Here is a 56,484-nt window from a genome sequence, read left to right on the forward strand (position 1 = left end):
GTTATTGGTTCGGGGGTAATGGGGTCAGGCATTGCGGCTCATTTAGCCAATGTTGGCATTCCTACATTATTGCTTGATATCGTGCCAAGAGAGCTTACAAAAGAAGAAGAAGCAAAGGGGCTAACATTAGACCAACCAGCAGTCCGCAATCGATTTGCTTCTACAGCTGTACAAAAGCTGTTAAAACAAAAGCCAGCGCCACTAACTTCAAAAAAGAACCTTCAATTAATTTCAGTCGGCAATATAGAAGATGATTTATCAGCATTAAGCGAGGTTGACTGGGTCATTGAAGTTGTCGTTGAAAACTTAGCAATCAAAAAAGATTTATATAAAAAAATCGATGAAGCTAGAAAACAAGGCAGCATCATCAGTTCCAATACATCAGGCATCAGCATCAATGCAATGGCAGAGGGACGCTCAGAGGACTTCAAACAACATTTCCTTGGTACACACTTCTTCAATCCGCCACGCTACTTAAAATTGCTTGAGGTGATACCAGCACAGGATACATTGCCGGAAGTCGTTTCATTTATGAAGGAATTCGGTGAAGACCGCTTAGGCAAAGGCGTTGTTATTGCGAAGGATACGCCTAACTTTGTCGGCAACCGTATCGGTACATACGGCTTAATGAAAACCTTGCAAGTCATGAAGGAAAAAGGATATTCAGTGGGTGAGGTTGATTCGGTAACTGGTACATTAATCGGTCGTCCGAAATCGGCTACTCTTCGCACACTAGATGTTGTGGGGTTAGATACATTCGTCCATGTGGCGAACAACGTACACGAAAACACAACAGGGGAAGAGCAAAAAGTATTCGAAGTGCCTTCTTATCTGCAAGAAATGGTTGAAAAAGGCTGGTTAGGCGCTAAATCAGGCCAAGGCTTCTTTGTGAAAAAAGGTAAAGAAATCTTAGAGCTGAACTTAGACACATTTGAATACGAGCCTGTGAAGAAGCTAAAAACTCCTTCTATTGAAATGGCGAAGCAGCAAAAAGGTTTGGCAGCTAAAGTGAAAACCTTAACTTATGCAAATGACCGCACAGGTGAATTGTTATGGAGTGTCTTTGCTCCAACCTTAGTCTATTCCGCAGAATTAGTAGGCGAAATCGCTGATGATATTGTGGCTATCGACAATGCAATGAAATGGGGCTTTGGCTGGTCACAGGGACCATTCGAAATGTGGGATGCGATTGGCATAGCAGAGTCAGTAGAGAAAATGAAAGTGGAAGGCTACGAAATCCCTTCATTTGTCACATCTCTATTAGATGCAGGCTATTCAACATTCTATTCAGAGATTGATGGAGACTTAGCATACTTTGACGGCCAGGAATACAAATTAGTGCCCGTTAATGAAAAATCAATCGATCTAAAACGCTACAAGAAAAAACACGGCGTTCTGAAAAGTAATTCTGGCGCTAGTTTAATAGATTTTGGCGATGGCGTATTATTGCTAGAATTCCATTCCAAGTCAAATGCGCTTGGTCTCGATATTATGCAAATCTTAAATCACGGATTAGATCTTCTAAATCAATCAGATCAATACAAAGGGATGGTCATTGGGAACCAAGGCAAAAACTTCTCAGTTGGCGCAAATCTGGCAATGATTTTGATGGAAGCTCAAGACGACAACTTGTTTGAACTTGATTATATTGTGAATACATTCCAACAAGGAACGCTTCGCATCAAGTATTCAGAAAAGCCGATTGTAGTAGCTCCATTCGGCATGACGCTTGGCGGCGGAAGTGAAGTTTGCTTACCGGCACCTCATATTCAAGCAACGATGGAAACATACATGGGCTTAGTGGAAGCAGGCGTTGGGTTAATTCCTGGCGGTGGCGGAAACAAAGAGCTATATATCAAGCATCTAAAAGGATTGCCAAAAGGCGTGGATGTTGATTTACAAGCGATCGCATCAAAAGTATTCGAAACAATTGCAATGGCTAAAACTTCAACTTCTGGCGAAGAGGCAAGAGAAAACAATTTCTTAGATTTCGCAGATGGCATTAGCGTGAATGCTGATCACCAATTATATGATGCAAAACAAGCTGTATTGGCGATGGCAGAAGCAGGCTACACAGCACCGATTCGCGAAAAAGTACCGGTGACAGGTAAACCGGGCTATGCGACATTGCTGCTAGGTGCTCAAAACCTATTGCAGTCAGGTTATATCAGTGAACATGATCTCTATATTGCTAAAAAATTGGCTTATGTTCTATCCGGCGGAAATGTCCCATACGGTACATTGGTGGATGAACAGTACCTGTTGAATTTGGAAAGAGAGGCATTTATCAGCCTTGTAAGTCATCCAAAATCACAAGCGAGAATGCAATATATGTTAATGAAAGGCAAACCGCTGCGTAACTAATCGTTACCATGCACGAAGGGGGAAAACACATGCGTGAAGCCGTAATAGTAGCAGGTGCGAGAACACCGATCGGAAAAGCAAAGAAAGGGTCTTTAGCAACTGTAAGACCCGATGATTTAGGCGCATTAGTAGTGAAAGAAACTTTGAAGCGTTCGGGATACGAAGGTCCAATAGATGACTTAATTATAGGCTGTGCGATGCCGGAAGCAGAGCAAGGAATGAATGTTGCTCGCATGGTAGGTGCACTGGCAGGGCTTCCTGATACAACGCCGGCCGTGACCGTCAACCGTTTTTGTTCTTCTGGATTGCAGTCGATTGCTTACGCAGCTGAACGAATTATGCTTGGCCATGCAACAGCAATCATTGCAGGCGGTACGGAGTCGATGAGCATGGTGCCAATGATGGGGCATGTCATTCGACCAAATCTTAAACTAGCAGAAGAGGCGCCAGAGTATTATATGAGCATGGGCCATACTGCGGAAGAAGTAGCTAAGAAATACGAAGTCAGCCGAGAAGATCAAGATGCATTTGCTGTACGCTCACATGAAAGAGCTGCAAAAGCTATTGCTGAAGGCAAATTTGCAGATGAAATTGTGCCGGTTGAAGTAGAGCAGCACTATGTAGATGAAAATAATAAACCGCAAGTCAAAACATTTACCTTTGATAAGGATGAAGGTGTTCGTGTAGGCACGTCTGCTGAAACATTAGCCAAATTACGCCCTGCCTTTTCTATTAAAGGGTCAGTAACAGCTGGTAATGCTTCGCAAACATCAGATGGAGCTGGGGCTGTGCTAGTCATGGACCGTGAAGAAGCAGAAAAGCAAGGTCTAAAGCCAATGGCAAAGTTCTTAGGCTTCGCAGTAGGTGGAGTGCCTCCTGAAGTTATGGGGATTGGACCGATTGTGGCCGTACCAAAAGCATTGAAGATTGCAGGTTTATCAATAGAGGATATTGATTTATGGGAGATCAATGAAGCGTTTGCTTCACAATCAATCCAAGTCGTTCGCGAATTGGGCATTGATTTAGAAAAGGTAAACGTAAATGGAGGAGCTATTGCTCTTGGTCATCCATTAGGTGCAACAGGCACAGTGCTTACCTTAAAGCTGATTCATGAGTTAAAACGCCAAGGTAAAAAATATGGGGTTGTTACCATGTGTATCGGCGGCGGTATGGGAGCAGCTGGCGTCTTCGAAATATTATAGAGTAGAAGTACAACTTGTACTTAAAGAAAAATTTAAATAAAGGGAGAGATTCAGAATGGCAGAAAATACATTAAACCTAATTAAAGGCGGCAGTTTTTTAACAGAGGATCTGGAAGCAAATCGTGTATTCACTCCGGAAGATTTCACTGATGAACAAAAAATGATTGCTAAAACAACAGAAGACTATGTTCACAATGAAGTACTACCTGTTGTGGAAAATCTAGAAAATCATGAATTTGAACATTCCGTGCGTTTATTAAAGCAAGCTGGCGAATTAGGCTTGTTGGCAGCCGATGTACCAGAAGAATATGAAGGTCTTGGTCTTGATAAGATTTCATCTGCGTTAATTGCAGAAAAAATGGCACGAGTAGGCGGCTTCTCAATTACACATGGTGCGCATGTAGGAATCGGTTCACTGCCAATCGTATTATTCGGCAATGAGGACCAAAAGCAAAAATACTTGCCAAAACTAGCTTCTGGCGCATTGATTGCTGCTTATGCATTAACAGAACCAGGATCAGGCTCTGACGCATTGGGTGCTAAAACAACTGCCAAGTTAAACGAAGAAGGAACTCATTACATTCTGAACGGTGAAAAACAATGGATTACAAACGCTGGTTTTGCTGATGTATTTGTTGTATATGCAAAAGTAGATGGCGATAAATTCTCAGCATTCATTGTTGAGCGCAACTACCCTGGTGTATCAACAGGCGCAGAAGAAAAGAAAATGGGGATCAAGTCTTCTTCAACTCGTACTCTAATTTTAGAAGATGCGAAAGTGCCTGTTGAAAACTTGCTTGGTGAAGTAGGACGTGGCCATGTGATCGCATTCAACATTTTAAATATCGGCCGTTACAAATTGGGCGTAGGTTCAATTGGTGCTTCAAAACGCGCGCTTGAATTGGCAATTGCTTATACAAACCAACGCCAACAATTTGGCACACCAATCTCTTCCTTTAACCTAACAAAAGAAAAATTATCGACAATGGCTTCAAGATTGTATGCATCAGAATCGCTAATTTACCGTACAGTTGGTTACTTTGAAGAACGCATGAGCCACTTAAGCCCTGAAGAGCAAAAAGACGGCAAAAAAGTAGCTGCAGCAATCGCAGAATATGCAATTGAATGTTCAATCAATAAAGTATTTGGTTCTGAAACATTAGATTATATCGCGGATGAAGCTGTACAATTGCATGGTGGTTATGGTTATATGCAAGAATACGAAGTAGAACGCATCTACCGTGACTCGCGTATCAACCGTATCTTTGAAGGTACGAATGAGATTAACAGATTGATTGTACCAGGCACATTTGTGAAAAAAGCAATGAAAGGCGAACTACCTTTATTGCAACAAGCACAAAGCCTGCAAGCTGAATTATTGTCAATGATGCCAGAAGAAATCGGTGATGAGCCATTAGCACAAGAAAAACACCTTGTAAAAATGGCGAAGAAGATTGCTCTATTGGCTGCAGGTACAGCAGTACAACGCTTTGGTGCAAAATTAGAGCAAGAACAAGAAGTCCTTGTGAATATTGCCAATATCGCGAACCAGCTATTTGCAATGGAATCTGTTGTATTACGTTCTGAAAAAGCGCTTAGCCGTGATGGATTTGATAAAGCGGCACAAAAAGTTTTGTATACAGAAATCTTCTGCCAAGAAGCATTTGCTGAAATTGAAAAAGAAGCAAAAGAAACTATTTTGGCATCAGTCGAAGGTGATGAATCACGCATGCTATTATCTGCATTGCGCAAATTAACTCGCTATACACCTTACAACCTGATTTCTAAAAAACGCCATGCATCTGTTAAATTAATCTCAGCTGAAAAATATACAGTCTAATCATAAGTAAATAAACCTTTGGAATCCGGTCATACTAATCATGTGGCCGGATTCCTTGCGTATAAATAAGTGTCGCTCTACAATAGTAGGAGTATTTGTAGAGGAAAGAAGGAATGTTTATGCCAATCAATTTAATACAATATCCTAACTGTACAACCTGCAAAAAAGCGAAAGCTTGGCTGCTGAATCACAATATTCCATTTACGGAGCGTCACATTGTTGAAAGTACGCCTTCTGCGGAAGAAATTAAATCTTTTTGGAAGCTTAGTGGCTTGCCGCTGAAAAAGTTCTTTAACACCTCTGGGAAGAAATATCGTGAACTTGAGCTGAAAGATCGTCTAAAGGATATGAGCGAGGAAGACCAGCTTGCATTGCTTGCGTCAGACGGTATGCTTCTAAAGAGACCTATCGTTACAGATGGTCAAAAAATCACCTTAGGTTTTAAAGAAGAAGATTTTGAAAATACATGGAAGTAGCTTATAGAATTGCTTGTTTTTAGATAAGGATTATGTCAAAATTAATATGAATATAAATACATATTTGGAGGGGTAGAAATGAGTAATATTCCAGCAAGTTTGCGTTATTCAGAAGAGCATGAATGGGTGAAAACAGAAGACGGTAAAGTACGCATCGGCATTACAGAGTTCGCACAATCTGAACTTGGCGATATCGTATTCGTAGAACTTCCAGAAGTAGGCGACGAAATCGTAGCAGACGAACCATTTGGTAGTGTTGAATCTGTTAAAACAGTTTCAGAATTATACGCGCCAATCTCAGGTAAAGTAGTTGAAATCAATGGAGAGTTAGAAGACAGCCCTGAATTCGTTAACGAATCACCATATGAAAAAGCATGGATGGTTGTTGTAGAACCTTCAGATTCATCTCAAATCGATGCGCTATTATCTGCTGAACAATACGGCGAATTAATCGAAGAATAATCTTATTCAAGCGCCTCACTATTCTGTGTTGGCGCTTTTTATATCAACTGAGAATATCGTCTGACTATCCAATGAGGAGGTGCGGGCATTGCCTGATAAAGTGCTTATAGTAGAGGGAAGGCAGGATAAGCTTCAAATAGCACCTCTATTGACAGAAAGCATTCCAATTATATGCACCAATGGAACGATTAGCGCAAGCAAGCTAGAAGAGTTGCTAACCCCTTACGAACAATATGATTTATACACATTATTCGATGAAGATTACTCAGGCGACCGCTTGCGGGCACTGATGAAAAAAGAGTATCCAGAGGCATATCATTTGCGTACACTCTCCTTATATAGACAGGTAGAAACGACTCCAAGAAAATATTTGGCAAGGGTCTTGTTAGCAGCAGATTTCGAAATTGACCCTGCTTATTTTATAGAATAGGGATGATCCAATCGATGCAAGAATGGTCAATTGAAGAATGGGAAAACACGAAAAAAAGCGGCCAATTGTGCGCTTTTTATCTCTATACGCCCATGTGTGGTACATGCATGGTTGCCTCTAAAATGATGGAGGTCATCCAGCAGACATTCCCACAAATCCCAATGGGCAAAATCAATTTGAATTATGCTGAAGAACTGGCATATGAATATCAGGTGGAAAGTGTTCCTTGCCTGTTAATCGCTGAAGATGGTGAAGTGCATGACAAAATATACGCTTTTCAGTCTGTGTCATATTTGTTTGAAAAGTTTCAAAAAAAGGATTGACGAACAAAATTCAGCATGGTAAAGTAACTAGCATAACCTAATTAAATATTGCGTTGCTCTTATTAAGAGAGGTGGAGGGAAGTGCCCTATGAAGCCCGGCAACCGTCACAGTTTGTGATATGGTGCCAATTCACACAAAGTGTAAACTTTGGAAGATGAGAGAACGGTTTTCGTATAAATACAATACGTAAGGCCTTTCTGTTTATCTTTAACAGAAAGGCCTTATTTTTTTTGATGAAAGGGGTTTGGCTATGATTCTCTTAAAGAATGTACTAAAAAAATATAAAACAGCAAGTGGATCCCTTACAGCTGTCCAAGATGCCAATTTGACGATCAGAAAAGGTGAAATATTTGGAATTATCGGTTACAGCGGTGCTGGTAAGAGTACAATGATTCGTTTGTTAAACGGGTTGGAAAAACCGACTTCAGGCACCGTACAAGTGAGCGGGTACGATATATCCACCATTAAGGGAAAAGAGCTGAGACAGGCAAGACAGAAGATCAGCATGATATTCCAGCATTTCAACCTGCTATGGTCGCGGACTGTGGAAGAAAATATCGCCTTCCCTCTTGAAATAGCGGGCGTTGGAAAAGAGGCACGCCAAAAGCGAGTAAGCGAATTAGTTGAAATGGTTGGCTTAAAGGGAAGAGAGAAAGCCTATCCATCCCAATTGTCAGGTGGGCAAAAACAGCGCGTAGGTATTGCAAGGGCATTAGCCAATAATCCAGAAGTGTTGCTTTGTGACGAAGCAACCTCAGCGCTTGATCCGGAAACAACAGATGCGATCCTAGATTTGCTTTTAGACATTAATGAAAAGCTGGGCATTACAGTTGTGCTTATTACACACGAAATGCATGTTATCCGCAAAATCTGTCATCGAGTGGCCGTGATGGAGGCTGGACAAATCGTAGAGCAAGGTAATGTTCTAGAAGTGTTCCAATCGCCAAAAGCAGACATCACAAAAAAATTCGTTTCTCAGGTAACAGAATCGGCAGAACATAAAGAATCGATTTCACAAATGCTGGATGATCCAAACAGCCAATTAATTCAGCTGACATTTGTCGGCAAGAAAGCTGAGCAGCCAGTGATTTCACATCTGATTCGCACATTCGATGTGGATGTAAATATTGTGCACGGAAATATTTCCGCTACCAAAAGCGGTCCATATGGCACACTGATCGTTCGCATTGCAGGCAATGAAGAAAATATAAATAAAGCCATTAAATACTTAGATGGGGAAGACGTTAAATCGGAGGTGATCCAACATGCTAACTAAGTTATTTCCAAATGTGGATTGGCTAGCAATGTGGGAAGCAACACAGGAAACTATTTATATGACAGTAGTCTCAACTGTGTTCACCTTTGTCATTGGACTTTTATTAGGAATTATCCTATTTTTGAGCAGTCCCAATCAATTATGGGCAAATAAACTAGTCAATTGGCTGACCGGATCAGTCGTGAATATTTTCCGCTCTATTCCATTTATTATCCTGGTCATCCTCCTTATCCCATTTACTAACATGCTATTGGGAACGATTCGAGGAGCGAACGCAGCATTGCCGGCATTAATTATCGGTGCTGCACCTTTCTACGCGAGACTAGTATTGATTTCTTTCCGGGAGATTGATAAAGGGGTGATCGAGGCAGTCAGATCTATGGGCGCTAAAACAAGCACATTGATTTGGAAAGTCTTAATCCCAGAATCATGGCCAGCTTTAATCTCTGGCATTACAGTGACAGCTGTAGCATTAGTCGGCTATACAGCAATGGCGGGCATCATTGGAGCAGGAGGCCTAGGCGACTTAGCCTTTTTAGATGGATTCCAACGTAGCCGTACCGACGTCGTATTCGTTGCCACTGTGTTTATATTAGTCATCGTGTTTGTTATCCAAATAGTGGGTGACTTTATTACAGCAAGGCTTGATAAACGATAATTTGGTTGAACCGTTCAGACGTTCACATAAAACGAAAGGGAGTTATGAAAAATGAAGAAACTTGTAGCAGGAATTCTTACCGCATCGTTGGCACTTAGCCTAGCAGCATGCGGAAACAAAGACAAAGCAGCATCAGACAAAGAATTGGTAGTGGGTGCATCTAATACGCCTCATGCCATCATTTTGGAAAAAGCGAAGCCAATTCTTAAAAAAGAAGGCATTGATTTGAAGATTGAAAAATATCAAGATTATGTGTTGCCAAACAAAGATTTAGATAATGGTGATCTTGATGCCAACTACTTCCAACACATTCCGTATCTTGAAGAGCAAATGAAAGATAATAACTATGATTTTGCGATTGCCGGCAAAATTCACATCGAACCAATCGGCGTCTATTCACAAAAATATAAATCACTTGATAAGTTGCCAGATGGAGCGACTATTCTAATCTCCAACTCTGTGACTGACCAAGGTCGTACACTTCAATTGCTTCAAGCAAACAAGTTGATTACGCTTAAAAAAGGTGTAGATCCTACTAAAGCAGTCATTAAAGATATTGATGAAAATCCGAAACACTTAAAAATCGATGGCGGCACTGCACCTGAAATGCTAGTGCAAATGTACAAAAACGGGGAAGGCGATGCAGTTGTCATCAACTCTAATTTCGCCATTGATGCTGGTTTAGTCCCAACAAAAGACGCTATTGCTATTGAAAGCTCTGATTCACCATATGTAAACGTAGTAGCAGTGAAGAAGAAAAATAAAGACAACAAAGCAGTGAAAAAACTAGTAGATGCCCTGCATTCAAAAGAAATCCAAGACTTCATTACGAAAGAATGGAAAGGGTCAGTTGTACCGGTCTCTAAATAAAACAAAAAGGTGTAAGCATTTAATGCTTACACCTTTTTTATAATTTAAATTGCGACAGCCGTGAGAATAGTTGGCATACAAAGTCTAAAAAGATTTTTTCAGAAGGGGCCAGGTCACGATTGCGTGGATAGATAACCCCAACATTTCGTGTGAATGGCGGATTGGTGAGCGTCAACTTAGCTGTACGACGAGGTGTAGCATCGTAAAATGCACTTTCCGGTAGTAGGCTTACGCCGATTCCTGCGGCAACCAAGCCCTTTAAAGCATCTAAATCTTCACCCATCGTTGTGATATGTGGTGTAAAACCGACGGATTTGCAAGCTTCTACAGCAACCTGATGTAGTATGTAATCTCTCGGAAACACAACAAAAGGATCTTTGTGAAGGTCGGCCAATTGGATTTCCTTTTTATTTGCCAGACGATGGTTTTCAGGGACCAAAGCGGCGATGTTTTCAGTAAAAAGTATTTTCATATCAATCGATTCTTCGTTTGCTGGAACGGGCCCTAAGAAAGCTAAGTTTAATTCACGATCCTTTACAGCCTGGATCAGATAGCGATAAGACCCTTGGCGTAATTGAAAAGAAACCGTCGGATGTTCTTTCTTGAAGGCTGATATGATGGTCGGCAGCAAAAAACTAGCCAGGCTTGTAGGAAAGCCGATTTTAATCGTTCCTTCTTCAGGGTTCAAGTATTCTTCAATCTGTTTTTGTGCAAAGTCGATGGCTTTCAATGATTCCAGTGTGTGTTCATAAAATACTTTGCCTATAGGCGTAAGCTTCACATTTCGACCAATGCGTTCAAATAGTTTAACACCTAGTTCATCCTCTAAATTGGCGATTTGCCTGCTGACTGCTGATTGTGCCACTTGCAGTTTTTCAGCAGCAATCGAAATATGCTCTCTTTCTGCTACAGCGACAAAATATCGTAATTGGCGTAATTCCAAACCGACACTCACTCCTTTCTATCTAATTTTTCGATTAATTCTAATTGAATTATATATGTTTTGGATGTTTTTTAAAATGGAAAGCCAGTTTCCCATAAAAAAAAGAATGCATTGCCTTAATAGTGAATGAGGATTCTGGGTAGAATAGGGCGAGGAGATTCTATGAAAACGAAATATTTTATTTTGATTGTTTTAAAAGAAATGCATGTTGGAATGGAAGAGGATATGTGGACGAAACTAGAATAGTAAAGGGGTTAACACAGTTTTCATAGTGAAATCAATTCTCAATTAGAATCCTTCTATTGAAAATCATTTGATTTTCATTTAAGCTGATAGATAGTGAGCCCAAAATGTTTTGAAATAATGTATACCAACTATCTTTGATTAGGATGAGAAACATTTTCAAATGATTTGCAAAGGGCTTTTTTTTGAGATAAAATTAGAATGATATTAAATTAGAAATGACAGCAAACATTTCATTGAAAATAAATGGGGGTAATACAATGTCAACTTTAGTCATTAAAGATCTTCACGTCGAAATTGAAGGCAAAGAGATTTTAAAGGGTGTTAATTTATCACTCAATACAAACGAAGTACATGCAATCATGGGTCCAAACGGTACAGGTAAATCTACATTAGCTTCTGCTATTATGGGCCATCCAAAATATGAAGTAACATCTGGTTCTATTACTTTAGATGGCGAAGATGTACTAGCTATGGAAGTAGACGAACGTGCAAAAGCAGGTCTATTCCTAGCAATGCAATATCCTTCAGAAATTAGCGGTGTTACTAACGCAGACTTTATGCGTTCTGCAATCAACGCAAAACGCGGGGAAGGCAACGAAATTTCACTTATGAAATTCATCCGCGAATTAGATGAAAAAATGGACTACCTAGAAATGCCTGAAGAAATGGGCCAACGTTACTTAAATGAAGGATTCTCTGGCGGTGAGAAAAAACGTAATGAAATTCTTCAATTAATGATGTTAAAACCTAAATTCGGTATCTTAGATGAAATCGACTCTGGTTTAGATATCGATGCATTAAAAGTTGTATCTAAAGGAATCAATGCAATGCGCGGCGAAGGTTTTGGTTGCTTAATGATTACCCACTATCAACGCCTATTAAACTACATCACACCTGATCATGTACACGTAATGATGCAAGGTCGCGTAGTTAAATCTGGTGGCGAAGAGCTAGCTCAAAAACTTGAAGCTGAAGGCTATGACTGGGTTAAACAAGAATTAGGAATCGAAGACGAAGAAGAAACTACAGGACAAGAAGCATAAGAGGGAGGATGAGCCAACATGACGGTTGAAACAAAATTAACAGTAACCGCCGAAGATGTACGCTCTTTCTCTGAAGCCCAAAGCGAACCTAGCTGGTTGACTGAGCTTCGTGAACGTGCACTAGCGGATGTAGAGAACTTGCCAATGGCAAAACCAGATAAAACAAATATCGAAAAATGGAACTTCACTGAATTTCCATCACTTTTAGCGGAGAGCGCTCCATTTGCTTCTTTGGAAGATTTGCCAGCAGAAGTAAAGGCAATCGTAGACATTGAAGGTCAACAAAACATTTATATTCAACGCAATAACACGCCAGCTTTCTTACAATTATCAGAAGATCTAGCAGCTCAAGGCGTTATTCTTACAGATATCCATACAGCAGCACGCGAACATAGCGAGCTTGTACAAAAGTACTTCATGACTGAAGGCGTAGAAGTGAATCAGCACAAACTGACATCTTTGCACGCAGCTTTAGTTAATGGCGGTGTGTTTGTCTATGTACCAAAGAATGTGGTAGTAGAAGAACCAATCCAAGCCATTTTCCTTCATGACAATGAAGATGCTTCATTATTCAATCATGTATTGGTTGTAGCAGAAGCAAACAGCTCTGTCACTTATGTTGAAAACTATCTTTCTACTATGGAAGAAGCAAAAGGACAAGCTAACATTATCTCAGAAGTAATCGTCAACGATAATGCAAAAGTAACGTATGGCGCTGTAGATGTGCTTGCAAAAGGTTTGACAACTTACGTGAACCGCCGAGGCATTTTACATCGTGACGCGACAATTGATTGGGCACTTGGCTTGATGAATGACAGCGATACGATTTCTGAAAACATCACATACCTAAAAGGTGATGGTTCACATGCAGATGCTAAATCAGTGGTTGTAGGTCGCGGCGAACAAAGCCAAAACTTTACAACAGAAGTAAGACATTGGGGTAAAGCATCTAACGGTTATATTTTGACTCATGCTGTAATGAAAGATGCGGCTCGCGCTATTTTCAACGGTATTGGCAAAATCGAGCATGGCGCAACAAAAGCGGATGCAGAACAAGAATCACGCGTTCTTATGTTAAGCAAAGATGCTCGAGGCGATGCTAACCCAATCCTATTGATTGAGGAAGATGATGTAACTGCTGGACACGCAGCTTCAGTTGGCCGCGTTGACCCAGTTCAGTTGTACTACCTAATGAGCCGAGGCATTTCTAAAAACGAAGCAGAACGTTTAGTAATTCACGGATTCTTAGCCCCTGTCGTTAACAAATTGCCAATCGAAGGCGTTAAAAAACAATTGACGGAGGTCATTGAAAGGAAAGTTCGCTAATGATTAATGAAGATATTCGAAGCTATTTTCCAGTATTAAACCAAGAAGTAAATGGTCATCCTCTTGTCTATTTAGATAGTGCTGCTACAACTCAAAAGCCTATTCAAGTGCTTGAGGCTGTGAAGCGCTACTATGAATACGAAAACTCAAACGTCCACCGTGGCGTTCATACATTGGGCAATCGTGCAACAGACTCCTATGAAGGAGCGCGCGAGAAAGTCCGCAAATTTATCAATGCTAAGTCAACGGAAGAAATCATCTTTACACGGGGTACTACTGAAAGCTTAAATATGATTGCAGCAAGTTATGGCCGCGACAATGTAGGTGAGGGCGATGAAATCGTCATCACCTACATGGAGCACCACTCCAACTTGATTCCTTGGCAACAGCTTGCTAAAGAAAAAAATGCAACACTTAAATACGTCGAGTTGAATCCTGATGGTACCATTTCAATGGATACAGTTAAAGAAGCAATTACAGATCGTACTAAAATCGTTGCGATGTCTTCAGCATCTAATGTACTGGGCACAATCAACCCGATCAAAGAAATCACAGCTGTTGCTCATTCACATGGCGCAGTTATGGTAGTAGATGGGGCACAAGGTGTACCTCATTTTAAAACAGATGTACAAGACTTAGATTGTGATTTTCTAGCATTCTCCGGCCATAAAATGTGCGGCCCAACTGGTATTGGTGTATTATATGGTAAAAAAGAGCACCTAGAAAACATGACGCCAATATCCTTCGGGGGCGAAATGATCAGCACAGTTGATTTGTATGAATCTACATGGGCAGACCTTCCTTGGAAATTTGAAGGCGGCACACCAAACATCGCCGGTGCGATTGGACTTGGTGCTGCGATTGATTTCCTTGAAGAAATCGGCATGGACAGAATCGTGGAACATGAACGTAGATTAACTCAATATGCATTTGAACAAATGGCAAAGATTGAGGGCATTTCAATTTATGGTACAACAGATCCTGCAAAACGTTCAGGGCTGATAACATTCAACCTAGAAGGCGTACACCCGCATGATTTAGCGACAGCGCTAGATATGGAAGGCATTGCAGTACGTGCTGGCCATCACTGTGCACAACCATTGATGAGATGGCTCTCCTGTGCAGCGACAGCCCGTGCAAGCTTCTATATTTATAATAATGAAGAGGATATTGACCGACTTGTTGAAGGGTTGCGTAATGCAAAGGAGTATTTTGCTGATGTCAATGAATAAACTTGATCAACTTTATCGTTCTGTCATTATGGATCACTATAAAAAGCCACGCAACAAAGGCGTGATCGATGACTCAAACATTTCTATCGATATGAATAACCCTACATGTGGTGACCGTATCCATTTGTCACTACAAGTCGAAGATAACATCGTAAAAGATGCGAAATTTGACGGAGAAGGCTGTTCAATTTCAATGTCTTCCGCTTCCATGATGACACAAACTATCATCGGGAAAACAACGGAAGAAGCAGTAGAACTAGCACATGTCTTCTCTGAAATGATGCTTGGTCATGAGCATGATGAATCATTGGACCTTGGCGATGTAGAAGCACTATCCGGCGTCTCTCAATTCCCAGCTCGAATCAAATGCGCAACACTTTCTTGGAAAGCGATGGAAAAGGGTATTAAAGAATTAGAATCATAATTTCATTTGTGAAGCGGAAGATGACGACTCCAACGGGAAATGCTTGAACTGAAAGTCCTGCAGGAACGTAATGACGAGATTGAAGTCAAGCCCGTGTAAAGCGTCGTCTGAAGCGGAACATTTACACTACATCTAAAAGTAACTTGCAGTGCAAGTTAGGGATAATAAGAGGAGGAGAAATAATGGCTAAACAAATGCCTGAAATTGGCGATTACGAGTACGGCTTCCATGACAAAGACGTATCCATTTTCCGTACAGAACGTGGGCTAACTCCTGAAATCGTAAAAGAGATCTCAAAAATGAAAAATGAGCCAGAGTGGATGCTTGACTTCCGCTTGAAATCATTAGACATTTTTTATTCAAAACCAATGCCTCAATGGGGCGGCGACTTATCCGGTTTAAACTTCGATGAAATTACGTACTACGTAAAACCATCTGAAGCAACTCAAAAATCATGGGATGAAGTACCTGCTGAAATCAAAGCAACATTTGATAAACTAGGTATCCCTGAAGCAGAGCAAAAATACCTTGCCGGTGTATCTGCACAATACGAATCAGAAGTGGTATACCACAACATGAAAGAAGAGCTTGAAAATTTAGGCGTTGTCTTCAAAGATACAGACTCAGCTCTTCGTGAAAACGAAGATCTTTTCAAAGAATACTTCGGTAAAGCAATCCCGCCAAATGACAACAAATTTGCGGCATTGAATTCAGCTGTATGGTCAGGTGGTTCATTCATCTATGTACCAAAAGGCGTTGAACTTGAAACACCACTTCAAGCTTATTTCCGTATCAACTCTGAAAACATGGGCCAATTCGAGCGTACTTTAATCATCGTGGATGAAGGCGCAAGCGTGCACTATGTTGAAGGATGTACAGCACCTGTTTATACAACAAGTTCATTGCACAGTGCGGTTGTAGAAATCTTCATCAAAAAAGATGCATACTGCCGTTATACAACAATCCAAAACTGGGCAAACAACGTGTATAACTTGGTAACAAAACGTGCAACATGTGAAGAAAATGCAACAATGGAATGGATCGATGGTAATATCGGTTCAAAACTTACAATGAAATACCCAGCATGTATCTTAAAAGGCGAAGGCGCACGTGGTATGACTTTATCTATTGCGATTGCTGGACGCGGCCAAAACCAAGATACAGGCGCTAAAATGATTCACTTAGCACCAAACACATCATCAACAATTGTTTCTAAATCCATCTCAAAACACGGTGGTAACGTAACATACCGTGGACAAGTAAAATTCGGTAAACGCGCAACAAATGCTCGTGCCAATATCGAATGTGATACATTGATTATGGATAACGAATCTACTTCAGATACAATTCCTTACAATGAAGTAATGAATGATCAAATCGCTCTAGAACACGAAGCGAAAGTATCAAAAGTATCAGAAGAACAATTATTCTACTTGATGAGCCGTGGTGTTTCTGAACAAGAAGCAACAGAAATGATCGTAATGGGCTTCATCGAACCATTCACAAAAGAACTTCCAATGGAATATGCGGTTGAAATGAACCGTCTAATCAAATTCGAAATGGAAGGTTCTATCGGTTAATTTATATTAGCCAATACTAAAGGAGACGAACTATAAAAGTTCGTCTCCTTTTTTGCGATATACCACCAAACATATAAAGATTCTCATTGAATCTGCATATTTATATACGGATTTTTCTTTTATTTTAGGGAGTATTTCACCTAAAAACCGAACTTATTAATATCTATAGTAGTGTTGCCTATGCAAAACTTAAACAAGCTTCATATGTTGTAGTAGACAAGATAGAAAGGAGGGCTGAATTTGTCTACTTGCCAAAAACTAGCAGATATTATCGGTGGTGAAGTCGTACAATCAAACCCTTGTGTAGTTATGCGTCTTCGAGATATTCGGGCAACGATATTAGGTCGTCGCACTCTTTCACCATTATCATTGCCATTTATGTTATCCTTTGAAAAAAATGGTCTCAATCTAGGTGAAAGTGTACTTCTTGAAAGAGAAGTTAATCCGATGCTTGATGCATTACGAAAAAGAGGGCTGAAAGTAACTGCATTTCATAACCATTGGCTGTTTGAAGAGCCAAGGTTAATGTATATGCATTGGGAAAATGTTGGAATGGATCCATTTGAGTTTGCTAAAAGAAGTTTTGAGGCAGCGCGTGAAGCTGGCCTGAAATTTATCTAATGATTAAATAGAATATGAATCTGGAGCTCAGAAGATTTGAATTTCAACAAGGATACGAACTATTATAGTTCATCTCCTTTTTTAATCCAAATTCGAATTTATTCTTCTGTAGGATTGCTGGGTCCATTCAGTTCTAATTGATAAAAGGCTAAATCAAGCCACTTGTTGAATTTAAAACCCGCTTTTTGTATGTTGCCAGAATACACAAAGCCAAAGTTTTTGTGCATCGCAATACTTTTTTCATTCGTTGCATCAATACCAGCGATGAGGATCATATACTCCCGTTCCTTAGCAATTGCAATAATTTCCTTTAATAAAGAGGATCCAATTCCTTTTTTCCTGTATTGTGTATCTACATAAACAGAATGTTCAATGGAATATTTATAGGCGGGCCAGGCTCTAAAAGGGCCGAATGTCGCAAAACCAACTACTTTATCGTCTTCTTCACATACGACTATTGGATAACCTTCTGCTCTCTTTTGTTCAAACCAAGCTTGCCTACTTTCAAGTGTTTGGGGTGTATAGGAATAAACGGCCGTTGTATGAAGTATGGCGTCATTATAAATATGCAAAATGTCGACTAAATCTTTTTTAGTGGCTTCTCTGATCATTTTTCTCTTCCTTTCAAATGGTCTTTTCTTTTCATTGTAGAATGTTCCATGCAAAACGTAAAATTGTACTTATGAGTCGTTTGCTATAATATAAAGTTCAACTACAGATAAGACACTTGCATTATCAACATTTAAAAGAAAAGGAGGGTTTAACATTACCAGAATTAAAGACGTTTTAGATGAACTAAAAAGTCAGTTAGATGAGAATTTTACAAGACTTGAACCTACTGGATTATTGGACATAGATGACAAAGAAATTCTGCGTGAGGTATGTACTTTTAACGAGGCAGCATCAGAAGATGAGATTAATTTAGTAGAAAAGGAATTGGGTATTACAATGCCTAATGACTATCGAGATTTTTTACTACTTCATAATGGCATGACATTGTTTAGTTCTTACCTTACTAGCTATACTTTTTTTAGTTTAGATGAAATCCGCACAAATTTTTTGATTGTACATAAGGATTTTAAAGAAGAAGATCTTGAACCTACTAAGGATTATCCTATTGGGGAGTACCCGGATGTTGGCTATATTATGATAAGTGACGCATTAGTTACGAAATATTCTTCACAAGGTGCAATCTATGTGGGCCATATCATGCCTGAAGAAACAGAAGAATCATTTGTTTCTTTTGTAGAAAATGTGATTAAAAAAACAGGGGAGTTCTTTTGGGAGGATCAAAGCCTTACAGAATATTAAACGATTAGGGACCACCTCAGTATGTGGTCTTTTTTATTTTCTATTACGATTGTGTAAGTGGGTCCAGCTTTTATGCTTAAGTATCGATTGTAATCTTCATTTACACAATATTTAAATATCTCTTTTTGTTACACTATATTATAAGGGGTGACGACAAATGGATAAAGAGAAATATTGGGGGAAACTCATTAAATATCACAGGCAAATGCAAGGACTAAAGCAAGATGATTTAGCGATTGGGATTTGTACAGCTTCTTATTTGAGCCGAATAGAAAATGAAGTGGTGATAGCTGACGAGAATGTTTATACCATGTTATTTGAGCGCCTTGGCATTGATTTTATAACAGAGCAAAAGCAAGTAAAACAGGTGAATATACAACTAGAGAATTTTTATGAACAGCTTCTTACAAATCAAACCTTAACCGTTCAAGAATTGAATGACTTAGTATCCTGGCAGTCGAATGAATTGCATCAAACGTTGCAATTACGAGCTAAACTTGTCTATATTCGTTATCTCCTTTCATTAGATCATTTAAAAGAAGCGGAGGACCAATTGCAAAAGATCGAAACATTTATTTCCTGGCAACAGGATAGGGAAACCCAAATGTATATTGGAACTTCTACATACTTTTATTTATCGACTATGAACTATACCGCGATTTTAGAACGAGAAGATAAGCTGCATTTACGTCATTTATTGCTTACCACAAACCAATTTGAATTAGCTAATTATGATTACCATTTAGCATTCGCCGCACACCGAGCTTATGCCTTTCAACAAGCTTTAACGTATATTGAAAGAGCAGATCAATCATTTACTCATTTTTACAAGCCACTCTTTCAATTAAAGCTGTATTCCATGAAAGGTGTAATCTTGAATGCACTGGGCCGATATGGCGAAGCAATGAGAGAATTTGAGGCTGGTATGAATTTGTTGAGCTATGTACAAGAAATTCAGACAGCACGACAATACAGCTCATTAATGAATAATATTGCATTCTGTTTTGAGAGTCAGGGAGATTATGAGCGTGCCCAGCAACATTACCAGAAAGCCAATGACTATCAAGAAGATTTACATACCGTTGTCAATTGGATGCGGGCGAGTTATAGAGCAAATGATTTTGAGACGCTTAGCTTGCTATTCGATCACTATCCACAAGATCGTTTTTCAATTGGCCATCATCTCTATCAATGGGAGCTATTATCTATGGCACTGCATCCAGAAGAGCATACTTTGGAGCGACTGCAAGATATCGAACGACGTGCCTTTATTTATTTTGATGAACAGAATCATTTAGAGCTAATACTGTTTTATGTCCCCCTTTGGGCAACATTTTATGAGCGTCTACAAGCCTATAAACCTGCAAGTGCTTGTTATTGCAGAGCTTTTAAAGCAAGTGAAAAGTCTCGATGTTTATTGAGTCATTAAGGGGGAGAGGCAATGGCGTTAAACAGAAACTATCTATTACTCTTAACCGGATTTGGAATTTCTAATTTAGGCAACTGGATTTATTTAATTGCTTTAAACTTATCAGTATGGCATCTAACTCATTCACCAGCAGCCGTGTCTGGGCTCTTTATTGTAGTTCCGGTAGCTCGTATCTTTTGTAATTTTTTCGCCGGGACATTTATTGATCGTCATAATAAAAGACGTATCATCATCTGGAGTGATATTGTGCGAGGCATCATTGTTTGTCTAATGCCTTTTGCACAATCGGTTTGGTTGATCTATCTGTTCATTGGGATTGCTAATATTGCAAGTTGTTTTTTTGCTCCTAGCAGTACAGTCCTTATTGCAAAATTAGTCAATGATCAGGATAAACAACGCTTCAATGCGATTAATAGTACTATCGGTTCTGGCTCTTTTATGCTGGGACCAGCGCTCGCAGGAATCATCATAGGTGCGACGAATACATCAGTTGCCATGTGGATAAATGGCTTATCATTTTTTGTTTGTGCATGGCTTATCTTTTTATTACCTAACACTGAACATGTGAGAGATGAAGAACGCGAAAGAATAACAGTGCATCTGATATGGAAAGATTTTAAGCATGTATGGGAATATTGTAGAAAAAAGCTGCCCTATCTTCTATTTTTTATATTCTATTCTCTTACATTGATGATAGCTTTCGCTCTAGATTCGCAGGAAATGACATTTATTAAACAGTACTTGTTAGCATCGGATAGCCAATATGGCATAACAGTAACGATGGCGGGCGTCGGAGCTATTTTAGGAGGAGGGATGGCAGCAGCTGCTGCAAAACGCTTTTCATACAGCTTGTATATTGGATGCGGCCTGACCCTTACTCTCTTTAGTTATTTTTCTTTTTACGCATCACACTCCATCCGCTTTGCTGTGATTAGCCTTATGGCACTTGGTTTTTCTATGGCATTCAGCAATACAGGGTATGATACATTCTTTCAAAAAACAATCCCGACGAATCTGATGGGGCGCTTTAGTAGCACGTTAAGCCTCGTTCAAAGTATACTTCAAATCACATTTACCTTTTGTATAGGCATGCTTGCCGAGTGGTGGACAGTACAAGCAGTGGCTTTGATTTTTTCAATTATAGGCATTATGTTAGCACTTAGTTTATTTTTTATTATTTTACGAAATACATCCTACTTTGCTTTTGAAAAGCAAATATAAAGGCTAGGTAGTTAGTTCAAACCTAAATCTACTATTCTAAAGCCTAGGTCAAAATCTAAAACAAAAATGATTACATTCAGGCTAAATAGGAGGCGATCAAATGAAAGAAGAACAAGAATACGATTTAGAAAATGCCACATTCGAAACACTTATGCAACTCCTAGAAATTGGACATGAAATTGAATTTACTTATAAAAATAAAGAATACTTTATTCCAAACTTTCAGGACGGTCGATCATTAATATTAGATTCAGAAGAATTATGTGATTACACACATGATATCAATAAATTTATTAAAATAGCACAAGTCGACGGAATGACAATTGGAGAACTATTTAAAAATCATTGTAATGACATCGAATTCGGGACTATTTATTAAATAATTAAATAGAATTTAAGAAATATATAAAGAACGCCTTGTATTTAATATGTAGGTTGTTCTTTATATTCCACTTCGGTTGTGTGATGACTTACCATCAAACTATTAATCTTTAGACTCAATACAAAATTAAGAAGAACGATCGCTTATGCTCTTCAAAACGTTGCACATCAATTTCAATATTAATTATTACGGCCATTTTAATTGATGAATCTAGAAGCTTGAGTATCTCATTTCTAAATAATGAGGGGACTTATACTGATAATACGCCCATACTAAAACACCCCAAGAATTAGATCTCACTCTAATTTTTGGGGTGCACTTGCATACATAGATTTTTCTATGTTGTTACGTGATGATGTTTCTCTTCAAATACCTGACGATCAAGATATTTATGGAAGAACCATTCACCTACTGCAATAATAATCGCTGAGATAAGAGAAGCTTGTACGATATTTACATCGTTGTTGAAAAGTTCACGACCCATAAGCCAAACGACCAAGAATGCTAAAACAGCATCTGAAATAGTAGCAATCGTATTTCTTTTTACTTGATCTGCATTAGGTTCATGATTGTCGCTAGCTTTGCGGAAAATAAGCAAATCACCAAGGACATAGGCTACGATTGTAAGGACCACACTAATTAGAATCGTATTGCCAATATCTCCATCGTAAATACCTGAAAGAACAATTCCCAAAACGACTGCAATCATGACGAACTTAATAAAAATTGCTTTAACATGTTCCAAGTGAATCCCTCCTTTGTCTTTAGTCTTTCACCATATTCCCTTCGATAGAAATAACAAACCCTTTTTTATCTAATTTTGGATATTTAATATTAAGATTTTGATGTAAGGGCTTTTAAAATCACTAGATGACTCTATTTCTTTTAAATAAGATATATGTTATTTTGCTTGGCGATAGTTATCTTCTTTTAATGAGAGAATATCTTCGACAGCTTGAGGGGGTGCACCGTATATTTCCTCAGAATGATAGCTGTGAATCTCTTTGTAAACAGTTTCCATTGTATCGATAGCCCAACGCGGTGATTTAATTGTTGGAGACCAGTAGAATAGGTCCAAATCAATTACCTCTTTTGTGACGGGATGGATCCGTGTATATTCAACATCATTCATTCTCCTAAAGCCAGATTTCTCGTAAAAGCGGACACGTTTTCTAGTATCGGGGGAGTCGGCTGAAACTGGTTCTACTTCGAGGATAATAGGTTTCTTTTTCTGCTTTAGGTGATTTAGTACCTTACTTCCGGTTCCCTTGCTTCTGCCTCCACTGTAAACCAAGATGAAATCGACAAATACGAAATCCTCTTTTTCAAAGTATACGAGAACGAAATTAGGACCTTCTTCAACTTTGTAAAACTCTCCTTTATCAGCTAAAAGCTTATCAAAGTGTTCTTTCGACTTTAATTCACTTTCAGGAAAATAATCTTTTAATGCTGTGTACCAATTGTTCATTAGATGAATCGCTCCTCTTGTTTTTTTTCGAACTGTGAACCTCTACTTCTTACATACCTTAAATAATAAAATGTAAACAAAATTGAAGTTTTTATCACTTTGGAGAAAAGGGTCAATTCATAAAACTACCAAGAGGTGAGGAGCAAGATGGAGTATGCTAGATTGCTTCCAAGATAAATTGGGGCTACTGGTTGAATTAATATAATTCGTAAACAGCCCTATGATATGATAGATAAAGAAAGTTTAGGAGGGGAAATATGATTAAAATTGGTTTAACTGGTTGGGGAGACCACCCGAGTTTATATCGTTCTAAAGGTTCTTCCAAGGACAAATTATATGATTATAGCAGCCATTTTCCCATTGTTGAAGTGGACACATCTTTTTATGCGATTCCTTCTAAACACAATATCGAAAAATGGATTGCGGAGACACCAGCGCATTTTCAATTTGTGGTGAAGGCATATCAAGGGATGACAGGGCATTTGCGTGACGACATACCTTTTGAAAGCAAGGAGGAGATGTTCAGTGCTTTTAAAGAGGCAGCGCAAACCTTTCAAGAGGCAGGGAAATTGGCGCTAGTTTTAGTTCAATTTCCACCATGGTTTGATTGTAAAAAGAGCAATGTTGACTATATCCGCTATGTGAAACAGCAGCTGAAGGACTTTCCGATAGCCATTGAATTTCGAAATCAGACATGGTATAGCGATAAATGGCGAGATAATACGCTTCAATTTTTAAAACAGGAACATCTTTGCCATACAGTGTGTGATGAGCCGCAAGCAGGCGTAGGTTCTGTTCCTCTCGTTCCTGTCGCTACAGCCGATAAGGTATTGCTACGCATACATGGCAGGAATATTTATGGCTGGAGAAATCCTGGCAATAGTGAGCAGTGGAGAAAAGTGCGCTTTCTTTATGATTATAATCAAGAGGAATTGCTTCAATTGAAAGAAGCAGTGGAAGATTTGCAGCAGCAATGCAAAGAAGTGTATGTATTATTTAATAACAACTCAGGCCATCATGCAGCGAAAAATGCGCATACACTAAAGGAGATGCTAGGCATCGAATTTGAAGATCTATCTCCAAAACAATTGGATCTTTTTGAAGGAGAGTAACAAATGGCATATGTATTATTGGCAGTCATTGGTGTTTGTTCAGGAATCATTGGTGCGCTTGTAGGACTTGGCGGCGGTGCTATTTTGGTGCCAGCTGCCTTATTCATCAGTTCCTCAACCGGAATGCTTACAGATTTGACGCCCCAAAAAGTGGTTGGTCTTTCTGTGGTAATGATGATTGCGACCGGATTATCTTCTACTTTGTCGTATATGAAATCAAAAACGGTGGATTATAAAAGTGGGTTAATATTTTTTATAGGAAGTGCGCCCGGTACTATACTAGGTGCGTATGTTAATAAAGGAATCAATCTGCCGTCGTTTAATTTATACTTTGGTATATTGTTGATTGTTTTAGCAGCCATCCTTCTTTTTCGAGACTATATGAAGCCTGTTCAATGGTTTGTACAACATGGCAAGAAGCGGATCTTTGTAGATGAGGTTGATGGTAAAAGCTATGAGTATGGCTATCCATTGTGGTTTGCTGTTTCCTTAACGTTTCTTATTGGCTTTGCCTCGGGGTTATTTGGCATTGGAGGCGGTTCGATGATTGTTCCAGCAATGATTATTTTATTTTTGTTCCCGCCACATGTTGCGATTGCGACTTCCATGTTTATGGTATTTCTTTCATCAATCATTAACTCTGCCAGCCATATTTACCTTGGTCATGTTCCTTGGCTTTACGTGCTGCCAGTGGTTCCGGGCGCCTATATAGGGGCGAAAATAGGAGCAGCATTAAATAAAAAAATTGATTCAAAAATGCTCGTTGTATTATTAAGAATTATATTATTACTTCTCGGAATTCATTCGATTTATGAAGGAATTGTCGGGAATTAGAGAGGTGCTTGCATGTTAGAGACTATTCATATATACCATACAAATGATGTGCATAGCCATCTGGATTATTGGCCAAGAACGGAAGCGTTTTTAACAAAACAAAAGAAGCTACATGAGGAAAAAGGGGAGAGCTGCTTTATCTTAGATATCGGCGATTTTATTGATCGTTCGCATATTTATACTGAAGCTACACTGGGCCAGGGGAATGTCAAACTGTTAAATAATGCTCATTATGATGCAGTAACAATTGGAAATAATGAAGGCATAACTCTCTCAAAGGATGGATTAAATAGTTTATACAATAATGCCCAATTTGATGTTATTGTGGGCAATTTGAAACTCGATGGTCAGACACCTAGCTGGGCAAAGCCATATACCATTTATCAAACAGCACATGGTACAAAAATAGGGGTAGTAGCTGCTACAGCTGAATTTAAAACGTATTATGAGCCGCTTGGATGGTCGATAGATGAGCCATTGAAGTCTTTGCAAGATACGGTTGAGACGATTCATTCAGAAGTGGATCTTGTTCTTTGCATGTCTCACTTAGGCATTCATATGGATGAACAGCTTGCAGTGCTATGCCCTAAAATCGATGTTATTTTTGGCTCACACACCCACCATGTTCTTCAACAAGGAAAAGTAGTGGGCAAAACATTGTTAACGGGCGGTGGAAAGTATGGAACTTATGTAGGTCATACAGAAATCACTTATAATCAAAGCCTTCAAAAAATGGAGAGAAAAGATACTGAACTACAGCCTACAACAGAGCTGCCAGCTGTAAAAGATGAGAAATTATTTAATACAAAGCTGATAGAAGAAGGAAAGAGCTTGTTGAATTATCCTGTCTTTATAGCAGAAAAATATTTAAACAAGGAATGGTTCCATCATTCTGCGCTATCCCGTTATTTTGCAGAAGCTTTATTAGAATTCTCACAAGCAGATTGTGCTTTGTTTAATGCAGGAATTTTTCTACGTGATTTGCCTAAGGGTGAGGTAACTGCATTTGAAGTACATCAATGTCTGCCACATCCCATCAACGCTTGTGTGATTGAAATTAGCGGGAATGAATTAAAACAATCTTTAGAGCTGATAGATCAATCTATCCAGTGGCCCTATAATGAGTTGAAAGGCCTAGGGTTTCGAGGAGTCGTTCTTGGCAAAATGTTAACATACGGATGTTCTCTACAAAATGGCCAATTATATATAAATGGAGAAAAAGCCGCTGATCATAAGGTATACAAGCTGGCAACGTTGGATATGTTTACATTTGGATTTTTCTTTCCGGAGTTCAAAAAGTTGCCTAAAACATACTTGTTACCACAATTCTTACGTGATATTCTGATTTTATATGGAAAAAAAGTAGTCAAATAAGTATTATTTTAATTAGATTGACTTTGAAAGAATGGGGAAAAAGCCATGCGGTTGATAACAACTACAGTTTTAAAAGCAGGTATGATTATTGGCAGAACAATTTGGAATGAGGCGAATAGACCACTATTGCAAAAAGGAGCAAAGGTTTCTGAACCTATGATTAAGCGGCTGCAACAGTTGAATATTCACTATGTCTATATTGATGATGAGATTTCCTCCAATATTGAAATAGAAGAAGCTATTCCTATTGATATGCGTTTAAAAGCAGTCACCCAAATCTCCTCCTCATTTAATAAATTGAAAAATATAAAAGGGAAGGAAATGACCTATTGCTTAGACCAGGAATCGAAGCACTTTGTGGGCATTATTGATGATTTGCTTGATAATATCATGAAAAGTCGCGAGGTTCTTACTGTATTAAGTGATGCTTTCCTCTATGATCATTATATTTACCAGCACTCTATGCAAGTTGCGATCTATTCAATCGCTATTGCAAAAGAGATGAATTACAGTGCAACAGAATTACGCCAAATTGGCATTGGGGCCATTTTGCATGACGTTGGAAAGATGATGATCCCACAGACCATACTTTCAAAACCGGACAGGCTGTCAGATCAAGAATATGAAACAATGAAGCAGCATGCCCAATTTGGGTTTGACTTGCTTCGAAACTTACATACGATTTCCCTGTTATCAGCGCATTGTGCATTTCAGCATCACGAGAGATTGGATGGTAGTGGCTATCCTCGTGGCCTATTAAATTTTGAAATCCATCCCTACGCAAAAATAATAGCTGTAGCAGATGTCTTTGATGCAGTGACCTCCAACCGGGTTTATCGAGAAAAGATGATGCCATCGCATGGAGTAGAGATTATTAAAAAAGGCAGTGGCACATTGTATGATGAACAGGTGGTTGAGGCTTTTCGGCGGTCGGTCGCCTATTATCAAAATGGCACAGTTCTACTTTTGTCAGACGGCAGAAGAGGAATTGTCTGCAAGCAATATAAGGACAATCCTGAACGTCCATGGCTGCGGATTTTTGAAGAAAGCGGCAGGATGGTGAAGGCAACTTATGAGCTACTGCTCGCAGACTGTCCAGAAGTATTTGTCGAATCAATAGACGATGCATTTGTCCCTGATATTGAATAATAAATACCTCCTAGTCATATAAGTGATTAGGAGGTATCTTTTTGCGCTTAATGAAGAAAAGAAAGAAATTATTTGTGGTAAAACGGTCTCGCTTTTTGCCCGTAGTGCTGGGAAGCATTGTAGGCTGTGTGCTTCTTTTCTTTTATATAATAAATGTTCGCCTGATGCCTATCTTTTTACAATATGCGGAAGCTGAGACCAATAGCATTGCGTCTTATGTAATTAGCCAAGCTATTTATGCCGATAAAGATGGTGAACAAAATAATTATGATATTATCGAAAAGGTCGATCCTGATAGTAATGGAAATTCAAGCATGACAGATACAAAATTAGATACTGCAGCTATCAACCGAATCATTTCAGAAAAATATAAACTAGTGCAATCTTATTTAGAAGAAGCAGAAAGTGGAAATTTAGATCATTTGCCGAAAGCTGACAATATTGAATATGATGTGGATGCCATGCAAAAGGATGGGGGAATTATTTTTTATGTACCCCTTGGGTTAGCCACAGGCATGCCAATGCTTGGCAACTTAGGTCCCAAAATTCCGATTCGTTTTCATATAGTCGGCCATGTAAATGTAGATGTAGAAAGAAATATTAAAGAATTTGGTATAAATAATGCATACGTAGAACTCAGTGTTAAAACGAAAGTCAATGTACAAATCATTGTACCATTTGCCAGCAAATCAGCCATCGTCGAGCAGACGAATCCGGTAGCAGCCACGTTAATTAAAGGTGGTGTTCCGAATGTCTATTCAAAAGACGGCAGCACATCCCCTTCAGTCGAAGTACCTTTACCTACAGAAGGAAACAAAAATAAAGAGCAAAATGAAAATGCACACTAGGGATTAGGATTATGATGACGAATTATAGTTGAATAAATCCAATAAATGCTATATTAACCTAGACGCGGTTGTCTGAATGCACTGGTTATGATAAATTGACAACAGGGATGATTATTTTTTTTATGAAGGGATGGGATTACATCATGACCACATGTAAACCGACAAAGGAAGAGCACATTCGAAAACCGGATTGGCTAAAAATCAAGTTAAATACCAATGATGAATATAAAGGTCTTAAAAAATTAATGCGCGAGAAGAATCTTCACACAGTTTGTGAAGAAGCGAGATGCCCGAACATTCACGAATGCTGGGGAGAACGCCGTACAGCTACATTCATGATCCTAGGAGATGTTTGTACGAGAGCATGCCGTTTTTGCGCTGTTAAAACAGGTCTTCCGAATGAATTAGACTTAGCAGAGCCAGAGCGCGTAGCAGACTCTGTACAGCTGATGAACCTAAAACATGCTGTTATTACAGTGGTAGCACGTGATGATTTGAAAGATGGAGGAGCAGGTGTATTAGCGGAGACGGTAAGAGCAATTCGCCGTAAAAATCCTTTCACCTCTATTGAAGTATTGCCATCTGATATGGGTGGTGTGAAGGAGAACTTGCAAATCCTAATGGATGCAAAGCCAGATATTTTAAATCACAATATCGAAACAGTGCGTCGATTATCTCCAAGAGTTCGTGCCCGTGCTACATATGAACGTTCTTTAGAATTTTTGCGTCGTGCAAAAGAAATGCAACCAGAAATTCCGACAAAATCTTCACTTATGATCGGACTTGGTGAAACAGAAGAAGAAATAATTGAAGTAATGGATGATTTACGTGCCAATGATGTTGATATCATGACAATTGGCCAATATTTGCAGCCGACAAAAAAACATTTGCCTGTGAAGAAGTACTATTCACCAATAGAATTCGGCAAACTACGCAAAATTGCAATGTCTAAAGGATTCAAGCATTGTGAGGCTGGCCCGCTTGTACGCAGTAGCTACCATGCAGATGAGCAAGTAAATGCAGCGACAAAGGAAAAACAAGCACTTGGCGAGCAAGCGTAATCACCTTATAAGAATGGAGGGTGAGCTTACATGATTATAGCGGACCAATGGATGTATGATTTAATTGAAAACCATAAAGAAGGATTTAAGCAAGAAGATTTTGATAGCCGCTATAGCGAGATTCTAACCAAATATGATTATATTGTTGGTGATTGGGGCTATGGACAGCTTCGCTTAAAAGGTTTTTACGAAGATAAAAATCAAAAAGCTAATTTTGATACACGCATTAGCACATTGCAGGATTATTTATATGAGTACTGCAACTTTGGCTGTGCTTACTTTGTCTTAAAGAAAATGGGCAAAGCTAAGAAAACGGAAGAAATAGCCAATGCAGAGCCGAATCAAGAAGAGGTAACTATAGAGGAAGAGCAAACAAAAACAACGCAGGAGCAGTAAATTGCCCCAGCGTTGTTTTTTTAGCCGATTAATTCATATAAATATTCGCGTAGTTCTTGAGCCTCTTCAGGCGGACGGTTATAAACCGCTTCTATATAGCCGGGTTCATCCAAATCATCACTACCCAAAATAGCAAAGCGGCTATATTGCATATCAAGAACGAGCAATTTACCGTAAAAACGTCCGCTTTGCATAATTGCTAAGTCATAACGTTGATTTTCGCCCATAAAGCTGACGAATCTTGTTTGGGTTTCTTCCAAATCATCGTATAAGAAAAATCTTTCCATGTGAACGCAGCCCCTTCCAATCCTAAAAATTATGGTACTATAGAAGAGGACAAACTATCAACCTTAAACATGTGACTGGAGGCTTTACAGTGTATTTTGTTGACCGTAAAAAAATTGTGAAAAACCTAGAATATATGGAAGAGCTAATCAATACGTACGAACAAAGTAATGATTGGCTAGAGGACCGCGTACACCGTTTAGCAGTTGAACGCATTGCCAATATATTGATTGAGGCGATTATCGATGTGGGTAATAGCATGATTGATGGATTTATTATGCGAGATCCAGGCAGTTATGAGGATATTATAGATATTTTAGTGGACGAATCAGTTATTACCTCTGAGATGGACGAGCCGTTGAAAGAACTGATTGGCTTGCGTCGTGGACTTGTACGCGATATTTTAGATGTAATCGACGAAGAAGTAGTCAATGTATTGACAAAGAACTTGGCTGCTATTAAAGAATTTTCTCCAAAGGTGAAAGATTACTTAACAAATGAGTTAGGCCCTGTGACTGCTTTTATCCCGGAAGGTGAAGAGTAAAATGAAATCCTATTTAGCGTATATATTTGACCTTGATGGAACGGTGTACAGAGGAAAAGAGGTAATTGAGGATTCGAAAACCTTTATTTCGTATTTAAAGGAAAAAGGCATTGAGCCTTTTTATGCCACAAACAATGCAAATATGACTGCTGCTCAAGTACAAGAGAAGCTTAAAAAAATGGGTATCGAAACAAGCATTGACCGGATTATGACCTCAGCAATTGCGACAGCAAAATACATTGCAACTGCTTATCCCCAAAAAACTGCAAAAGTTTTAGGTGGAGATGGCTTAAAACAAGCCTTACTTGATGAGGGGGTTGAGGTAGTCACAGAACAACCGGATGTAGTTGCACAAGGTATGAATACAGAACTAACCTATCATATGCTGGCAGATATCTGTTTTGATATACAAAATGGCGCATCCTTTGTCGTGACTAACCCTGATGTAAAATATCCAACTGAAAGAGGATTTGCACCAGGAAACGGTGCACTAGCCGAAATGGTGCATACAGTAACTGGCGTCGAACCCCTCTATATAGGTAAACCAGCAAGCAATATGCTTGAGCTCATACGTACTAGTTTTGACCTGCATAAAGAAGATATGATTATGATTGGCGACAATTATGATACAGACATGATGTGTGGTATCCAGTATGGAATCGATACATTACATGTCAATACCGGCGTTTCCCGAACAGACGACGTAAAGAAAAAAGAATTGCGTCCTACATTCACAGTAGACACATTGATTGAATGGGTCGGGAATTAACTAAATTAAAAAAGAAGGGACTTTCTGTGGATAACACCAGAAAGTCCCTTCTTCGTATTGAAATAAAACTGTATTAAGAATAATGGTTAGTGACACTGGCGCTTCTCGCATTAGTTTTAGGTAATGCAATGGTAATTTGAATAAAAGAAGGGGAATTAACGTAGACTCCTGCGGGATAGCGAGACAGACGAGACCCCGCAGCGAAGCGAGGAGGCTCGACGCTCGCCCGCGGAAAGCGAAGTTAATTCCACTTCGATTCATAACCCCTATTTATCCGCCTCACTAGAACATTCCTTAGAATAAAGGATTTTCTTCTATGAATTGATAAATGTTCTTAGTCAGTTCTTCCGGCGTTTCACCTTCTACCATTTCGCCATTAACAAGCGCATAAAGCGATTCTGAACATCTTGTACAATAGCTTAAACAGCCATATTCCAACACATCTATGTTTGGATCTTTTTCTAACGCTTCAAATGTATCTTGAGAGCCGTTTGCTAAATTGCTCACGCAAAATTCAACAAGGGGATTCATTCTACCTCACCTCATTTCGAATGCTACTATTATTTTGTTTATTCGTCAATGTAGAGCATCATTAATCTCTATTTATTCGACAACTCTATCGCTTAATAATTTTCACCTTAGTATCACTTACTTGTTCAAAATATAAGGAGAAACCCCATTTTAGTTTTTCAATTTATATTTGTGAAACTTCTCACAAGTGTATTGTGAAAAACATCACAATCAGTTATAATGGGGATGAAAATGTGACGAAATTGTTAAAAGGGAGTTTTCGATGAGACGTTTAGTATTATTGGGCGGAGGATACGGCAACATGCGCGTACTAAGCCGCTTATTACCCAACAACTTACCTGAAGATATTGAAATTATTTTAGTAGACCGCACCCCGTTTCATAGTCTAAAAACGGAATTTTACGCATTAGCCGCAGGTACAACACCTGAAAAGGAAATACGCGTAAATTTCCCACAACACGAACGCCTGTCAAAAGAGTATGGTGAAATCGTGAAAATCGATATTGAAAACAAAGTGGTTGTGCTAGATGAAAATCGTGAAATTGCATATGATGACTTAATCATTGGGCTTGGATGCGAAGATAATTACCACCATGTACCAGGCGCAGACGAATTAACATATAGCATCCAGACAATGGCAAATTCTCGTCTGACTTACAATGCGCTTGGCAGCCTTCCGTCAGGTTCTACTGTAGCTATTGTCGGCGCCGGCCTAAGTGGCATTGAGCTTGCGAGTGAATTGCGTGAAAGTCGAGAGGATTTGACAATCAAATTATTCGACCGTGGACCGCGTATTTTAAAAGACTTCCCAGAGCGATTAAGCAGCTATGTAAAAAAATGGTTTGACCGTCATAATGTAGAGGTCATTGCGCAATCAAATATTACAAAAGTAGAAGATAAGATACTTTACAATCACGAAGAGAAAATTGTAGCAGATGCCATTGTATGGACGGCAGGAATCCAGCCAGTCAAAGTTGTACGCGATACAGGGTTAGAATTAGATAAAGGAAGAATCGCAGTTACTCAATATATGAATGTACCAAATGATGAACATGTCTATATTGTAGGGGATTGCGCGGCATCACAATTTGGCCCTAGTGCTCAGCTTGCAGAAGAACAAGCGGAGCATATCGTCAAAGTCCTTAAACTACGCTGGAGCAATCAGTCTCTTCCAGAAAAAATGCCTGAAATTAAATTAAAAGGATTTATGGGAGCTTTAGGAAAGAAACAAGGGTTTGTTTATATGGCCGACACTACTGTCACAGGCCGTATCGCTCGTTTAATGAAATCTGGATTGCTGTGGATGTATAAGCGTCATAACGGTTAATAATTAGCTAGAAACGTTGCTAACAGCGTTCCTAGCTTTTTTATGTTAGCTGAATGAATGAAACATCACATATTTATCACATTCCACTTTGAGAAATGGACAATTTCACCAAATCACCAAACTTATTCGCCATTTTCTCCTGGGCATTTTTTTCTTTTTTTCTTTAACGTGAGTATAAATGTTATAAGTGGTTTTTGAATCTTCGTGGCCCACATATGGTTTTTAAATCAACGCGAGCTTCAACGAGTAAAGTAATGTGTGTGTGGCGTAAAATATGCGGTATAAAGCATACTCTATAGATAAATATATGGTATAATCAACCTGTGAGAATTCATTGATACGCTCAAAGCTCTGTCTTCTTGTGGATGATAGGGCTTTTTTTATTACTTGAATCTAAATATTAGACAAATGTGTATTCATGGTATATTATTAAGGTAATAAAAGTTCTTTATAGAAATAACTTGAATTTACATATTACAAAGAGTAATCGTGTTGGTTCGGTACTTTTTGTAATATGTGAATTTTTTCTTTAAAAAGCTTATGTATTAATAATGTTTATTGGAGGTCATTTAAATGACACAAGGTACAGTAAAATGGTTTAACGCAGAAAAAGGTTTCGGATTTATCGAAGTTGAAGGCGGAGCAGACGTATTCGCTCACTTCTCAGCAATCCAAGGCGACGGATTCAAATCTTTAGACGAAGGTCAAAAAGTTGAATTTGAAGTTGAAGAAGGTCAACGCGGACCACAAGCTACAAATATTGTTAAACTTTAATTTTAATTAGCTTGTTATATACAAACTAGAGGGATCTTTTCAATAAGGTTCCTCTTTTTTATTTGGTTCGATTCGAATATCTAAATAAAATGCATGAAGATGAGTAGCTTTGTAGCAGGTAACTTAATTGTTACCTGTTTTTTTACATTTTTAATATTATTATTCGGCGTATGATTTTAGGGGCTCTAATAGAATGAATTGAAGATGGGGAAAAAGATTTTTGAATTTATGCGATAAATGATTGATTTAACTAACGCTTATTATATTGATAGGAGAGGGTAAGCCAAATCACATAAGATATATTGTTTTAAAGCGCGGCATTTCCTGGAGAACTAGTGATTTGATTAGCATTGACGCGGAATTCACTTACCGAAAAGGAATATAGAGTTCTCTTTCTGATTTTTAAATAAAAAGTAGTTGACAATGAAAAAAGATTTATGCTATTATTAAAAAATTTGATAAAAATAATATATATGTTAAGGTTAAGAGGTAACCATAACATGGAGGTGGATTATTTGTTCGAAATTGGCGATAACATTGTTTATCCAATGCACGGAGTAGGTATTATTAAAGCTATAGAAGAAAAGGAAATCTCAGGGGGAAGACAACAGTATTATGTCATAAAAATGTTAATCGGTAATATGCAAGTCATGATTCCTACAGATAAAATATTGAGTTTAAGTATACGCCCTGTTACTGACATAATTGCATTAAAACACATCATAGACATTTTTCAACATGGAGAAACAGATAGACTACTGCCTTGGAAACAAAGATATAAAGTGAACACGGACAAAATAAAAACGGGTAGAATACAAGAAAGTACTGAAGTTGTACGTGATTTAATTCGTCTGAAGAAAGAAAAAGCACTTAATCCAAGCGAAAAAAAAATGTTAGAAAACACACATGAATTTTTGATTAGTGAACTAGGATTAATTAATGGGATTACTGAAAATCAAATAAAAATTTTCTGTTAAGGTGTACTTAATTTAATATGTTACATCTCCCAGAAATATCCTGAACCTTCGGGAAATATCTTTATTATTAAAAGTAAATAATTTCAAAGACATTCATCTTCTACAGCTCACTTTTAGAACATTAACCTCTTTTGTTATTTCTACAATCTAATCCATTTATATTATTAAATTTCTTTTACAAAGGTTTGAAGTTTCAACAAATAACTTGATAAATAGTCACTTGATTTTTGCAATCCTGATTCACACTGGAACGGACAAGGCGAGCCGTAAGGAAGAAATAGAGTTTTTTACATCTACTGAGACAGTGAATAATAATTGTGTATCTTCTTTACATAAAAAAGAAAAACGAATTGGTAACACCATATGGTCAACTGCGAAGAAATAAAACGTCTACTTAATATGGAATATAACACAATAGTAAATATTAATAAAAAGGTATATCATGATTGATTTTATCCTTTAAAATTAGATGCAGTACAGAAGAAATATATGAATGGAACAGGTGGAAGAGTTATGTTGATAAACGCGAAGCAAAGAAGAATTATTTTAGATTTAGCAGTTACATTAGATAGTTTTATTGAAGGGGAAAATGGAGAAGTTGATTGGTGCATTATGGACCCTGATATGGAGTTCACTAGTTTCTTAAATCAAATTGATACTATTTTATATGGTAGAAAAAGCTACGATTTGTGGGGACAATATATGCCTAAAGTCAATGACTCAGATTCGAAAAAGAAATTTGGGAAATGATTCACAGCAAAGAGAAATATGTGTTTTCGAGAACAAAAAGAGAAGCTAATAATGAAGTAATGTTTATAAATGAAAATATCGCTGAAGAAGTGAATAAAATGAAGAATGAGCCTGGAAAAGACATCTGGCTATATGGGGGAGCAAGCCTTATTACAACTTTTATAAATTTAGGGCTTGTTGATGAGTTTAGATTATCTATTCATCCAGTTGTCTTAGGTGAAGGAAAACCAATGTTCAGTGAAATAAAACAGAGATTGAATTTAAACTTGGTTGACACAAGAACATTCTCTTCTGGTGTAGTACAACTAATTTATCGTTATACTCGATAGTAATTAAGGCTTATGATGCCTGTGATTTCTAATTTCATTTGACCAGTTGCAATTATATAACTTAAATCCTGTTTATTTTACTTCGCCATACTTAGAAAGAATGTTATTATCTTTTACGTCTATTGTAGTTTCTTTTTTATTTTCTACAGACACACTGCAAGCACTTAGCAATAGCAGCGTGCTAAGTATCGCTATTAAGATTTAGGTATAAAAAAAGAACCCCAACAGCCTAGGCTTGCTGGAATCCTAATCGTTCAAGCTCTTTATAGATTGGTTTTAATTGAATATAACCCTCGCCGATTACTTCATTATTAATTAGCACAAGTGGGTAAAAGAACTCATCATTTAAAATGCGCTCAGCCCATTCTTTGTGGCGTGTATTCTCAATTGGTTTTTCGATATTAATATAGGAGATGGTGTATAGCGGTTGTTCGTACTTGCGATCAATTGCCGCTTGAAGCCATTCATACGTATCCTTGGAAGATGGTGCATTGACACAGCTGGCACATTGGGTGCTTGCACCATACACTTCTATTGCAATAGAATGATTTTCCATTACCATTAAGCCTCGCATTTCTTTATTGGATTTTTTACCTTATAAACATTATAATAATTTTAGGGAAAGGAGTCGATAGTAAATGACAGAACATGTGCAAGAATCAGAAATGTTTAACTCAGTTCAAGAGGTTTTAGATAAATTGCGCCCATTCCTTCTTCGTGACGGCGGGGACTGCCAACTAGTTGATGTAGAAGACGGTATTGTAAAATTACGTCTGCTTGGAGCTTGCGGTAGCTGCCCAAGTTCTACCATCACACTAAAAGCAGGCATTGAACGCGCACTTTTAGAGGAAGTACCTGGAGTTGTAGAAGTAGAACAAGTATTCTAATGAATGTATAAGGCTATCCATGAACCGGTCAATACTGGTAATGGATAGCCTGTTATTTTATTTATGAACTATATTTTTCCTCACGCATACGCTGCCACTGGTCTTTGGCCATTTCTAAAATCTTAGGTTCATTAAAGAGACGTTGTTTCTCAATAACTATAGAAAAATAGCGTATCGCTTGCTCTTTATCGCCCATACGCCTTGATATTTCTGCAATTAGATAAAGTATCCGGAGCTCGTTCATAGATGTTCCTTTATAATCTTCAACAGAATAAGATTCAATATATTGCTCTCTAGCAATCTTCATAAATCTTTTCTCCATCATTTCTTGGCTGGTCATTCGGTATAACCAGGCTATCCGTAAGGCTAACCCCGCTAATGTAATATGTTTCTCTTTTTTATAATTGCCGCAAACAAGACCAAGCTGATAAGCTTGAAGCGCATCGGCAATTGAACGTTCGCCTGCAAAGCTGTGTTTTTTCCAATGTGCTGTGATATGTTGATCAATCGCTTCTTTTACGCCAGGTGCAAAATATTTTGAATAATCTTCCGTAAAAGAAAAGCCGCAATGTTCACATACAAATACATTATAAAATAATGGATTAACGTCATTTTCATAAATGGGGCGAAAATCACTTTCATTTTCTTTTACTTTTATGAAATTAGAACGAACTTTCATCGTCTTAAATTGTTGCTTGCAGTGCAAACACTCTAGTTGCTTTTCGTAATAAGGAGAAAGCTCCATAGCAATAGCCCCATTTCTAATAGTGGATATAGTAGAATTATATCATAAAGGTGTAAAAGAAAATTTGATTTTTTTGTGAGCGTTAGCGTTTTACTGCTACGGCAAAAATTGATATGATGAATATATAAGAAAGAGGTGGATACGGATGACACAAGTTGTGAATATTACAGAAGCAGCAGCATTTCATATTAAAGAAATGATGCGAAACAATAAGGAAGAGGGATCTTTCCTTCGTGTAGCCGTAAAAGGCGGCGGCTGTAGCGGCCTTTCCTATGCAATGGGCTTTGAACGTGACCGTCAAGAGAGTGACCAGCTTCTTGAAATACAAGGACTACAAGTGATTGTATCAAGTGAAGATGCGCCAATTATTCAAGGAACAACGATTGATTTTAAACAATCGCTTATGGGTGGCGGATTTACCATTGATAACCCGAATGCAATCGCATCATGTGGCTGCGGTTCATCGTTCCGAACAGCAAAAGTTACAGGAACTCCTGAAAATTGTTAAAGTACAATATAACAAAAGGCCTATTGGTTGTGTTCGCACAGCGATAGGCCTTCTTTAAACATGGGGGGATTAAATGAGCAACAAAGATCGGGGGAAGGTTTGGCTTGGTGTTGCCGGGTTAGTTGAGAATGAAAACGGCGAATGGCTCGTTGTAATGAAACGGTACGGTGGTCTGGATGGCATGTGGTCATTGCCGGCAGGATTTGTCCAACCAGGCGAGACACTTGACCAAGCATGCCATCGTGAATTAAAAGAAGAAACAGGAATAGAAGCTTCACTGCAGGGATTGCTGGGTCTGCGGACAGGCGTTCTTAGGAATGACATTAGCGATAATATGGTAGTTTTTTATTTAACAGCAAATACCCTGGAGCATTCAATTAAAGTACAGTTGGATGAATTATATGATGTAAAGTGGATGTCACCGGAAGCATTGAAAAACGATACGCGTACATCTCTTATGATTTTAGAATTAGTGGACTCTGCATTAGAAGCTAAACCGGCAACGCTAGAAAAGCTGGAAAGCGATAATATTTTTGGCTATACCGACTACAAATTGTACTTCTAGTAAAATCGCATCTAGTAAGAAAAAACCACCAAGTCATTGAAACCATTGTCTCTATCAGTTACACTAATGTGAGAGAATATGGAGGAATAAACAGATGACTGGTGGATTTTCAATTATCCAATTAATACTATCGATGCTCATTTTTATAGTAATGTTTTTTGGCATCGGCTTCTTGCTAAATATGTTGCTGCGTGCTACATGGTTTATGGCATTCTTATATCCAATTGTCGTGATCTTTATTGTAGATAATGTAAGCTTTTTAGATTATTTCTTCAAAGCGGGCACAGCATTTCCAGCATTGGGCCACCGCTTGGCATCTTTGCAACTCGCTGATATTTTAATTCTTGCTAGCGGGTTAGTGGGTGCTATTATTGCAGGCATAGTCATGAAGATTCTGCGTAAAATGGGCTATCAAATGTTTTAATTATGTAATCTATATCGTTAAAATCGAAAAGAGATGTCAAACGCCAGGGGAATGGCGTTTGACATCTCTTTTTATATGGGCAATTAAAAGTAATAAATGATACAAGATAAGAGTATGCCCAATAAGCAGCCGAAAAAGACTTCAATCGGACGGTGGCCAAGCAATGTTTTCAAATCTTCCATCTTTTCCTGACCATTTTTTTCTGGTAACGTCTTTGCCTTTTCGACAAAGGTTTGCAAATCCTTACGCATTTGATTAATGACAATAGCTTGCTGACCTGCCTGATAACGAATGCCTGTAGCATCGAACATGACAATAATGGAAAAGACAGCTGAAACAGCAAAGAGTGAGGATGTAATACCGTGTTCAAATGCAATAGCGGTTGTAAGAGATGATACAGCCGCGGAGTGCGAGCTCGGCATGCCTCCTGTAGATGTGAATAGGCCAAAGTCTACTTCCCTTGTTGCTATAAAGTGAATAGGGATTTTCACAAACTGTGCGATAAAAATGGCCAGTAAAGCGGATATTAATGGTGTGCTTTGTAAAAATTCCAAATGTATCATCACCTTTTAGCAGTTATATCTTTACTATACCATAAGGCTTTTTCTACTTCATTTCTAAGCAACCCTATTGCGAACATTTCGTAAATTGAAATACTTTGCTATAATGAATTGAGAAAATAATAATAGAAAAGAGTGAAAAGTATGCAGATTACACAAGAAATCAAAAGTTTTGCGACTGTAGATTCGGACGTTCTGATTGTTGGTGTGTCAAAAAATCAAGAAAATGTAGAGAAATGGGCTGAATTTGTACAATTCTTCGGTGAACCCATGGAAGAATGGGTAAAAAGCGGCGATATACAAACAGATACAAAATCAATTACAAAGATTCCTGTATTTACAAAAGAAGCAAAGGTAAAACGCCTTTTGTTTATCGGACTTGGCAATCGTAAATCCCTTTCAAAGGAAACATTACGCGCTGGATTTGGTTTAGCAGGAAAAGCTCTACATAAGATGAAAGCGAGTAAAATTTCCCTATGGGCAGACTCCTTTACAACAGATGAAATTCTGCCTGAAGAAGTTTCTAATTTAGCTGCTGAAGGCATTGTGATGGGGAGTTATACTGTTGAAAATTATAAAACCACAAGCAATGAGCAGGATATCAAAATTGAACAAATCAGCTTTATTACAGATGCAGAACCTGAAAAAGTTTTTGCAGGATATCATAAAGGAGAGGTATATGCGGCTGCTGTAAATGAGGCGCGTACACTGATCAATAGGCCAGGGAATTTGCTGACATCTACAAAATTAGCAGACTATGCAGTTGAATTGGCAAAAGAATATAATTTGGAAGTAGAAATTCTAGATAAAGCCCAACTAGAAGAATTGGGCATGGGTGCAATTCTTGCTGTCAATAAAGGATCAAAAGAAGAGCCTCGCATGATTACATTAAAATACCAAGCAACAGAACAATGGGAAGATGTCATTGGACTGGTCGGTAAAGGTGTAACATTTGATACTGGCGGTTACTCTCTTAAAACAAAAACGGGCATCGTTGGCATGAAAGGTGATATGGGCGGAGCAGCTGCCGTTCTTGGTGCTATGCGTATTGTCGGTGAAATGCGTCCAAACAAGAATGTTATTGGCGTAATTGGATCTACAGACAACATGATTTCTGGCGATGCGTTTAAGCCGGATGATGTCATTACTACTTTCAGCGGCAAAACAGTAGAAATTTTAAATACAGATGCAGAAGGCCGTCTTGTACTTGCAGATGCAGTAGCTTATGCGAAACAACAAGGTGCCAATACGCTCATAGATTTAGCGACTCTTACAGGTGGCGTAATTACTGCACTTGGTTATGATAAAACGGGTGCCCTTACTAATGATGAAGCATTCTATCGTTCTTTTGTAAAAGCAGCAAACAAAACAGACGAATTTGTATGGCAGCTTCCTTTAACAGAAAATGATAAAAAGCGCATTCGGAAAAGTGATGTGGCAGATTTGAATAATTCTCCTGGCGGTGATGGCCACATGATTTTTGGTGGTGGATTTATCGGTGAATTCGTTGGCGATACACCGTGGATTCACTTAGATATCGCAGGGACTTCAGATGCGATGAGTGCATATGATTTCGGACCAAAAGGCGGCACAGGCGTTATGGTAAGAACCCTCGCAGCATTTATTGATCAACTCGCTAATAGTACAGAGGAATAATAGGCCAAATCCTAATCAAGCACTATCCCTTCTCATAAGATAATACAGAGAGGAGGGAGCATGATGTATCCATTCGGGTTTGGTTATGGAGGTTTCGGCGGGCCGTTCTTAGGTGGTTTTTTAGGTAGTTTTGTGGGCTCGGCTTTCCGTCCGTATCCAGTATATCGTAGACCATTCTATCCAGTTTATAGAAGACCTTACTGGTGGTAAAAATAAAAAGTTTCTATTCTATCATTGTTTGATAGGATGGAAGCTTTTTAGTTTACCAAACTTTACATATAGATGGGTTGAAAGCAACGGGTAAAATTAGCTATTATGGTATAGTGTGAAAAATAGATTGATTAAAGGAATTTATTGAAATGAGAAACCCATATGTATACGGATATTTGCCGTTCATAACCATTATATTATTTAGTTTGACCTTCGGGCTTTTTACAGTGACTGAATCTCTAACTTTATTTAAATCAGTAGGGATTTATTCAGGAATGAGAGAGTTTTTATCAGAAATCCAACTGCGTATTTTTCTATTGATTGTCTTTGCTCTAGTTTATTTTATGGTACTAGCTGCATTTAAATTAATAGGTGAGACAATTCATGAGTTAGCCATGCTATTTTTCTCAAAAGATGCAGAAGGCAAGACGGTGAATGAAGCACGTGGGGGGTATGTTATCTTTTTCTTTGGTGGCATTGCTTCTGCGGTAGGAATTTCGTCTTTTTGGCTATTAGCACTTATTTTTGTCTTGACCGTGTTTATTTATTTTGTTTATGTCATCTACAAATTGAGCAACCATATGACTCTTGGCGCGACAGTCGGCGTAATGCTTTTTGAATTAACTATTTGGCTTATCTTTTTAGCATTGATTGTCTATGTCGTATTTAAACTATATAACGGCATTGTTTCTAGTTTGCCTTTTTCATAAGGTAAGGAAAGAGCACATTGAATGATGTTTGACCATTCAACGTGCTCTTTTTATGGTTGCATGATTTTTGAGAAAATGCGGTGATGGACTTTAGCAGCTTCTAATGCTTGCATGTTTTGCGGTTGGTCATAGCCAATCCATACAGCAGCGGTATAACGGTCGGTCAAACCAGCGAGCCAGTAATCACGATAATCATTTGTAGTACCTGTTTTCGCACCTACATAAGGAGCGTCTACATGAATACCAACACCTGTCCCGTTCTTGACAACATCAGCCATTAAAAAGCGGATATGTTCAACAGTGCTTGGAGACCAGACAGTCCTCGTAGGACTTTTCCATTTATATAAGAGGTGTCCGTTTTGGTCTTTCACACTCCGAATTGTGTGAGGTGTCCGGTAATCTCCATCTATAAAGCTCGTATAAGCACTTGCTAGATCTGCAGTGGTAAGGCCGTGCGTCAAGCCTCCAAGAGCAGATGGATATTCATAATCTTCTTTACCGATTGGTAAATGAAGTGGCTTTAAGTATTGGAAAGCTGGGGTTATCCCCACTTGTGCTAATAACCGGATAGCTACTGTATTGTAGCTATATCTAAAGCCTTGTTGGATGGTCACATTGCCAAGCACTTGACCACCATAGTTTTTAGGACAGTAATTGCTAATACAATAAGGAGCTCCACTCACAATTGTATTAGGTGTTGCTTTCGTCTTTTCAAAATACGGTGCATAATCTATAAGTGGTTTGAATGCTGATCCTGGTTGCCGAGCCGCTTGGTAACTGCGGTTAAAGTCATACTTTCTATAATGCTTTCCCCCATAGATACTCACAATCTCGCGGGTATCATTATCGATAACCACTGCAGATGATTGGAGGGTGCCATAGTGAGTTAACAGATTATCAATTGCTGTTGTATCCATCGCTTGTTTAGTAGGAGATAAGGCTGTCTCGATAACAAGCCCTTTATTCAGCAAATGGTTGACGCGCTTTGATAGTTTTGCTTCTACTTTTTTGCGCTCGAGCGGTGTTTTGGCCAACTGCCGTTCTTTCGTATAGCCTTCCTTAGAGGCAACGAGTGAACGAAATTCGTTGATCACATAGGTGCTATAGGCAGGGTAGAGCTGCACTTTTCTTTTTAAGGAGAATGTAATTTTTTCTCGTTTCATTTTTTTTGCTTCTTGGTGGCTAATGATCCCTTTTTCAGCCATTTTATCTAGTAAGCGCTCTTGCCTTTTTTTCGTGTTTTCAAAATGGCGAAGCGGATCATAAAGTGTAGGATTATTCGGTATGGCTGCTATAAAGGCCATCTGAGCTTTGGATAAATGTGTAACGGGCTTATTAAAGTAATAGGTGGCAGCACCGTTTACACCATATGCGCCATTCGCAAAATACATTTCATTTAAGTACATATTAAGTATTTCATCTTTTGATGTTTTACGTTCAAGCTCATAAGCGTAAAAAATTTCAAGCAATTTTCGCTCATACGTTTTTTCCTGAGACAAGTAACGCATGCGGACTAACTGTTGCGTAATGGTGCTGCCACCTTGAGAAGCACTGCCGTTTTCATTATTTTGGACAAATGCTCTGGCAATGCCTGATAGGTCAAAGCCAATATGTTCATAGAAATCCGCATCCTCGCTATTTATGAACAGCTGTTGCATAAATGTAGGTATATCCGATAATAAGAGCGGCTTTCTCCATTCTGTATATTCCTCTGAAAAAGTTTTATGGTCCCGATCCTTTAAAACAGTAGGATTCAATATATTGGGTGCCTCCAATTTTATAGTAGAGGTGAATTCTTTTTCAAAAGCTTCGGCTGTCTGCATTTCTTCTGAAATCTTTCCGATAAGAATAAATAGCAAAGGCAGACTGCATAAAACAATAAAAAAACCTACTGCTCTTCGCACGAAATTTTCTCCTTTATTCTTTAAATATGGGTATTAAGCCATTTAAAAGAATAGCATATTTCCTTCGCGAGTAGCAGTAGATTCTAATTATTTTTGTTCCAGTATATCTTCCAAATGCTGAACCGCCTTTTTTCGAGCAAAATGAAGGGTAAACCAAGCGATAACAAATAAGGCACCTGTTACATAAAAGACAGAAGAGATGCCAAAAATACCACTGACTATTCCACCAAACACAGGACCTATGATATTTCCTAAAAAGCGGAAGCTGGTGTTATAGCCCATCACTTCGCCTTGTACCACTACTGGCGCTTCTCTACGGATTAAGGCAGTTGTGGCAGGTATCAATCCACCCATTGCAATTCCGTATAAGAATCGAAGTATAACGAGTTGCCATAAAGCGGTTACCATGGCTTGCGGTACCATAAAGACTACGGCTATTAATAGAAGCATAAGCATAACTTTTTCATATCCAATATGATCTCCGAGCCGGCCCCAAATACGAGCAAACAGCAGGTTTCCTAGACCTGTTGCGCTGAATGTCAGCCCTGAAAGGAATGTCAATTGGGCAGTAGTGGTAGTTAGTTCCGATACATAAAGTGACAATAGCGGCTGAATACTAAAGTTCCCGATCTGAATAAGAGCTGTAATTAACATGACATTAAATAATAGACGGTGTTTAGTGATACCACGTAATACTTCCAATTGTGTATAATGGACAGCATTAACCTTTCTTTTCTTACGGATTTCATGGACAAGCGTGATGACAAGTAAGGTTGCAGTAGCAATAGAAGCAGAAGTGATATAGAAGGTGTATTTAAAGCCAAACGAATCGGCTAGCAAACCGCCGACAATCGGTCCAAACAAAGAACCGGTGACACTTCCCATTTGTAATGTCCCTAAAATCTTCCCTGCTGACTCCTTGGGTGTTTGTGAGCTAATAAAGGCTAGCGATGTTGGAATAAACCCAGTTACTACCCCCATGGCCAATCGAAGGAAAAAGAACTGTTCTACATTTTGAACATGTCCCATAAAGAATATACTGACAGACAGGCCTATACCGTTAATAATCAAAATCGGCTTATAGCCAAAGCGGTCAGCAATGCGCCCCCAGATGGGAGACATTAAAAAAGCCGTAATAAAGGTAGCGCCAAAAATCAAGCCAGACCATTTTTGAACGTATGCTTCAGTAAAGTTGCCTAATGTGTTGATATACAACGAAAGAAAAGGCATGATCATCGTAGTTGTTCCGGAAACAAGCATATTGGAAATCCACATGATGATAAAATTGTGTTTTTGTTTTGGATTCATATACTCACTACTTTCTGTAATATTAATACAAATTAAATCCTTCCATCAGCAAGGCTAATGAAAAAAAAAGTTAGTTATGATAGACTAGGATTGCTATATGATAGTTGTTTATTTACTGGAACGATATATGTATCTTTCCCCACAACTTAATTAACAAACATTTAATCTTAAGGAGATGCGAATATGTCAAATTTGTACCCACAGTTGTCAAATGAAGTAGCTGACAATGAAGTATTAGTTGAAATGAACACGAACCAAGGCAGCGTTAAAATCAAATTATTCCCTGAGTTGGCGCCTAAAACAGTTGAAAACTTCTTAACACACGCTAAAAATGGTTACTACGAAGGAATCATTTTCCACCGTGTTATTAAAGATTTCATGATTCAAGGTGGAGACCCAACTGGTACAGGTATGGGTGGAGAAAGTATTTATGGTAGCTCATTTGAAGATGAATTTAACCCTGAATTAATGAATATTCGCGGTGCGCTTTCTATGGCAAATGCTGGTCCAAATACAAACGGCAGCCAATTCTTTATCGTGCATATGTCTGAAGTGCCAGCAAATATGATTGGCCAAATGCAAGATGCTGGATTCCCAGAAGAAGTAATCCAAGCTTATAAAGAGCGCGGAGGCACACCATGGTTGGACGGCAAGCACACTGTGTTTGGACAAGTTGTAGATGGCATGGATATCGTCGATAAAATTGCAGATGCAAAAGTAGGATTCCAAGACAAGCCAGTAGAAGATATTGTCATCCAATCAATTAAAGTAGTCGAAAAATAACAAGGGGCGTTCACTAAATGAATGCATGGATATTAAACGAATTCCTTTACTTTCCAGAAGATAAGTCAGAATATATACCAGCCATTATTGAGCTAGCTATTATTCTAGTGTTATGTGTTCTTGTTTTTAACTTTTTTAGAAGAAAAGCAAGAAGAGATGCCGAGAAGACAAAAGAACTGGAAGAAAAAATTGCAAGAGACAAAAATTCCTCAAAACAGCATTAAAAGAACTCCTGTATTAGTCGTAAAAAACTAATACAGGAGTTTTTGTTATGTTAAGGCATGGGTGAACCGTTTTATTCCTTCTTCTACTAGTGAACGAGGGCAGCTGACATTCATGCGCAAAAATCCTTTGCCTTGTTCGCCGTATTTAGAACCAGGCTCAAGAGCCAATCGCCCTTTTGTGAGGAGCAAATCCATGATTTCCTCCTCTGTTTTGCCTGTTTTTCGGTAATCAATCCACAGCAAGTATGTAGCATTCGGTTTATAAATATGAATGCCTTCGATTTCAGTTAAACGGCTAATGGCAAGGTCCATATTTTCAGAAATATAGGGTAGCAATTGTTCTAGCCATTCTTCTCCTTCTTTTGAATACAAAGCTTTTAGTGCAACACCGGCAAAAATATTTAAGCTCATTTGGGCATGCTTCACCATATGGTCTCGCAAACGCGCTCGCAACTCTTCATCTGAGACAATCATCATGGCTACTTGTATACCTGCGATATTGAAGGTTTTAGTCGGTGCCATACATGTGATGATTCTATTTTTAGCATCGCCTGCAACTTGAGCAAGAGGTGTATGTTTTCGACCATCCAACATAAGGTCAGCATGGATTTCATCTGAGAGGATAAGCACATTGTTTTTCTCGCAAATACGGATGATTTCTTGAAGAGTGTCAATAGACCACTCAAAGCCTCCAGGATTATGAGGGTGGCATAGGATAAACAGTTTTACGTCTTCCTGTTGCGTCATATTGTCAAACTTTTTAAAATCAAAGCTATATACGCCTTCTACTTCATCCAATGGGCATTCTTTTACCGTACGATTTAAATTCTTTGGTACATTGAAGAATGGGGGATAGATGGGTGGCGTGATGATGACCGCTTCATTTTCCTTTGTAAATGTTTCTACAACTGCAGCAATGGCCGGTACTACCCCTTGCTGATATAAAATCCACGATGGGTCAATTGTAAAACCATGACGTTTTTTGGCCCAGTCAACAAAAGCTTGAGTACCTTCTGCATCTTCAAATGTATAGCCAAAAACAGGGTGCTCAAGACGTTTTTTAAATGCATCAATTAAAACGGCAGGCGCAGCAAAGTCCATATCTGCAATCCACATCGGCAGTATATCATTCGGGTCTTCTAATTGATAAATTTCAGCCATTCGATCCCATTTCACTGAGTTTGTAAGAGATCTATTTTCTATCTGATCTAATATGCTCAAAACAATTCCCCTTTTCTTTTTTTACAATTATGTTATCATATCCAATAGAATAAGAAAGCAAATAAGGTGAAAAACGATGGAAAATATCGAAATGAATAGAAAAGCCATTCTTACATTAGAGGCTTGGAATCCATTTAATATGAAAGATTTTCGCTATGATACAGAGGCAGCGGATGTAGTAGCGGCCCTGCAATATATTGATGATCCTTCTGAATTGGGCAAAAAAATTCAGCATATATATGAACAGTCATTTGAGCAATGGATTCCGATCGAGAAGTGTGTTGAGATTTCGTACAAGCTATTGGCTATTAAATTTGAAGCGAAATGCATAGTATAAGTGAATCTGCTTTATTATCTAAAGAAAAAAACCAATGAAAACAAGTGAATTGTTTTCATTGGTTTTTTATTATTGGCGAATGAACGAGCTTTTGACCCCACAATTCAAATAGTGGGGGTAATTGCCCTTAATTCGCGATTAATTTCATACACTTATAGGAAATAACCTGCTAAGCGAAGTTTTTATTCTGCATCCTGAGTAAGGCCATCTACTAAATTAGATACTGGTACTTCAAGCGCATTTGATAATATTAATAACGTTTGAGTGGAAGGTACTTCTTCACCTGATTCAAAGCGCGCTAATTTTTCAACGCCTACTCGAGTTTTTAAAGATAATTGATCAAGCGTCAGATTACGTTCTTGTCTCAACTTTGCTAATTGTGTTGAAAGATGATCTTGCATAAAACAGCACCCCTTGTCGGAAATTTTTCTCTACTTTGTGGGGGAGTAAAACACCCACTCATTGGAGCTTCATGTGAAGTCTTACCAATATCTGATGAATCATAATGCAGTCCTACCATCAAAATAATAGGGAAACTTCTCATTTATTACCTAATAATAGTATAACATGTAATTCCTTTAATCAAAAATATGTTTCTTGGCAACTCTCACTATTCACAATTTATACACAATTCTATCGTAATTCAAACACTGTTAGTTAATATACTAAAAGCTACTTTAAGAAGTTTTCGTAGATTCCTTGTATGAATACGATGATGATAGCAATTGGCGCTAATAGGGAATAGCAAAAGAACCAAGAATACAATAAAAAATACAACCAAAAGGAATTTATTGAAAAACAGCTGGCAAGACAATAAAGACAAGCTAGGGTCTTGGTCGGGTGTAAACCCTAATGCAAATACTGCTGGGAAGATGACAAGCCCTGCAAGAAGGGAAATCCCAATATTCAGCCAAGCCACATTAAAAGCTGACCCCACGATTTTTTCAATTTTAGGTAAGTATGAATCATAGGCCATCATCGCAGCGCCACCGACACTTAAAGAAAAGTATTAGGATTGGGATTGTCCCATCGCCAACAAAAATGTTTTCCCAGTAAGATATGACCAATATGGGACAAACATGAATTTAATTCCTTCAAATGCTCCGTTTAGTATGATTGAACGAATAGCAAGGACAATGAAAAATATGAATAATATCAGCAACATCCATTTACTTGCTTTTTCAATACCGTTTTTCACCCCTCCTAGTACCATCCAAATCGTCAAAATCATAAATAAGCCTTGTGCAATGACTACTTCCCACGGATTTTGGGTAAGAGTAGTGAAAAGATGGCTATAAAAGGTTTGGCTTGTGCTGGTAAGCTTGAATGTATCGCCCGCATGAGATAACTCAATATCCAGCCGCCTACTACACTGTAGAAAGAGAGAATACTAGACGAGATAAAGCCGGCCTCTCCTGTTAAAACCATGCTGTACCCGGAGCTTGTTTTTTGAATGAATTGACGGCATCTGTCTGACCTCGTCATCCAATTAAAAATTCAGCAATCAATATTGGCAATCCTATTAGTAACAAATTGATTTTGCTGCGAATTGATCCCTATTGGACGAGTTTTGTGCCCTCTTTTCAAGGAAGGATTGTTTTATTTATTTTACAACAATAATTTATTAGAAAGTACTGAAGCTTATAAAAAATTAACGAAGCTGAATATATATTGTTGTTGAGCCAAACAATCACAAACTGGCTGCAGCCATCCAAAATATAAGTGATTCTATACTTCTTAGGATTCTTTTCAAAAATGAGGAATTTTTGCTCGACATAACGGTCTATGCTATAATTTTGTTGAAAAAATGTATATAGAAGTCACGGAAAGTAGGAAGGATTATGGCGAAAAAATATAAAGTAGGAGATGTGCTTACAGGAAAAGTAACTGGTATTCAGCCATATGGCGCATTTGTTGCATTAGACGAGACGACGCAAGGGCTTGTGCATATTTCAGAGATCACATATGGTTTTGTGAAAGAAATTTCTGATTTTCTGACAATTGGACAAACAGTAGAAGTAAAAGTTTTAGAAGTAGATGATGACGCAAAAAAAATCAGCCTATCTATTCGTGCATTAAAAGAGCGTCCACCTATGAGAAAAAAAGAAGCAGTCCCACGCAAATCGCTTCAAGACCGTGTAGATGAAAGTGATTCAGTTGGATTTAACTCGTTAAAGGTTAAGCTTCGTGATTGGATTGAAGAATCAGGTATTAAGTAAAAAAGCTAATTCGCATATTATTTTGCGAATTAGCTTTTTTTTTCGGATTGCAAATTGGGGAAACTTCTTCTCAAGCCTTACAAGGAAGTTGTAGGCTACAACCCACTGAAGAAGATTATTTTCTTATTTTGCGAAGACGGTATTGCAGATTCTGCCTGCTCATGCCGAGAGCGGCTGAAGCTTGTGTAATATTGTGATTATATTTTTCCATTACTTTATTTAAATAATATTCTTCCGCTTCTCTCAAGTAGTCATCAAGTGGAAGTAGTTCTTTTTCTTGCTGTACGACAAAATAGTCTGCACTTTTTGAAGAAGAACTGTATGTTTGTGTTTTCCATTTGAAATGGAGTGGTAGCAATTCATAGGTGATTTCATCTTCGTTCGTAACCATAGACATAATATCGTCGAGCAGTATTTCTAATTCCTTCAGATTTCCTGGCCAATCATATTCCATGAATAGTTGCTCTACTTCTGTACTCAAACCGCTCACCGTTCTTCTAAAGCGATTGCTATACCTTCGTAAATAGTCATCTACAAATGGCTTTATATCTTCTCTTCGTGTGTGTAATGGCGGAACTATTATCGTTAAGGCAAAAAAGTAATAGAGCTCTTTGTGCAGTTTGCCTGTTGCAATAAGATCAATTGGATCACTTCCAATGCTTGCAATAAATTGGTGTGATGATTGCTTATATTCTTCGGCTAATGTTAAATACTCTTGCTGCAAATCAAGTGGCAAGTATTCAATTCTCTCACAAAAAATGGTGCTAGGCTCAGCCTTTTGCAGTTGTTTCTTCAAGCGTTCAATCATTGCTCGATCTGCCCGCTGGCAAAAGAGAGTCGTGAAATTCCCCGCGGCTCGTGTTGAGGCATGATGGATCGCTTCAGCAATTAAATCTTTTCCTGTGCCAGATTCGCCTACAAGCAATACAGGAAGACGAGCGGCGACAGCTTTTTTAGCTGTTTTAATCACTTCCTGCATCGGTTCTGAGACCGCAGTTATTTGTGAAAAAGTAATTGATTCACCGTAGCGTCTCATGGGTTGATACACTAGCTTTTCTAGTGTGGTAATATCTCGTGCAAACTCAATTGCTCCAATGAATTCTCCATCTTGGATGATGGGAAATGTGTCATTGATTGTTGTAATCTCTTGTCCATTTTGATTCCAATAAGTTTGCTTCACATTTTGGATAGGTTCTTTATTTTGCAAAACTTTGAGCAGGGTACTATCTTCTTTATCAAAATGAAACAACTCTAATATTGATCGATCGTGAACGTCTTCTAAGTGAAGCCCTTCAATTTCCATCATTTTTTCATTGTAAATCAGCGTTTTGCCATGTGCATCGACTGCGTGAATGCCTACTGATACATGCTCTGTCGCAAATTGATAAAACGGCAAAAGGTTCTGTGTGGGATTCTCCATTTTTATCACCTTAAAAAATTTTTTTAGATTTTTTTAAATTTTTACTTGAAAAACGCAATATTATTTTGCATTATTATAAGTGTAATCGATAAAGTAATGCAAATTTTTTTTGCGCTCACATAAGGAGGACTAAGAAATGATTCCGTACACAACTGAACCATTAACAGATTTTTCAAAAGAGGAAAATCGCCAAGCATATGAGGTAGCCTTGAAAAAGGTACAAAGCGAAATTGGACAAGATTATCCATTGATCGTTGGGGGAGAAAGAATTACAACTGAAGACAAAATTGTCTCTTATAATCCTGCTAAAAAAACTGAAGTAGTAGGTCGCGTTTCAAAAGCAAATAAAGAAATCGCTGAAAAAGCAATGCAAGTTGCAGATGCAACATTTAAAACATGGAGTAAAGTAAAACCAGAAGTTCGTGCTGATATTCTATTTAAAGCAGCAGCAATTACAAAACGTCGCCGCCACGAAATGTCTGCATGGATGACACTTGAAGCAGGTAAACCATGGGTAGAAGCAGATGCAGATACAGCAGAAGCAATTGACTTCCTAGAATACTATGGTCGTCAAATGTTAGCGCTTAAAGATGGCAAACCTGTACAAAGCCGTCCTGGCGAATACAATAAATTTGGTTATATCCCATTAGGTGTTGGCGTTGTTATTTCACCATGGAACTTCCCATTCGCTATTATGGCGGGTACTACAGTAGCTGCAGTTGTAACAGGAAATACAGTGTTACTAAAACCAGCTTCTACAACACCAGTTATTGCATATAAATTTATGGAGATCCTTGAAGAAGCAGGCCTACCAGCTGGCGTAGTAAACTACATCCCAGGCCCAGGCGCTGAAGTAGGAGATTACTTAGTAGATCATCCACGTACTCGTTTCGTAAGTTTCACAGGTTCACGCGATGTAGGTCTTCGCATCAACCAACGTGCAGCTGTACAAAACGAAGGACAAATTTGGATCAAACGTGTTATCGCTGAAATGGGTGGTAAAGATACGATTGTTGTAGATAAAGAGGCTGACCTTGAGCTAGCTGCACAATCTATCGTTAAATCTGCTTTCGGTTTCAGTGGTCAAAAATGTTCTGCATGTTCACGTGCTGTCATTGTCGAAGATGTATATGATCAAGTTCTTAATCGCGTAGTAGAACTTACAAAAGAATTAACTGTTGGAGATCCAACAGATCACAATAACTTTATGGCTACAGTAATTGATGAAGCAGCATTTAAGAAAGTAACAAGCTACTTCGAAGTGGCTAACAGTGAAGGCCGCATCGTAGCAGGCGGTACTGCAGACGATTCAGTTGGTTACTTTGTTCAACCAACAGTTGTAGCAGACGTAGCACCAGATGCACGTGTAATGCAAGAAGAAATCTTTGGTCCAATCGTAGCAATTTCTAAAGCAAAAGATTTCAATGAAGCACTTGATATTGCAAACAACACTGAATATGGTTTAACAGGTGCTGTCATCTCAACAAATCGTGACCATTTAGAAAAAGCACGTGAAGAATTCTTTGTTGGAAATCTATACTTCAACCGTGGATGTACTGGCGCTATTGTTGGTTACCAACCATTTGGTGGCTACAACATGTCAGGTACTTGCTCTAAAGCAGGCGGTCCAGATTTCTTAACATTGCATATGCAATCTAAATCTGTATCTGAAACTTTATAATATAATAGATGAAGAGGCGGGCAAACTCGTTTGCCTGCTTCCTTCTAAAAGAGGATTGTAAGCGCGTTCACTCAAACAAGGGGGAAAAAGAAATGACAACTACTTCAACTACATCAAGCAAAATCATTGCTCAAACAAATGAATATGGTGCAAAAAACTATATGCCACTACCAATCGTTATTTCCGAAGCGGAAGGTGTATGGGTTAAAGATCCAGAAGGCAATAAATATATGGATATGCTTTCTGCTTATTCTGCAGTGAACCAAGGGCATCGCCACCCGAAAATCATTGAAGCACTAAAAGAACAGGCAGATCGTGTAACATTAACTTCACGTGCGTTTCACAGTGATCAATTAGGCCCATGGTATGAATTGGTAAGTGAAATGACTGGCAAAGAAATGGTATTGCCAATGAACACTGGTGCTGAAGCAGTAGAAACAGCATTCAAAGCTGCTCGCCGCTGGGCATATGACGTGAAAGGTGTAGAAGATGGCAAAGCAGAAGTAATTGCTTGCAACGGCAATTTCCATGGACGTACTATGCTAGCTGTATCTTTAACATCAGATCCTGAATACCGTCGTGGTTTTGGTCCATTGCTACCTGGTATCAAATTAGTTGATTACGGTGATCTAGAAGCACTAAAAGCAGCTATTACACCAAACACAGCTGCATTCATTATTGAGCCTATCCAAGGGGAAGCGGGTATTATCATTCCTCCAGCTGGTTACCTAAAAGCTGCTCGTGAACTTTGCCGTGAAAATAACGTTCTATTTATTGCGGATGAAATTCAAGCAGGTCTTGCACGTACAGGTAAAATGTTTGCTTGTGAATGGGAAGATGTAAATCCTGATATGTACATTTTAGGTAAAGCTTTAGGTGGCGGCGTATTCCCAATTTCTTGCGTAGTAGCAAATAAAGAAGTATTAGGCGTCTTCAACCCAGGGTCACATGGTTCAACATTCGGCGGTAATCCAATGGCATGTGCAGTATCAATCGCATCACTAAATGTATTGCTTGACGAAAAACTTGCAGAACGTTCATTAGAATACGGCGAATACTTCATGGATGAATTGAAGAAAATTGACCATGAAGACATCAAAGAAGTGCGTGGACGTGGTTTATTCATCGGTATGGAATTAACTACAGAAGCTCGTCCTTACTGTGAAAAGCTAATGGAATTAGGGCTGTTGTGCAAAGAAACACACGACACTGTAATCCGTTTTGCGCCACCACTTGTTATTACAAAAGAAGAACTTGACTTTGCACTTGAAAAAATTCGTGAAGTCTTCAAAAAATAAGAAAATAATAGTAAACTTTGAAGTAGAACTATGTTACAATGTTTGCACCTAGAACTACACTAACCATTATTATGAATAAAAGAGGCGAAAAAAACAAAATGGCTGAAAATCTTAACCTGTTTACATCTACACAAGCAGTGATCCAAGAAGCACTTCAAAAATTAGGATACGACGAATCAATGTACGAACTTCTAAAAGAACCGCTTCGTATGCTTGAAGTACGTATCCCCGTAAAAATGGATGATGGTTCTGTTAAAGTATTTACTGGCTATCGTGCGCAACATAACGATGCCGTAGGACCAACAAAAGGCGGTGTTCGCTTCCATCCTCAAGTTTCAGAGGAAGAAGTTAAAGCTTTATCTATGTGGATGACTTTAAAAGCAGGTATTGTTGATCTACCTTATGGTGGTGGTAAAGGCGGAGTTATCTGTGATCCACGCCAAATGTCTATGGGAGAAGTAGAACGTTTAAGCCGTGGCTATGTTCGTGCGACGAGCCAAATCGTTGGACCGACAAAAGATATTCCGGCTCCGGATGTATTTACCAACTCACAAATCATGGCATGGATGATGGATGAATATAGCCGTATGGATGAATTCAATTCACCTGGCTTTATCACAGGAAAACCAATTGTTCTTGGAGGTTCGCAAGGCCGTGACCGTGCAACAGCTCAAGGCGTAACAATTGTTATCGAAGAAGCTGCAAAACGCAAAAACATCGATATTAAAGGCGCCCGTGTTGTAATTCAAGGTTTCGGTAACGCAGGTAGCTTCTTAGCTAAATTTATGAGTGACTTAGGTGCAAAGGTAATTGCTATTTCAGATGCATACGGTGCTTTACATGATCCAGAAGGTTTAGATATTGATTATCTATTGGATCGCCGTGATAGCTTTGGTACAGTTACAACTTTATTTGAAAATACAATAACAAACCAAGAATTGCTTGAATTAGATTGTGATATCCTTGTGCCTGCAGCTATTGAGAACCAAATCACTGCTGACAATGCGCATAATATCCAAGCTAAAATTGTTGTAGAAGCAGCAAATGGTCCTACAACAACAGAAGCAACAAAAATTCTTTATGACCGCGGCATCTTATTAGTTCCAGATGTATTGGCTAGTGCTGGTGGCGTAACAGTATCTTACTTTGAATGGGTACAAAACAATCAAGGTTACTACTGGTCAGAAGAAGAAGTAAATGAAAAATTGCTTAAGAAAATGGTTGAAGCATTTGATAATGTCTATAATGTTGCAGAAACACGCAATATTGACATGCGTTTGGCTGCATATATGGTAGGTGTGCGAAAAACTGCAGAGGCTTCACGTTTCAGAGGCTGGGTATAAATATAACAAAAGGAGAACATTCATTATATGTTCTCCTTTTTATATTGCAAATTTACATGTTTCTGATTGGGCGTACATTGTCTTTTTTTACAACGCGATAGTTTCGTCTTTCTGAAACAAAGAACATACTTAAACTAATAAGCCCAGCAATCGCTACAAGAGTATAAATTGCTCGTGCACCAAAACTTTGTTGCCCTGCGCCAAATAGTGTTGCTACTACATCAAATTGGAAAATACCGATTAGGCCCCAATTAAGAGCACCTATAACTGTCACTAGAAGTGCAAATTTTTGT

Annotated in this window: 63 protein-coding genes, 1 pseudogene and 1 riboswitch (2 of these 65 cut by a window edge); of the genes and pseudogenes, 47 read left to right on the forward strand and 17 right to left on the reverse strand. The window is 38.5% G+C overall.

The annotated features are described in order from the left end of the window. The 10 genes from RCJ93_RS11360 to RCJ93_RS11405 all read left to right on the forward strand — a co-directional run. On the forward strand, positions 1 to 2,364 hold the 3' portion of the coding sequence (locus RCJ93_RS11360) for a 3-hydroxyacyl-CoA dehydrogenase NAD-binding domain-containing protein (RefSeq protein ID WP_446739057.1). 27 nt of this gene lie to the left of the window's left edge; only the last 2,364 of its 2,391 coding nucleotides appear in the window; its start codon lies off the left edge, out of view; its stop codon occupies positions 2,362 to 2,364. 29 nt (positions 2,365 to 2,393) lie between these two features. Further along, the gene (locus tag RCJ93_RS11365) at positions 2,394 to 3,566 is read left to right on the forward strand and encodes an acetyl-CoA C-acetyltransferase (protein WP_249774653.1); all 1,173 of its coding nucleotides are present in this window, start codon (positions 2,394 to 2,396) and stop codon (positions 3,564 to 3,566) included. A 55-nt stretch (positions 3,567 to 3,621) separates the two neighbouring features. Next, positions 3,622 to 5,406 (forward strand): acyl-CoA dehydrogenase family protein, encoded by a 1,785-nt coding sequence (locus tag RCJ93_RS11370; protein ID WP_066789291.1) that lies wholly within the window; start codon positions 3,622 to 3,624, stop codon positions 5,404 to 5,406. Positions 5,407 to 5,525: 119 nt separating this feature from the next. Beyond that, entirely contained in the window at positions 5,526 to 5,882 is a 357-nt protein-coding gene (locus tag RCJ93_RS11375; RefSeq protein ID WP_066789288.1) for an arsenate reductase family protein, read from the forward strand. Between the two features lie 78 nt (positions 5,883 to 5,960). Further along, positions 5,961 to 6,344 (forward strand): glycine cleavage system protein GcvH, encoded by a 384-nt coding sequence (gene gcvH, locus RCJ93_RS11380; RefSeq protein WP_066789285.1) that lies wholly within the window; start codon positions 5,961 to 5,963, stop codon positions 6,342 to 6,344. 88 nt (positions 6,345 to 6,432) lie between these two features. Continuing rightward, positions 6,433 to 6,774 (forward strand): hypothetical protein, encoded by a 342-nt coding sequence (locus tag RCJ93_RS11385; protein ID WP_066789282.1) that lies wholly within the window; start codon positions 6,433 to 6,435, stop codon positions 6,772 to 6,774. Positions 6,775 to 6,788: 14 nt separating this feature from the next. Continuing rightward, entirely contained in the window at positions 6,789 to 7,097 is a 309-nt protein-coding gene (locus RCJ93_RS11390) for a thioredoxin family protein (protein ID WP_147196375.1), read from the forward strand. A 56-nt stretch (positions 7,098 to 7,153) separates the two neighbouring features. After that, positions 7,154 to 7,259: riboswitch (SAM riboswitch) on the forward strand. An 89-nt stretch (positions 7,260 to 7,348) separates the two neighbouring features. After that, entirely contained in the window at positions 7,349 to 8,374 is a 1,026-nt protein-coding gene (locus RCJ93_RS11395; RefSeq protein ID WP_446739058.1) for a methionine ABC transporter ATP-binding protein, read from the forward strand. Then, positions 8,364 to 9,032 carry a methionine ABC transporter permease gene (locus RCJ93_RS11400; protein ID WP_147196379.1) on the forward strand — a complete coding sequence of 223 codons (669 nt, stop codon included), beginning with the start codon at positions 8,364 to 8,366 and terminating at the stop codon, positions 9,030 to 9,032. The genes RCJ93_RS11395 and RCJ93_RS11400 overlap by 11 nt, the downstream gene beginning before the upstream one ends. 51 nt (positions 9,033 to 9,083) lie before the next feature. Then, positions 9,084 to 9,902: a MetQ/NlpA family ABC transporter substrate-binding protein gene (locus RCJ93_RS11405; RefSeq protein ID WP_446739059.1), complete on the forward strand. Its 819-nt coding sequence runs from the start codon at positions 9,084 to 9,086 to the stop codon at positions 9,900 to 9,902. A 37-nt stretch (positions 9,903 to 9,939) separates the two neighbouring features. Here the strand turns inward: RCJ93_RS11405 and RCJ93_RS11410 are convergent, their stop codons facing one another. Further along, on the reverse strand, positions 9,940 to 10,845 hold the full coding sequence (locus tag RCJ93_RS11410) for a LysR family transcriptional regulator (protein ID WP_150285088.1): 906 nt from the start codon (positions 10,843 to 10,845) through the stop codon (positions 9,940 to 9,942). A 503-nt stretch (positions 10,846 to 11,348) separates the two neighbouring features. On the opposite strand from RCJ93_RS11410, the gene sufC reads away from it, so the two are divergent. The 6 genes from sufC to RCJ93_RS11440 all read left to right on the forward strand — a co-directional run bounded on the left by sufC (position 11,349) and on the right by RCJ93_RS11440 (position 17,317). Continuing rightward, positions 11,349 to 12,134, forward strand: a complete 786-nt coding sequence (gene sufC / locus RCJ93_RS11415; protein WP_066789265.1) for a Fe-S cluster assembly ATPase SufC — start codon at positions 11,349 to 11,351, stop codon at positions 12,132 to 12,134. Between the two features lie 18 nt (positions 12,135 to 12,152). Further along, entirely contained in the window at positions 12,153 to 13,460 is a 1,308-nt protein-coding gene (sufD, locus tag RCJ93_RS11420) for a Fe-S cluster assembly protein SufD (RefSeq protein WP_446739060.1), read from the forward strand. Further along, a complete protein-coding gene (locus RCJ93_RS11425; RefSeq protein ID WP_446739061.1) occupies positions 13,460 to 14,692 on the forward strand; it encodes a cysteine desulfurase in 1,233 nt (410 codons plus the stop codon). The genes sufD and RCJ93_RS11425 overlap by 1 nt, the downstream gene beginning before the upstream one ends. After that, positions 14,679 to 15,116: a Fe-S cluster assembly sulfur transfer protein SufU gene (gene sufU, locus RCJ93_RS11430; RefSeq protein ID WP_173668481.1), complete on the forward strand. Its 438-nt coding sequence runs from the start codon at positions 14,679 to 14,681 to the stop codon at positions 15,114 to 15,116. The genes RCJ93_RS11425 and sufU overlap by 14 nt, the downstream gene beginning before the upstream one ends. A gap of 182 nt (positions 15,117 to 15,298) precedes the next feature. Next, a complete protein-coding gene (gene sufB, locus RCJ93_RS11435) occupies positions 15,299 to 16,696 on the forward strand; it encodes a Fe-S cluster assembly protein SufB (protein ID WP_066789257.1) in 1,398 nt (465 codons plus the stop codon). A 240-nt stretch (positions 16,697 to 16,936) separates the two neighbouring features. After that, on the forward strand, positions 16,937 to 17,317 hold the full coding sequence (locus RCJ93_RS11440; RefSeq protein WP_446739062.1) for a DUF1259 domain-containing protein: 381 nt from the start codon (positions 16,937 to 16,939) through the stop codon (positions 17,315 to 17,317). Positions 17,318 to 17,415: 98 nt separating this feature from the next. On the opposite strand, the gene RCJ93_RS11445 is transcribed toward RCJ93_RS11440, so the two are convergent. Beyond that, positions 17,416 to 17,928, reverse strand: a complete 513-nt coding sequence (locus RCJ93_RS11445; protein ID WP_446739063.1) for an N-acetyltransferase family protein — start codon at positions 17,926 to 17,928, stop codon at positions 17,416 to 17,418. Positions 17,929 to 18,163: 235 nt separating this feature from the next. On the opposite strand from RCJ93_RS11445, the gene RCJ93_RS11450 reads away from it, so the two are divergent. The 4 genes from RCJ93_RS11450 to RCJ93_RS11465 all read left to right on the forward strand — a co-directional run bounded on the left by RCJ93_RS11450 (position 18,164) and on the right by RCJ93_RS11465 (position 21,657). Then, the gene (locus tag RCJ93_RS11450; protein ID WP_446739064.1) at positions 18,164 to 18,628 is read left to right on the forward strand and encodes an SMI1/KNR4 family protein; all 465 of its coding nucleotides are present in this window, start codon (positions 18,164 to 18,166) and stop codon (positions 18,626 to 18,628) included. Between the two features lie 157 nt (positions 18,629 to 18,785). Further along, complete coding sequence (locus RCJ93_RS11455; protein ID WP_446739065.1) at positions 18,786 to 20,057, forward strand: helix-turn-helix domain-containing protein; 1,272 nt, start codon at positions 18,786 to 18,788, stop codon at positions 20,055 to 20,057. Positions 20,058 to 20,069: 12 nt separating this feature from the next. Continuing rightward, complete coding sequence (locus tag RCJ93_RS11460) at positions 20,070 to 21,278, forward strand: MFS transporter (RefSeq protein WP_446739066.1); 1,209 nt, start codon at positions 20,070 to 20,072, stop codon at positions 21,276 to 21,278. A gap of 100 nt (positions 21,279 to 21,378) precedes the next feature. After that, positions 21,379 to 21,657 (forward strand): hypothetical protein, encoded by a 279-nt coding sequence (locus RCJ93_RS11465; RefSeq protein ID WP_446739067.1) that lies wholly within the window; start codon positions 21,379 to 21,381, stop codon positions 21,655 to 21,657. A gap of 340 nt (positions 21,658 to 21,997) precedes the next feature. Here RCJ93_RS11465 and RCJ93_RS11470 read toward each other — a convergent pair whose 3' ends face one another. Both RCJ93_RS11470 and RCJ93_RS11475 read right to left on the reverse strand, forming a co-directional pair. Then, positions 21,998 to 22,405, reverse strand: coding sequence for a YndM family protein (locus tag RCJ93_RS11470; RefSeq protein ID WP_150285095.1), 408 nt, complete (start codon positions 22,403 to 22,405; stop codon positions 21,998 to 22,000). A 156-nt stretch (positions 22,406 to 22,561) separates the two neighbouring features. Continuing rightward, positions 22,562 to 23,128: a GNAT family N-acetyltransferase gene (locus RCJ93_RS11475; RefSeq protein WP_150285096.1), complete on the reverse strand. Its 567-nt coding sequence runs from the start codon at positions 23,126 to 23,128 to the stop codon at positions 22,562 to 22,564. 257 nt (positions 23,129 to 23,385) lie between these two features. Here RCJ93_RS11475 and RCJ93_RS11480 point away from each other — a divergent pair, with 257 nt between their 5' ends. The 7 genes from RCJ93_RS11480 to RCJ93_RS11510 all read left to right on the forward strand — a co-directional run bounded on the left by RCJ93_RS11480 (position 23,386) and on the right by RCJ93_RS11510 (position 29,902). Continuing rightward, the gene (locus RCJ93_RS11480) at positions 23,386 to 24,240 is read left to right on the forward strand and encodes a DUF72 domain-containing protein (protein ID WP_446739068.1); all 855 of its coding nucleotides are present in this window, start codon (positions 23,386 to 23,388) and stop codon (positions 24,238 to 24,240) included. 3 nt (positions 24,241 to 24,243) lie between these two features. Continuing rightward, positions 24,244 to 25,074 (forward strand): sulfite exporter TauE/SafE family protein, encoded by an 831-nt coding sequence (locus RCJ93_RS11485; RefSeq protein WP_066789239.1) that lies wholly within the window; start codon positions 24,244 to 24,246, stop codon positions 25,072 to 25,074. A gap of 12 nt (positions 25,075 to 25,086) precedes the next feature. Next, positions 25,087 to 26,448, forward strand: coding sequence for a bifunctional metallophosphatase/5'-nucleotidase (locus tag RCJ93_RS11490; RefSeq protein WP_446739069.1), 1,362 nt, complete (start codon positions 25,087 to 25,089; stop codon positions 26,446 to 26,448). Positions 26,449 to 26,493: 45 nt separating this feature from the next. Further along, positions 26,494 to 27,597 (forward strand): HD-GYP domain-containing protein, encoded by a 1,104-nt coding sequence (locus RCJ93_RS11495; RefSeq protein ID WP_446739070.1) that lies wholly within the window; start codon positions 26,494 to 26,496, stop codon positions 27,595 to 27,597. A gap of 50 nt (positions 27,598 to 27,647) precedes the next feature. After that, positions 27,648 to 28,445: a sporulation protein YunB gene (yunB, locus tag RCJ93_RS11500; RefSeq protein WP_446739087.1), complete on the forward strand. Its 798-nt coding sequence runs from the start codon at positions 27,648 to 27,650 to the stop codon at positions 28,443 to 28,445. Positions 28,446 to 28,588: 143 nt separating this feature from the next. Continuing rightward, complete coding sequence (gene lipA, locus RCJ93_RS11505) at positions 28,589 to 29,506, forward strand: lipoyl synthase (protein WP_066789228.1); 918 nt, start codon at positions 28,589 to 28,591, stop codon at positions 29,504 to 29,506. A gap of 30 nt (positions 29,507 to 29,536) precedes the next feature. Then, positions 29,537 to 29,902: a YutD family protein gene (locus tag RCJ93_RS11510; RefSeq protein ID WP_251647390.1), complete on the forward strand. Its 366-nt coding sequence runs from the start codon at positions 29,537 to 29,539 to the stop codon at positions 29,900 to 29,902. 20 nt (positions 29,903 to 29,922) lie between these two features. Here the strand turns inward: RCJ93_RS11510 and RCJ93_RS11515 are convergent, their stop codons facing one another. Beyond that, the gene (locus RCJ93_RS11515) at positions 29,923 to 30,189 is read right to left on the reverse strand and encodes a DUF3055 domain-containing protein (protein WP_066789222.1); all 267 of its coding nucleotides are present in this window, start codon (positions 30,187 to 30,189) and stop codon (positions 29,923 to 29,925) included. An 89-nt stretch (positions 30,190 to 30,278) separates the two neighbouring features. Between RCJ93_RS11515 and hepT the strand changes: the two genes are divergently transcribed. Together hepT and RCJ93_RS11525 are read left to right on the forward strand one after the other, a co-directional pair. Continuing rightward, complete coding sequence (gene hepT / locus RCJ93_RS11520; protein WP_446739071.1) at positions 30,279 to 30,731, forward strand: type VII toxin-antitoxin system HepT family RNase toxin; 453 nt, start codon at positions 30,279 to 30,281, stop codon at positions 30,729 to 30,731. A gap of 1 nt (position 30,732) precedes the next feature. After that, positions 30,733 to 31,500, forward strand: coding sequence for a TIGR01457 family HAD-type hydrolase (locus RCJ93_RS11525; RefSeq protein WP_446739072.1), 768 nt, complete (start codon positions 30,733 to 30,735; stop codon positions 31,498 to 31,500). Positions 31,501 to 31,794: 294 nt separating this feature from the next. Here RCJ93_RS11525 and RCJ93_RS11530 read toward each other — a convergent pair whose 3' ends face one another. Then, on the reverse strand, positions 31,795 to 32,031 hold the full coding sequence (locus RCJ93_RS11530; protein WP_066789217.1) for a YuzB family protein: 237 nt from the start codon (positions 32,029 to 32,031) through the stop codon (positions 31,795 to 31,797). A 262-nt stretch (positions 32,032 to 32,293) separates the two neighbouring features. Here RCJ93_RS11530 and RCJ93_RS11535 point away from each other — a divergent pair, with 262 nt between their 5' ends. The 4 genes and pseudogenes from RCJ93_RS11535 to RCJ93_RS11550 all read left to right on the forward strand — a co-directional run bounded on the left by RCJ93_RS11535 (position 32,294) and on the right by RCJ93_RS11550 (position 36,188). Then, entirely contained in the window at positions 32,294 to 33,358 is a 1,065-nt protein-coding gene (locus RCJ93_RS11535) for an NAD(P)/FAD-dependent oxidoreductase (RefSeq protein WP_446739073.1), read from the forward strand. 573 nt (positions 33,359 to 33,931) lie between these two features. Next, positions 33,932 to 34,132, forward strand: a complete 201-nt coding sequence (locus RCJ93_RS11540; protein ID WP_066788929.1) for a cold-shock protein — start codon at positions 33,932 to 33,934, stop codon at positions 34,130 to 34,132. 500 nt (positions 34,133 to 34,632) lie between these two features. Next, positions 34,633 to 35,109, forward strand: a complete 477-nt coding sequence (locus tag RCJ93_RS11545; RefSeq protein WP_446739074.1) for a CarD family transcriptional regulator — start codon at positions 34,633 to 34,635, stop codon at positions 35,107 to 35,109. Positions 35,110 to 35,622: 513 nt separating this feature from the next. After that, a pseudogene (locus tag RCJ93_RS11550) lies at positions 35,623 to 36,188 on the forward strand (dihydrofolate reductase family protein). A 229-nt stretch (positions 36,189 to 36,417) separates the two neighbouring features. Here the strand turns inward: RCJ93_RS11550 and RCJ93_RS11555 are convergent. Next, a complete protein-coding gene (locus RCJ93_RS11555; RefSeq protein ID WP_446739075.1) occupies positions 36,418 to 36,744 on the reverse strand; it encodes a YuzD family protein in 327 nt (108 codons plus the stop codon). Positions 36,745 to 36,826: 82 nt separating this feature from the next. Here RCJ93_RS11555 and RCJ93_RS11560 point away from each other — a divergent pair, with 82 nt between their 5' ends. Then, positions 36,827 to 37,075, forward strand: a complete 249-nt coding sequence (locus RCJ93_RS11560) for a NifU family protein (RefSeq protein WP_223823599.1) — start codon at positions 36,827 to 36,829, stop codon at positions 37,073 to 37,075. Positions 37,076 to 37,136: 61 nt separating this feature from the next. Here the strand turns inward: RCJ93_RS11560 and RCJ93_RS11565 are convergent, their stop codons facing one another. Beyond that, positions 37,137 to 37,820, reverse strand: coding sequence for a DUF2225 domain-containing protein (locus tag RCJ93_RS11565; protein WP_446739076.1), 684 nt, complete (start codon positions 37,818 to 37,820; stop codon positions 37,137 to 37,139). 145 nt (positions 37,821 to 37,965) lie between these two features. Between RCJ93_RS11565 and RCJ93_RS11570 the strand changes: the two genes are divergently transcribed. The 3 genes from RCJ93_RS11570 to RCJ93_RS11580 all read left to right on the forward strand — a co-directional run bounded on the left by RCJ93_RS11570 (position 37,966) and on the right by RCJ93_RS11580 (position 39,317). After that, positions 37,966 to 38,328 carry a HesB/IscA family protein gene (locus RCJ93_RS11570; protein ID WP_066789200.1) on the forward strand — a complete coding sequence of 121 codons (363 nt, stop codon included), beginning with the start codon at positions 37,966 to 37,968 and terminating at the stop codon, positions 38,326 to 38,328. Between the two features lie 73 nt (positions 38,329 to 38,401). Continuing rightward, entirely contained in the window at positions 38,402 to 38,893 is a 492-nt protein-coding gene (locus RCJ93_RS11575; RefSeq protein WP_249774634.1) for an NUDIX domain-containing protein, read from the forward strand. Between the two features lie 94 nt (positions 38,894 to 38,987). Then, positions 38,988 to 39,317, forward strand: a complete 330-nt coding sequence (locus RCJ93_RS11580; RefSeq protein ID WP_066789191.1) for a YuiB family protein — start codon at positions 38,988 to 38,990, stop codon at positions 39,315 to 39,317. A gap of 83 nt (positions 39,318 to 39,400) precedes the next feature. On the opposite strand, the gene RCJ93_RS11585 is transcribed toward RCJ93_RS11580, so the two are convergent. Further along, positions 39,401 to 39,871 (reverse strand): divergent PAP2 family protein, encoded by a 471-nt coding sequence (locus RCJ93_RS11585; protein ID WP_260320795.1) that lies wholly within the window; start codon positions 39,869 to 39,871, stop codon positions 39,401 to 39,403. 150 nt (positions 39,872 to 40,021) lie between these two features. Here RCJ93_RS11585 and RCJ93_RS11590 point away from each other — a divergent pair, with 150 nt between their 5' ends. The 3 genes from RCJ93_RS11590 (at position 40,022) to RCJ93_RS11600 (ending at position 42,453) form a co-directional block, all read left to right on the forward strand. Beyond that, positions 40,022 to 41,533, forward strand: coding sequence for a leucyl aminopeptidase (locus RCJ93_RS11590; RefSeq protein WP_446739078.1), 1,512 nt, complete (start codon positions 40,022 to 40,024; stop codon positions 41,531 to 41,533). Positions 41,534 to 41,596: 63 nt separating this feature from the next. Beyond that, a complete protein-coding gene (locus tag RCJ93_RS11595) occupies positions 41,597 to 41,743 on the forward strand; it encodes a hypothetical protein (protein WP_190323477.1) in 147 nt (48 codons plus the stop codon). 149 nt (positions 41,744 to 41,892) lie between these two features. Further along, on the forward strand, positions 41,893 to 42,453 hold the full coding sequence (locus RCJ93_RS11600; protein ID WP_066789185.1) for a DUF5366 family protein: 561 nt from the start codon (positions 41,893 to 41,895) through the stop codon (positions 42,451 to 42,453). A 50-nt stretch (positions 42,454 to 42,503) separates the two neighbouring features. Here the strand turns inward: RCJ93_RS11600 and RCJ93_RS11605 are convergent, their stop codons facing one another. Together RCJ93_RS11605 and RCJ93_RS11610 are read right to left on the reverse strand one after the other, a co-directional pair. Next, complete coding sequence (locus RCJ93_RS11605) at positions 42,504 to 44,357, reverse strand: transglycosylase domain-containing protein (protein WP_446739079.1); 1,854 nt, start codon at positions 44,355 to 44,357, stop codon at positions 42,504 to 42,506. Positions 44,358 to 44,444: 87 nt separating this feature from the next. Next, a complete protein-coding gene (locus tag RCJ93_RS11610) occupies positions 44,445 to 45,665 on the reverse strand; it encodes an MFS transporter (RefSeq protein WP_066789180.1) in 1,221 nt (406 codons plus the stop codon). 192 nt (positions 45,666 to 45,857) lie between these two features. Here RCJ93_RS11610 and RCJ93_RS11615 point away from each other — a divergent pair, with 192 nt between their 5' ends. After that, positions 45,858 to 46,448: a peptidylprolyl isomerase gene (locus RCJ93_RS11615; RefSeq protein WP_285842881.1), complete on the forward strand. Its 591-nt coding sequence runs from the start codon at positions 45,858 to 45,860 to the stop codon at positions 46,446 to 46,448. Positions 46,449 to 46,465: 17 nt separating this feature from the next. Further along, a complete protein-coding gene (locus RCJ93_RS11620) occupies positions 46,466 to 46,672 on the forward strand; it encodes a hypothetical protein (RefSeq protein WP_446739080.1) in 207 nt (68 codons plus the stop codon). Between the two features lie 45 nt (positions 46,673 to 46,717). Here the strand turns inward: RCJ93_RS11620 and RCJ93_RS11625 are convergent, their stop codons facing one another. Further along, positions 46,718 to 47,893 carry a MalY/PatB family protein gene (locus RCJ93_RS11625; protein WP_446739081.1) on the reverse strand — a complete coding sequence of 392 codons (1,176 nt, stop codon included), beginning with the start codon at positions 47,891 to 47,893 and terminating at the stop codon, positions 46,718 to 46,720. A gap of 76 nt (positions 47,894 to 47,969) precedes the next feature. Between RCJ93_RS11625 and RCJ93_RS11630 the strand changes: the two genes are divergently transcribed. Further along, on the forward strand, positions 47,970 to 48,230 hold the full coding sequence (locus RCJ93_RS11630) for a DUF1871 family protein (protein ID WP_147196450.1): 261 nt from the start codon (positions 47,970 to 47,972) through the stop codon (positions 48,228 to 48,230). 182 nt (positions 48,231 to 48,412) lie between these two features. Here the strand turns inward: RCJ93_RS11630 and RCJ93_RS11635 are convergent, their stop codons facing one another. The 3 genes from RCJ93_RS11635 to RCJ93_RS11645 all read right to left on the reverse strand — a co-directional run bounded on the left by RCJ93_RS11635 (position 48,413) and on the right by RCJ93_RS11645 (position 49,590). Further along, positions 48,413 to 48,631, reverse strand: coding sequence for a helix-turn-helix domain-containing protein (locus RCJ93_RS11635; protein WP_066789168.1), 219 nt, complete (start codon positions 48,629 to 48,631; stop codon positions 48,413 to 48,415). Positions 48,632 to 48,873: 242 nt separating this feature from the next. After that, positions 48,874 to 49,209 carry a hypothetical protein gene (locus RCJ93_RS11640; protein ID WP_446739082.1) on the reverse strand — a complete coding sequence of 112 codons (336 nt, stop codon included), beginning with the start codon at positions 49,207 to 49,209 and terminating at the stop codon, positions 48,874 to 48,876. 30 nt (positions 49,210 to 49,239) lie between these two features. Further along, positions 49,240 to 49,590, reverse strand: a complete 351-nt coding sequence (locus RCJ93_RS11645) for a hypothetical protein (RefSeq protein ID WP_446739088.1) — start codon at positions 49,588 to 49,590, stop codon at positions 49,240 to 49,242. 481 nt (positions 49,591 to 50,071) lie between these two features. Here RCJ93_RS11645 and yugI point away from each other — a divergent pair, with 481 nt between their 5' ends. Next, a complete protein-coding gene (gene yugI, locus RCJ93_RS11650; protein ID WP_066789162.1) occupies positions 50,072 to 50,449 on the forward strand; it encodes a S1 domain-containing post-transcriptional regulator GSP13 in 378 nt (125 codons plus the stop codon). A 115-nt stretch (positions 50,450 to 50,564) separates the two neighbouring features. On the opposite strand, the gene RCJ93_RS11655 is transcribed toward yugI, so the two are convergent. Continuing rightward, a complete protein-coding gene (locus RCJ93_RS11655) occupies positions 50,565 to 51,869 on the reverse strand; it encodes a sigma 54-interacting transcriptional regulator (protein WP_251647370.1) in 1,305 nt (434 codons plus the stop codon). A 136-nt stretch (positions 51,870 to 52,005) separates the two neighbouring features. On the opposite strand from RCJ93_RS11655, the gene pruA reads away from it, so the two are divergent. From pruA to RCJ93_RS11670, 3 genes are all read left to right on the forward strand, one after another. Then, positions 52,006 to 53,550, forward strand: a complete 1,545-nt coding sequence (pruA, locus tag RCJ93_RS11660) for an L-glutamate gamma-semialdehyde dehydrogenase (RefSeq protein ID WP_446739083.1) — start codon at positions 52,006 to 52,008, stop codon at positions 53,548 to 53,550. A 92-nt stretch (positions 53,551 to 53,642) separates the two neighbouring features. Further along, on the forward strand, positions 53,643 to 54,848 hold the full coding sequence (locus tag RCJ93_RS11665) for an ornithine--oxo-acid transaminase (protein ID WP_147196456.1): 1,206 nt from the start codon (positions 53,643 to 53,645) through the stop codon (positions 54,846 to 54,848). 98 nt (positions 54,849 to 54,946) lie between these two features. Next, positions 54,947 to 56,191, forward strand: coding sequence for a Glu/Leu/Phe/Val family dehydrogenase (locus RCJ93_RS11670; protein WP_066791906.1), 1,245 nt, complete (start codon positions 54,947 to 54,949; stop codon positions 56,189 to 56,191). 52 nt (positions 56,192 to 56,243) lie between these two features. Here RCJ93_RS11670 and RCJ93_RS11675 read toward each other — a convergent pair whose 3' ends face one another. Beyond that, positions 56,244 to 56,484, reverse strand: the 3' portion of a protein-coding gene (locus tag RCJ93_RS11675) for a DUF378 domain-containing protein (RefSeq protein WP_066789153.1). 11 nt of this gene lie beyond the right edge of the window; 241 of the gene's 252 nt are visible here — the last part of the coding sequence; its start codon lies beyond the right edge, outside the window; its stop codon occupies positions 56,244 to 56,246.

The organism is Rummeliibacillus sp. BSL5, assembly GCF_052928305.1.

What these genes read in the sequence shown, in the direction of transcription:
- RCJ93_RS11365 (WP_249774653.1), top strand. Translation starts at nt 2,394, where the DNA reads ATGCGTGAAGCCGTAATAGTAGCAGGTGCGAGAACACCGATCGGAAAA.
- RCJ93_RS11370 (WP_066789291.1), top strand. Translation starts at nt 3,622, where the DNA reads ATGGCAGAAAATACATTAAACCTAATTAAAGGCGGCAGTTTTTTAACA.
- RCJ93_RS11375 (WP_066789288.1), top strand. Translation starts at nt 5,526, where the DNA reads ATGCCAATCAATTTAATACAATATCCTAACTGTACAACCTGCAAAAAA.
- gcvH (WP_066789285.1), top strand. Translation starts at nt 5,961, where the DNA reads ATGAGTAATATTCCAGCAAGTTTGCGTTATTCAGAAGAGCATGAATGG.
- RCJ93_RS11390 (WP_147196375.1), top strand. Translation starts at nt 6,789, where the DNA reads ATGCAAGAATGGTCAATTGAAGAATGGGAAAACACGAAAAAAAGCGGC.
- RCJ93_RS11395 (WP_446739058.1), top strand. Translation starts at nt 7,349, where the DNA reads ATGATTCTCTTAAAGAATGTACTAAAAAAATATAAAACAGCAAGTGGA.
- RCJ93_RS11400 (WP_147196379.1), top strand. Translation starts at nt 8,364, where the DNA reads ATGCTAACTAAGTTATTTCCAAATGTGGATTGGCTAGCAATGTGGGAA.
- RCJ93_RS11405 (WP_446739059.1), top strand. Translation starts at nt 9,084, where the DNA reads ATGAAGAAACTTGTAGCAGGAATTCTTACCGCATCGTTGGCACTTAGC.
- sufC (WP_066789265.1), top strand. Translation starts at nt 11,349, where the DNA reads ATGTCAACTTTAGTCATTAAAGATCTTCACGTCGAAATTGAAGGCAAA.
- sufD (WP_446739060.1), top strand. Translation starts at nt 12,153, where the DNA reads ATGACGGTTGAAACAAAATTAACAGTAACCGCCGAAGATGTACGCTCT.
- RCJ93_RS11425 (WP_446739061.1), top strand. Translation starts at nt 13,460, where the DNA reads ATGATTAATGAAGATATTCGAAGCTATTTTCCAGTATTAAACCAAGAA.
- sufU (WP_173668481.1), top strand. Translation starts at nt 14,679, where the DNA reads ATGTCAATGAATAAACTTGATCAACTTTATCGTTCTGTCATTATGGAT.
- sufB (WP_066789257.1), top strand. Translation starts at nt 15,299, where the DNA reads ATGGCTAAACAAATGCCTGAAATTGGCGATTACGAGTACGGCTTCCAT.
- RCJ93_RS11445 (WP_446739063.1), bottom strand. Translation starts at nt 17,928, where the DNA reads ATGATCAGAGAAGCCACTAAAAAAGATTTAGTCGACATTTTGCATATT.
- RCJ93_RS11455 (WP_446739065.1), top strand. Translation starts at nt 18,786, where the DNA reads ATGGATAAAGAGAAATATTGGGGGAAACTCATTAAATATCACAGGCAA.
- RCJ93_RS11460 (WP_446739066.1), top strand. Translation starts at nt 20,070, where the DNA reads ATGGCGTTAAACAGAAACTATCTATTACTCTTAACCGGATTTGGAATT.
- RCJ93_RS11465 (WP_446739067.1), top strand. Translation starts at nt 21,379, where the DNA reads ATGAAAGAAGAACAAGAATACGATTTAGAAAATGCCACATTCGAAACA.
- RCJ93_RS11475 (WP_150285096.1), bottom strand. Translation starts at nt 23,128, where the DNA reads ATGAACAATTGGTACACAGCATTAAAAGATTATTTTCCTGAAAGTGAA.
- RCJ93_RS11480 (WP_446739068.1), top strand. Translation starts at nt 23,386, where the DNA reads ATGATTAAAATTGGTTTAACTGGTTGGGGAGACCACCCGAGTTTATAT.
- RCJ93_RS11485 (WP_066789239.1), top strand. Translation starts at nt 24,244, where the DNA reads ATGGCATATGTATTATTGGCAGTCATTGGTGTTTGTTCAGGAATCATT.
- RCJ93_RS11490 (WP_446739069.1), top strand. Translation starts at nt 25,087, where the DNA reads ATGTTAGAGACTATTCATATATACCATACAAATGATGTGCATAGCCAT.
- RCJ93_RS11495 (WP_446739070.1), top strand. Translation starts at nt 26,494, where the DNA reads ATGCGGTTGATAACAACTACAGTTTTAAAAGCAGGTATGATTATTGGC.
- yunB (WP_446739087.1), top strand. Translation starts at nt 27,648, where the DNA reads ATGAAGAAAAGAAAGAAATTATTTGTGGTAAAACGGTCTCGCTTTTTG.
- lipA (WP_066789228.1), top strand. Translation starts at nt 28,589, where the DNA reads ATGACCACATGTAAACCGACAAAGGAAGAGCACATTCGAAAACCGGAT.
- RCJ93_RS11510 (WP_251647390.1), top strand. Translation starts at nt 29,537, where the DNA reads ATGATTATAGCGGACCAATGGATGTATGATTTAATTGAAAACCATAAA.
- RCJ93_RS11515 (WP_066789222.1), bottom strand. Translation starts at nt 30,189, where the DNA reads ATGGAAAGATTTTTCTTATACGATGATTTGGAAGAAACCCAAACAAGA.
- RCJ93_RS11525 (WP_446739072.1), top strand. Translation starts at nt 30,733, where the DNA reads ATGAAATCCTATTTAGCGTATATATTTGACCTTGATGGAACGGTGTAC.
- RCJ93_RS11530 (WP_066789217.1), bottom strand. Translation starts at nt 32,031, where the DNA reads ATGAATCCCCTTGTTGAATTTTGCGTGAGCAATTTAGCAAACGGCTCT.
- RCJ93_RS11535 (WP_446739073.1), top strand. Translation starts at nt 32,294, where the DNA reads ATGAGACGTTTAGTATTATTGGGCGGAGGATACGGCAACATGCGCGTA.
- RCJ93_RS11540 (WP_066788929.1), top strand. Translation starts at nt 33,932, where the DNA reads ATGACACAAGGTACAGTAAAATGGTTTAACGCAGAAAAAGGTTTCGGA.
- RCJ93_RS11545 (WP_446739074.1), top strand. Translation starts at nt 34,633, where the DNA reads ATGGAGGTGGATTATTTGTTCGAAATTGGCGATAACATTGTTTATCCA.
- RCJ93_RS11555 (WP_446739075.1), bottom strand. Translation starts at nt 36,744, where the DNA reads ATGGAAAATCATTCTATTGCAATAGAAGTGTATGGTGCAAGCACCCAA.
- RCJ93_RS11560 (WP_223823599.1), top strand. Translation starts at nt 36,827, where the DNA reads ATGACAGAACATGTGCAAGAATCAGAAATGTTTAACTCAGTTCAAGAG.
- RCJ93_RS11565 (WP_446739076.1), bottom strand. Translation starts at nt 37,820, where the DNA reads ATGGAGCTTTCTCCTTATTACGAAAAGCAACTAGAGTGTTTGCACTGC.
- RCJ93_RS11570 (WP_066789200.1), top strand. Translation starts at nt 37,966, where the DNA reads ATGACACAAGTTGTGAATATTACAGAAGCAGCAGCATTTCATATTAAA.
- RCJ93_RS11575 (WP_249774634.1), top strand. Translation starts at nt 38,402, where the DNA reads ATGAGCAACAAAGATCGGGGGAAGGTTTGGCTTGGTGTTGCCGGGTTA.
- RCJ93_RS11580 (WP_066789191.1), top strand. Translation starts at nt 38,988, where the DNA reads ATGACTGGTGGATTTTCAATTATCCAATTAATACTATCGATGCTCATT.
- RCJ93_RS11590 (WP_446739078.1), top strand. Translation starts at nt 40,022, where the DNA reads ATGCAGATTACACAAGAAATCAAAAGTTTTGCGACTGTAGATTCGGAC.
- RCJ93_RS11595 (WP_190323477.1), top strand. Translation starts at nt 41,597, where the DNA reads ATGTATCCATTCGGGTTTGGTTATGGAGGTTTCGGCGGGCCGTTCTTA.
- RCJ93_RS11600 (WP_066789185.1), top strand. Translation starts at nt 41,893, where the DNA reads ATGAGAAACCCATATGTATACGGATATTTGCCGTTCATAACCATTATA.
- RCJ93_RS11610 (WP_066789180.1), bottom strand. Translation starts at nt 45,665, where the DNA reads ATGAATCCAAAACAAAAACACAATTTTATCATCATGTGGATTTCCAAT.
- RCJ93_RS11620 (WP_446739080.1), top strand. Translation starts at nt 46,466, where the DNA reads ATGAATGCATGGATATTAAACGAATTCCTTTACTTTCCAGAAGATAAG.
- RCJ93_RS11630 (WP_147196450.1), top strand. Translation starts at nt 47,970, where the DNA reads ATGGAAAATATCGAAATGAATAGAAAAGCCATTCTTACATTAGAGGCT.
- RCJ93_RS11635 (WP_066789168.1), bottom strand. Translation starts at nt 48,631, where the DNA reads ATGCAAGATCATCTTTCAACACAATTAGCAAAGTTGAGACAAGAACGT.
- RCJ93_RS11640 (WP_446739082.1), bottom strand. Translation starts at nt 49,209, where the DNA reads ATGATGGCCTATGATTCATACTTACCTAAAATTGAAAAAATCGTGGGG.
- yugI (WP_066789162.1), top strand. Translation starts at nt 50,072, where the DNA reads ATGGCGAAAAAATATAAAGTAGGAGATGTGCTTACAGGAAAAGTAACT.
- RCJ93_RS11655 (WP_251647370.1), bottom strand. Translation starts at nt 51,869, where the DNA reads ATGGAGAATCCCACACAGAACCTTTTGCCGTTTTATCAATTTGCGACA.
- pruA (WP_446739083.1), top strand. Translation starts at nt 52,006, where the DNA reads ATGATTCCGTACACAACTGAACCATTAACAGATTTTTCAAAAGAGGAA.
- RCJ93_RS11665 (WP_147196456.1), top strand. Translation starts at nt 53,643, where the DNA reads ATGACAACTACTTCAACTACATCAAGCAAAATCATTGCTCAAACAAAT.
- RCJ93_RS11670 (WP_066791906.1), top strand. Translation starts at nt 54,947, where the DNA reads ATGGCTGAAAATCTTAACCTGTTTACATCTACACAAGCAGTGATCCAA.